General features: G+C 66.5%; 45 protein-coding genes, 1 tRNA gene and 1 riboswitch (2 of these 47 cut by a window edge). Of the genes, 33 read left to right on the plus strand and 13 right to left on the minus strand.

Annotated features, from left to right (window positions below; all coding sequences use genetic code 11):
- A protein-coding gene (gene rimO / locus IHE46_RS15025) for a 30S ribosomal protein S12 methylthiotransferase RimO (RefSeq protein WP_192165479.1) crosses the window boundary here: on the minus strand, positions 1-1,086 show its 5' portion. 252 nt of this gene lie to the left of the window's left edge; only the first 1,086 of its 1,338 coding nucleotides appear in the window; the start codon lies at positions 1,084-1,086; its stop codon lies off the left edge, out of view.
- 194 nt (positions 1,087-1,280) lie between these two features.
- On the opposite strand from rimO, the gene IHE46_RS15030 reads away from it, so the two are divergent.
- Genes IHE46_RS15030 through IHE46_RS15050 form a run of 5 tightly spaced genes read left to right on the plus strand, consistent with a single transcriptional unit; the run spans position 1,281 to position 5,675 of the window.
- Positions 1,281-1,952 carry a dienelactone hydrolase family protein gene (locus tag IHE46_RS15030; protein WP_192165480.1) on the plus strand — a complete coding sequence of 224 codons (672 nt, stop codon included), beginning with the start codon at positions 1,281-1,283 and terminating at the stop codon, positions 1,950-1,952.
- Positions 1,949-2,413 carry an HIT family protein gene (locus tag IHE46_RS15035; RefSeq protein WP_192165481.1) on the plus strand — a complete coding sequence of 155 codons (465 nt, stop codon included), beginning with the start codon at positions 1,949-1,951 and terminating at the stop codon, positions 2,411-2,413. Before IHE46_RS15030 ends, IHE46_RS15035 begins: the two co-directional genes overlap by 4 nt.
- Positions 2,410-3,816: an ATP-binding protein gene (locus tag IHE46_RS15040; protein ID WP_192165482.1), complete on the plus strand. Its 1,407-nt coding sequence runs from the start codon at positions 2,410-2,412 to the stop codon at positions 3,814-3,816. The genes IHE46_RS15035 and IHE46_RS15040 overlap by 4 nt, the downstream gene beginning before the upstream one ends.
- Positions 3,813-4,478, plus strand: a complete 666-nt coding sequence (locus tag IHE46_RS15045) for a response regulator (protein WP_192165483.1) — start codon at positions 3,813-3,815, stop codon at positions 4,476-4,478. The genes IHE46_RS15040 and IHE46_RS15045 overlap by 4 nt, the downstream gene beginning before the upstream one ends.
- Positions 4,479-4,520: 42 nt before the next feature.
- Positions 4,521-5,675 carry a S41 family peptidase gene (locus IHE46_RS15050; protein ID WP_192165484.1) on the plus strand — a complete coding sequence of 385 codons (1,155 nt, stop codon included), beginning with the start codon at positions 4,521-4,523 and terminating at the stop codon, positions 5,673-5,675.
- 68 nt (positions 5,676-5,743) lie between these two features.
- Here IHE46_RS15050 and IHE46_RS15055 read toward each other — a convergent pair whose 3' ends face one another.
- The 4 genes from IHE46_RS15055 to apbC form a co-directional block, all read right to left on the minus strand.
- Positions 5,744-6,274 carry a hypothetical protein gene (locus IHE46_RS15055; RefSeq protein ID WP_192165485.1) on the minus strand — a complete coding sequence of 177 codons (531 nt, stop codon included), beginning with the start codon at positions 6,272-6,274 and terminating at the stop codon, positions 5,744-5,746.
- An 84-nt stretch (positions 6,275-6,358) separates the two neighbouring features.
- The gene (gene dcd, locus IHE46_RS15060; protein ID WP_192165486.1) at positions 6,359-6,925 is read right to left on the minus strand and encodes a dCTP deaminase; all 567 of its coding nucleotides are present in this window, start codon (positions 6,923-6,925) and stop codon (positions 6,359-6,361) included.
- A gap of 94 nt (positions 6,926-7,019) precedes the next feature.
- Positions 7,020-7,556: an NADPH-dependent FMN reductase gene (locus IHE46_RS15065; RefSeq protein WP_192165487.1), complete on the minus strand. Its 537-nt coding sequence runs from the start codon at positions 7,554-7,556 to the stop codon at positions 7,020-7,022.
- Entirely contained in the window at positions 7,553-8,647 is a 1,095-nt protein-coding gene (gene apbC / locus IHE46_RS15070; protein ID WP_192165488.1) for an iron-sulfur cluster carrier protein ApbC, read from the minus strand. Before apbC ends, IHE46_RS15065 begins: the two co-directional genes overlap by 4 nt.
- 149 nt (positions 8,648-8,796) lie before the next feature.
- Between apbC and IHE46_RS15075 the strand changes: the two genes are divergently transcribed.
- The 12 genes from IHE46_RS15075 (at position 8,797) to IHE46_RS15135 (ending at position 27,036) form a co-directional block, all read left to right on the plus strand.
- Positions 8,797-9,264 (plus strand): DUF2147 domain-containing protein, encoded by a 468-nt coding sequence (locus IHE46_RS15075; protein ID WP_192165489.1) that lies wholly within the window; start codon positions 8,797-8,799, stop codon positions 9,262-9,264.
- Between the two features lie 190 nt (positions 9,265-9,454).
- The gene (locus IHE46_RS15080) at positions 9,455-11,257 is read left to right on the plus strand and encodes an alkaline phosphatase family protein (RefSeq protein ID WP_192165490.1); all 1,803 of its coding nucleotides are present in this window, start codon (positions 9,455-9,457) and stop codon (positions 11,255-11,257) included.
- 392 nt (positions 11,258-11,649) lie between these two features.
- Complete coding sequence (locus IHE46_RS15085; protein WP_192165491.1) at positions 11,650-13,944, plus strand: protease pro-enzyme activation domain-containing protein; 2,295 nt, start codon at positions 11,650-11,652, stop codon at positions 13,942-13,944.
- A 272-nt stretch (positions 13,945-14,216) separates the two neighbouring features.
- Entirely contained in the window at positions 14,217-16,319 is a 2,103-nt protein-coding gene (gene metG, locus IHE46_RS15090) for a methionine--tRNA ligase (RefSeq protein ID WP_192165492.1), read from the plus strand.
- A 458-nt stretch (positions 16,320-16,777) separates the two neighbouring features.
- Complete coding sequence (gene rsxB, locus IHE46_RS15100; RefSeq protein WP_192165494.1) at positions 16,778-17,389, plus strand: electron transport complex subunit RsxB; 612 nt, start codon at positions 16,778-16,780, stop codon at positions 17,387-17,389.
- Positions 17,386-18,024, plus strand: a complete 639-nt coding sequence (nth, locus tag IHE46_RS15105) for an endonuclease III (RefSeq protein WP_192165495.1) — start codon at positions 17,386-17,388, stop codon at positions 18,022-18,024. Before rsxB ends, nth begins: the two co-directional genes overlap by 4 nt.
- A gap of 75 nt (positions 18,025-18,099) precedes the next feature.
- Entirely contained in the window at positions 18,100-18,528 is a 429-nt protein-coding gene (locus IHE46_RS15110) for a DUF2501 domain-containing protein (RefSeq protein ID WP_192165496.1), read from the plus strand.
- Positions 18,529-18,661: 133 nt separating this feature from the next.
- A complete protein-coding gene (locus IHE46_RS15115; RefSeq protein WP_192165497.1) occupies positions 18,662-19,327 on the plus strand; it encodes a response regulator in 666 nt (221 codons plus the stop codon).
- 10 nt (positions 19,328-19,337) lie between these two features.
- Positions 19,338-20,723 carry an ATP-binding protein gene (locus tag IHE46_RS15120; RefSeq protein ID WP_192165498.1) on the plus strand — a complete coding sequence of 462 codons (1,386 nt, stop codon included), beginning with the start codon at positions 19,338-19,340 and terminating at the stop codon, positions 20,721-20,723.
- A gap of 458 nt (positions 20,724-21,181) precedes the next feature.
- The gene (locus tag IHE46_RS15125) at positions 21,182-24,421 is read left to right on the plus strand and encodes an efflux RND transporter permease subunit (protein WP_192165499.1); all 3,240 of its coding nucleotides are present in this window, start codon (positions 21,182-21,184) and stop codon (positions 24,419-24,421) included.
- Positions 24,411-25,589: an efflux RND transporter periplasmic adaptor subunit gene (locus IHE46_RS15130; protein WP_192165500.1), complete on the plus strand. Its 1,179-nt coding sequence runs from the start codon at positions 24,411-24,413 to the stop codon at positions 25,587-25,589. Before IHE46_RS15125 ends, IHE46_RS15130 begins: the two co-directional genes overlap by 11 nt.
- Positions 25,576-27,036: an efflux transporter outer membrane subunit gene (locus tag IHE46_RS15135; RefSeq protein WP_192165501.1), complete on the plus strand. Its 1,461-nt coding sequence runs from the start codon at positions 25,576-25,578 to the stop codon at positions 27,034-27,036. The genes IHE46_RS15130 and IHE46_RS15135 overlap by 14 nt, the downstream gene beginning before the upstream one ends.
- A 703-nt stretch (positions 27,037-27,739) precedes the next feature.
- Here IHE46_RS15135 and IHE46_RS15140 read toward each other — a convergent pair.
- Positions 27,740-29,431, minus strand: coding sequence for a hypothetical protein (locus IHE46_RS15140; protein WP_192165502.1), 1,692 nt, complete (start codon positions 29,429-29,431; stop codon positions 27,740-27,742).
- Positions 29,432-29,629: 198 nt separating this feature from the next.
- Here IHE46_RS15140 and rnt point away from each other — a divergent pair, with 198 nt between their 5' ends.
- The 8 genes from rnt (at position 29,630) to IHE46_RS15180 (ending at position 38,230) form a co-directional block, all read left to right on the plus strand.
- Complete coding sequence (gene rnt, locus IHE46_RS15145; protein ID WP_192165503.1) at positions 29,630-30,286, plus strand: ribonuclease T; 657 nt, start codon at positions 29,630-29,632, stop codon at positions 30,284-30,286.
- Positions 30,287-30,426: 140 nt separating this feature from the next.
- Positions 30,427-31,437 (plus strand): phosphate ABC transporter substrate-binding protein PstS, encoded by a 1,011-nt coding sequence (gene pstS, locus IHE46_RS15150; protein ID WP_192165549.1) that lies wholly within the window; start codon positions 30,427-30,429, stop codon positions 31,435-31,437.
- 131 nt (positions 31,438-31,568) lie between these two features.
- Positions 31,569-32,540 carry a phosphate ABC transporter permease subunit PstC gene (gene pstC / locus IHE46_RS15155; RefSeq protein WP_192165504.1) on the plus strand — a complete coding sequence of 324 codons (972 nt, stop codon included), beginning with the start codon at positions 31,569-31,571 and terminating at the stop codon, positions 32,538-32,540.
- On the plus strand, positions 32,540-33,409 hold the full coding sequence (pstA, locus tag IHE46_RS15160; RefSeq protein ID WP_192165505.1) for a phosphate ABC transporter permease PstA: 870 nt from the start codon (positions 32,540-32,542) through the stop codon (positions 33,407-33,409). The genes pstC and pstA overlap by 1 nt, the downstream gene beginning before the upstream one ends.
- Positions 33,402-34,202, plus strand: coding sequence for a phosphate ABC transporter ATP-binding protein PstB (pstB, locus tag IHE46_RS15165; protein WP_192165506.1), 801 nt, complete (start codon positions 33,402-33,404; stop codon positions 34,200-34,202). The genes pstA and pstB overlap by 8 nt, the downstream gene beginning before the upstream one ends.
- A 93-nt stretch (positions 34,203-34,295) precedes the next feature.
- Complete coding sequence (gene phoU / locus IHE46_RS15170) at positions 34,296-35,027, plus strand: phosphate signaling complex protein PhoU (RefSeq protein WP_192165507.1); 732 nt, start codon at positions 34,296-34,298, stop codon at positions 35,025-35,027.
- A gap of 178 nt (positions 35,028-35,205) precedes the next feature.
- On the plus strand, positions 35,206-36,285 hold the full coding sequence (locus tag IHE46_RS15175) for a glycosyltransferase (protein ID WP_192165508.1): 1,080 nt from the start codon (positions 35,206-35,208) through the stop codon (positions 36,283-36,285).
- Positions 36,286-36,334: 49 nt separating this feature from the next.
- Positions 36,335-38,230, plus strand: coding sequence for a hypothetical protein (locus tag IHE46_RS15180; protein ID WP_192165509.1), 1,896 nt, complete (start codon positions 36,335-36,337; stop codon positions 38,228-38,230).
- 93 nt (positions 38,231-38,323) lie between these two features.
- On the opposite strand, the gene IHE46_RS15185 is transcribed toward IHE46_RS15180, so the two are convergent.
- Genes IHE46_RS15185 through rnr form a run of 3 tightly spaced genes read right to left on the minus strand, consistent with a single transcriptional unit; the run spans position 38,324 to position 41,729 of the window.
- Positions 38,324-38,593, minus strand: a complete 270-nt coding sequence (locus IHE46_RS15185; RefSeq protein WP_192165510.1) for a hypothetical protein — start codon at positions 38,591-38,593, stop codon at positions 38,324-38,326.
- On the minus strand, positions 38,590-39,336 hold the full coding sequence (gene rlmB / locus IHE46_RS15190; protein WP_192165511.1) for a 23S rRNA (guanosine(2251)-2'-O)-methyltransferase RlmB: 747 nt from the start codon (positions 39,334-39,336) through the stop codon (positions 38,590-38,592). Before rlmB ends, IHE46_RS15185 begins: the two co-directional genes overlap by 4 nt.
- Positions 39,333-41,729, minus strand: a complete 2,397-nt coding sequence (gene rnr / locus IHE46_RS15195) for a ribonuclease R (protein ID WP_343230042.1) — start codon at positions 41,727-41,729, stop codon at positions 39,333-39,335. Before rnr ends, rlmB begins: the two co-directional genes overlap by 4 nt.
- A gap of 261 nt (positions 41,730-41,990) precedes the next feature.
- Here rnr and IHE46_RS15200 point away from each other — a divergent pair.
- Positions 41,991-42,075: transfer RNA gene (locus IHE46_RS15200), tRNA-Leu, on the plus strand.
- Positions 42,076-42,151: 76 nt separating this feature from the next.
- On the plus strand, positions 42,152-42,769 hold the full coding sequence (locus IHE46_RS15205) for an HAD-IA family hydrolase (RefSeq protein WP_225563097.1): 618 nt from the start codon (positions 42,152-42,154) through the stop codon (positions 42,767-42,769).
- On the opposite strand, the gene IHE46_RS15210 is transcribed toward IHE46_RS15205, so the two are convergent.
- Positions 42,766-43,176 (minus strand): VOC family protein, encoded by a 411-nt coding sequence (locus IHE46_RS15210; protein ID WP_192165514.1) that lies wholly within the window; start codon positions 43,174-43,176, stop codon positions 42,766-42,768. The genes IHE46_RS15205 and IHE46_RS15210 overlap by 4 nt on opposite strands.
- A 163-nt stretch (positions 43,177-43,339) precedes the next feature.
- Positions 43,340-43,433: riboswitch (glycine riboswitch) on the plus strand.
- 35 nt (positions 43,434-43,468) lie between these two features.
- Here IHE46_RS15210 and gcvP point away from each other — a divergent pair.
- Positions 43,469-46,390, plus strand: a complete 2,922-nt coding sequence (gcvP, locus tag IHE46_RS15215; RefSeq protein ID WP_192165515.1) for an aminomethyl-transferring glycine dehydrogenase — start codon at positions 43,469-43,471, stop codon at positions 46,388-46,390.
- A 197-nt stretch (positions 46,391-46,587) separates the two neighbouring features.
- Positions 46,588-47,064, plus strand: coding sequence for a hypothetical protein (locus IHE46_RS15220; protein ID WP_192165516.1), 477 nt, complete (start codon positions 46,588-46,590; stop codon positions 47,062-47,064).
- A gap of 80 nt (positions 47,065-47,144) precedes the next feature.
- Here the strand turns inward: IHE46_RS15220 and IHE46_RS15225 are convergent, their stop codons facing one another.
- Positions 47,145-49,112, minus strand: a complete 1,968-nt coding sequence (locus tag IHE46_RS15225; protein WP_192165517.1) for a M48 family metallopeptidase — start codon at positions 49,110-49,112, stop codon at positions 47,145-47,147.
- A 51-nt stretch (positions 49,113-49,163) separates the two neighbouring features.
- Positions 49,164-49,751 (minus strand): LemA family protein, encoded by a 588-nt coding sequence (locus IHE46_RS15230; protein WP_192165518.1) that lies wholly within the window; start codon positions 49,749-49,751, stop codon positions 49,164-49,166.
- 208 nt (positions 49,752-49,959) lie between these two features.
- Here IHE46_RS15230 and ovoA point away from each other — a divergent pair, with 208 nt between their 5' ends.
- Positions 49,960-52,104 carry a 5-histidylcysteine sulfoxide synthase gene (gene ovoA / locus IHE46_RS15235; RefSeq protein ID WP_225563098.1) on the plus strand — a complete coding sequence of 715 codons (2,145 nt, stop codon included), beginning with the start codon at positions 49,960-49,962 and terminating at the stop codon, positions 52,102-52,104.
- A gap of 43 nt (positions 52,105-52,147) precedes the next feature.
- The gene (locus tag IHE46_RS15240) at positions 52,148-53,353 is read left to right on the plus strand and encodes a PatB family C-S lyase (RefSeq protein WP_192165519.1); all 1,206 of its coding nucleotides are present in this window, start codon (positions 52,148-52,150) and stop codon (positions 53,351-53,353) included.
- Between the two features lie 75 nt (positions 53,354-53,428).
- On the opposite strand, the gene IHE46_RS15245 is transcribed toward IHE46_RS15240, so the two are convergent.
- Complete coding sequence (locus IHE46_RS15245; protein WP_192165520.1) at positions 53,429-56,083, minus strand: M1 family metallopeptidase; 2,655 nt, start codon at positions 56,081-56,083, stop codon at positions 53,429-53,431.
- A gap of 240 nt (positions 56,084-56,323) precedes the next feature.
- On the opposite strand from IHE46_RS15245, the gene IHE46_RS15250 reads away from it, so the two are divergent.
- Together IHE46_RS15250 and IHE46_RS15255 are read left to right on the plus strand one after the other, a co-directional pair.
- Entirely contained in the window at positions 56,324-57,565 is a 1,242-nt protein-coding gene (locus tag IHE46_RS15250) for a histidine kinase (protein WP_225563099.1), read from the plus strand.
- On the plus strand, positions 57,562-57,671 hold the start of the coding sequence (locus IHE46_RS15255) for a LytTR family DNA-binding domain-containing protein (RefSeq protein WP_192165522.1). It continues 661 nt past the right edge of the window; the window shows 110 of its 771 coding nt (coding positions 1-110); its start codon is at positions 57,562-57,564; the stop codon falls past the right edge of the window. The genes IHE46_RS15250 and IHE46_RS15255 overlap by 4 nt, the downstream gene beginning before the upstream one ends.

The following is a 57,671-nucleotide window of genomic DNA, read 5'->3' on the forward strand; positions in this document are numbered from 1 at the left end:
GGCCATGAACTGCTCGAGGCGGTCTTCCTTCAGTTCCTCGGAGACCGCACCGGGCAGTTCGTTGGCCTTGGCACCGTCCACCGGCGAATAGGCGAAGGCGCCCACGCGGTCGAGCTCGGCCTCGCGCAGGAAGTCCAGCAGCTCCGCGAACTCGGCGTCGGTCTCGCCGGGGAAGCCGACAATGAAGGTGCTGCGGATGGTGAGGTCTGGCACCAGCTTGCGCCAGTTGCGGATGCGCTCCAGCGTCTTGTCGATGTTGCCGGGGCGCTTCATCAGCTTGAGGATGCGCGGGCTGGCGTGCTGGAACGGGATGTCGAGGTACGGCAGGATCTTGCCCTCCGCCATCAGCGGCATCACCTCGTCCACGTGCGGGTATGGGTAGACGTAGTGCAGGCGCGTCCACGCGCCGAGTTCGGCCAAACCTTCGCACAGCTCGGTCATGCGCGTGCGGTACGCCTTGCCGCGCCATTCGCGCTCGGCGTACTTGAGGTCGACGCCGTAGGCGCTGGTGTCCTGCGAGATCACCAGCAGCTCCTTCACGCCGCCCTTCACCAGCCTCTCGGCCTCCAGCAGCACCTGGTCCACCGGACGCGAGACGAGGTCTCCGCGCATGGACGGGATGATGCAGAAGCTGCAGCGGTGGTTGCAGCCTTCGGAAATCTTGAGGTACGCGTAGTGCTTCGGCGTCAGCTTGATGCCGGTGTCCGGCACGATGTCGAGGAACTTGTTGCGCTTGGGCGGCAGCGCCTCGTGCACCGCGTGCATCACACTGGCGTAGTCCTGCGGGCCGCTGATCGAGAGCACGTCGGGATAGGCCTCGCGGATCAGCTCGGCGCGCTTGCCCAGGCAACCGGTGACGATCACCTTGCCGTTCTCGTGCAGGGCGGTGCCGATGGAATCCAGCGACTCCTGCACCGCCGCGTCGATGAAGCCGCAGGTGTTCACCACCACCGCGTCGGCCTCGCCGTAGCTGGGCACGATCTCGTAGCCCTCGACCTTGAGCTGGGTGAGGATGCGCTCGGAATCCACCAGCGCCTTGGGGCAGCCGAGGCTGACGAAACCGATTTTCTGCGAGGCCTGCGACATGGCGGCGGCAACCGTGAGCAAAGGGGAAACGGCCAATTATACGGGCATGTGGCCTTGACCAAGGCTACGAGCGCCGGCCTGCCGTTACGACCTTCACCGAAACGACGGGAAGCGGGTCGAAGCACTGCACCTTCACCCGCCGCCCGCACCCGCGCCAGCTAGAATCTCCCTACCGCCGCCAGGGAGTGACCGTCATGGGTCAGCACATCCATATCCCCACCTCGCGCACGCAATGCATCGGCGGCTACCTCGCCCAGCCCGAAGGCAAGCCGAAGGGCGGCATTGTCGTGGTGCAGGAGATCTTCGGCGTCACCGGGCACATCCGCAGCGTGGCCGATCGCTTCGCCGCCGCCGGCTACACCGCCATTGCGCCGGCCTTCTTCGACCACCTGGAGTCCTGGCTGGAACTGGACTACGACGAGGTGGGCATGGCGCGCGGCAAGGCGCTGGTCTACGAGCTGGGGCTGGACCGCCCGCTGGAGGACGTGGCCAGCGCCGCCGAATCCATCGCCTCGTCCGGCAAGGTCGGCGTGGTGGGCTACTGCTGGGGCGGCACGATCGCCCTGCTTTCCGCGCTGCGGCTGGGGCTGCCCGCGGTGAGCTACTACGGCGCGCGCAACGTGCCCTTCCTGGTCGAGAAGCCGAAAGCGCCGGCGATGTTCCACTTCGGCGAGGACGACCCCTCGATCCCGCCCGAGGCGGTGGCGCAGCACCGCGAAGCGCTGCCGCAGATGGACGTCTTCACCTACCCCGGCGCCGGCCACGCTTTCAACCGCGACGGCGACGCGCACTACCACGAGCCCAGCGCGAAACTGGCGTGGCAGCGCACGCTGGCCTTCTTCGACCAGCAACTGGCTGGCGCATGAGCGAAGCGACCTTCGCGCTCGACCCGCGGCTGGAAGCCGACACCCGCCACGTCGCCATGCTGCCGCTGTGCGAGCTGCGGCTGATGGACGACGCGCGCTTCGCATGGCTGGTGCTGGTGCCGCGCCGCGCAGGCATGGTGGAAGTGGCCGACCTCACCGAAGCGGAACAGCAGCAGCTGTGGCAGGAAGCGAATCGTTGCGCCGCCGCGCTGCGCGCCGTGGCCCCCTGCGACAAACTCAACCTCGGCGCACTGGGGAACATCGTGCGCCAGCTGCACTTGCACGTGGTGGCGCGGACCCAGGGCGATGCGGCCTGGCCAGGGCCGGTGTGGGGCCATGGCGAACGCGAACCGTACCATCGCGATGCCATGGCAAGCCGGCTGGATCTGCTGCGCGATGCGCTTGGCTGTGACGGCACGTCCGGCACCCATCCTGTGCCGCCTGCGACGCCGCTTACTTGAAGCTGTCCATCGGCTACCGCCTGTTCTTCGCCGTCTGGCTGACGATGCTTTCGCTGGGGGCGCTTGGCATCGAACTGGCGCGGTGGAAGCTGCTCGACAATTTCTCCGGCGGAATGCCCGACACGGACACCGGCTTCCTCGACGGCCTGAGCGCCACGCTGGAAGCGAAATACCTGGCGCACCACGACTGGTCGTTTCTTCCTTCCGGCGCCTCGCACCGCAAGGCATGGCTGCCCGACGAATACATGCATTCGCGGGGGGCGCTAGAGGCATTCGGCACACGACCCGGAGCGACGAGCGTCGCCTATCGGATCGGCCTGGTGGACCGGCAGGGAGACTACCTGGCCGGAGCGCTCGCCAACCCCGTGACGGTCGCCGTCGGCGCGCTCAACCGGAGCGCACACCCGCTCATGGTGGATGGCGAGCGGATCGGGTCGCTGGTGGTGGCCCAGCCGCAGAATCCCGATGATGCGCTGGCTGTCGCGTTCCTGATCGATCAGCAAGACCGCCTGCTCTTCGTCGCGCTTGCCGGACTGCTGCTGAGCGCCGCCATCGCGGCACTGTTCGCAGCGCATCTGCGCCGGCCGATCGCGCAACTCGCCGCAGGCGCGCGCCAGCTCCAGAAAGCGCGATTCGACACCCGCATCGACCTGCGCCGCCGCGACGAACTCGGCGAGCTTGCCAGCACCTTCAATCAGCTGGCGGCTCGGCTCGAGGAAACGGAACGCGCGCGCCGGCAATGGATCGCGGACACTTCGCACGAATTGCGCACGCCCCTGGCGGTGCTTCGGGCCCAACTGGAAAGCTTGCAGGACCGTGTCCGTGCCGTCACGCCCGAGAACCTCGCACTGATGGAGCGGCAGGTTCGCTCGCTGGGCAGGCTCATCGACAATCTCTACGAGCTGGCCCGTGCCGATATCGGTCAAACCGCCTACGACATGGCCCCGCACGACGTATGGCCGCTGCTGCGCGAGGTGTTCGGCGATTTTGCGGGCAGATTCCACGCCGCCGGACTGCACCCTGAAATCGGCGCGGCACCGGAGCATTCCCGCGTGAACTGCGACGCCGACCGCATACGCCAGGTCGCCGCCAACCTGTTCGAGAACAGCGCGCGCTACACCGCAGCCGGCGGCCGCGTCGCCCTGGGCGGCGCCGCGGCCGCCGGAGAATTGCGCATCACCGTCGACGACTCCGCCCCTGGCGTCCCCGACTCCTCCATCGACCGGCTCGGCGAACGCTTCTTCCGGCCGGACGCTTCGCGCAGCCGGGAATCCGGCGGTACCGGAATCGGCCTCGCACTGAGCAGGCAGATTGTCGCCGCGCACGGCGGCCGCCTCGAATTTTCTCCCTCTCCGCTGGGCGGTTTGCGCGCCGTGATTACCTTGAAGCTGCACGACCGATGAGCCAGACGATTCTCATCGTGGAGGACGAAAGCGACCTTGCGGCCATCGTCGCCGACTACGTGGTGGCGGCCGGCTTCACCGCCGAGGTAGTTGCCGATGGCATCGCTGCCCTCGCCGGCATTCGCCGCAGCCCTCCCGACCTGATCGTGCTCGACCTGATGCTGCCGGGGCTCGATGGGCTGGCGCTGTGCCGGGCCGTGCGCGCGTTTTCCGACGTGCCCATCCTCATGCTGACCGCCAGGGTCGAGGAAATAGACCGCCTGCTCGGCCTGGAAGCGGGTGCCGACGACTACGTCTGCAAACCGTTCAGCCCGAGGGAACTCGTCGCGCGCATCAAGACGATACTGCGGCGCACGCATGGCTCCGAGCCGCGCCCGCCGCTCCTGGAGATAGACGAAGCCGCCCGCGCGATCCGCATCGGTCCACAGACGCTCGACCTGACTCCGAGCGAATACAACCTCTTCGCGGCCATGGCGAAGCGGCCCGGCACGGCGTTTTCGCGCGCGCAACTGCTGGACATCGCCCGCTGCGACAACCTCGACGTCGGCGACCGCGCCATCGACACGCATGTCAAGAACCTGCGGCGCAAGCTCGCCGCCGCGCTGCCGAACGTCGAGATCATCCACTCGATCTACGGGCTCGGTTACCGCGTCGACTTGTGACCCGGCATCCGCGGAGATCACGACACCCACGATTCCCTCACATTGCCATCGCAGGCTGCGTCCGTCGGCCGTCGACGCAACCATTTGGAGGGAAGTGAGATGAACAAGAAGCGCAAGATCGCCATCGCCGCCGCCGTCGGCATCTCGGCGTTGAGCAGCATCGCCGTACGGGCATGGGTGGGCCGGCCGGATGCGGGGCCGCCGCACGAACCGCCGCAGAAGGACATGGCCATCGACAAAGCCATGCGCAGCGAGGTCATCGACAACATCATCGCCAACCTCGACCGCGCCTATGTCTTTCCGGACAAAGCCGCCGTGATCGGGGCGGATCTGCGCTCGCGCCTCTCGCACGGAGACTTCGATGCCATCGGCAGCGCCGAGAAATTCGCCGATACCCTGACCGGGGTCCTGCAGGACCAGACCCACGACAAGCATCTGGAGGTCCGCTATTTCGAGCAGGCGGTCGCCGAAGGCCGGGACGGCGGCCCCTCGCCGGAAGAACAGGCGGACGAGGCCCTGCACCAGAAACAGCTCAACTATGGCTTCGCCAATGTCGGCCGGCTGCATTTCAACATCGGCCTGCTCGACCTGCATGCGTTCAGCCGGCCCCAGCCCGCGGCCGGGCGCATCGCCGCCGCGATGACCCTGCTGGGCGATACCGATGCGTTGATCATCGACCTGCGCCAATGCCAAGGCGGCGACCCGGACACGGTGATGCTGCTGGCAAGCTACCTGTTCGACAAACCCACGCATCTCAACGATATCTACTTCCGCGACGAGAATCGCACGCAGGAGCGCTGGACGACGGCCAGCGTGCCCGGCAAACGCTACGGGCAGGCGCGGCCCGTCTATCTGCTCACCAGCAATGACACCATTTCGGGATGCGAGGACTTCGCCTATGCCCTGAAAAACGCCGGCCGGGCGAAACTCGTCGGCGAGACCACGGCCGGCGCCGCGCATGCCGGTGCGCCGCACCGGCTGAGCGCGCACTTCATGATGTTCGTGCCGTCGGGACGTCCGATCAATCCGGTGACGCACGGCGACTGGGAGGGCGTGGGCGTCGTGCCGGACATCAAGACATCGGCCGGGAAGGCGCTCGATGCGGCGCAACTCACGATACTCAGGAAGATGCTGTCGTCCGAGACGGACCCCATGCGGAAGGACGATATGCAGAAACACATCGACGCATTGAAATAAACCGGACCGCCGACAAAGCAAGAAGCCCGCGGATCGCTCCGCGGGCTTCTCGTTGGTCACCGATTAAATCAGTGCTGTCCTTGCCCCTGCCCTTGTCCCTGCTGCTGCGCAGCCTGGTCGACAGAGTCGCAACCGGCGGCCGTCTTGCACTCCTGGCCGTTGCCGATCGTCACCGGCGCATGATGGTCTTCCAGCTCGCGCGCAGTGGTGTTGATCGCGTTGATCTCGGTGAGCTGGCCGTCCTTGTCGTAGTACACGGTGAAGCCGTAGTCGATCGACATGCGGGCCATGTACTCCAGATGCACCTTGCGGATCTTGTAGTCGTCGCTGGGCACCAGCAGGATGGTCTTGGGCAGGTGGCCGGTGTCCTTGAGGTAGGCGAAGTGGCTGCCGGCATCGACCGCGGACAGTACCGCGCCGTCGATCACGAACTGGCCTTCCTTGTAGGCCTGCACGGTGCTGTCGAACCGGCCCTTCCACTGGGCCGTCTGGGCCTGCTGGGTCTTGATGCTGTTCTTGTGACAGCCGGCGAGCACGAGCACGCTGCCGAGCACCAGCGCGGCGGCGACTCGGGTCAGGATGGTGGAAAGACGGATCATCGGGTTCTCCTGCGAAAAGCGGTCGTGTGACTTTGCAATGTTAGTGCGCGCCGCAGCTCCGGCGCGCGGGGCCGGCGTGGCCGTTCAGGTACGCGGCAGGGTCACGCCCTGCTGGCCCTGGTATTTGCCGCCGCGGTCGCGGTAGCTGGTTTCGCAGGGCTCGTCGGATTCGAAGAACAGCATCTGCGCCACGCCTTCGTTGGCGTAGATCTTGGCGGGCAGCGGCGTGGTGTTGGAGAACTCCAGCGTCACGTGGCCCTCCCACTCCGGCTCCAGCGGCGTCACGTTGACGATGATGCCGCAGCGCGCGTAGGTGCTCTTGCCCAGGCACACCACCAGCACGTCGCGCGGGATGCGGAAGTACTCGACCGTGCGCGCCAGCGCGAAGGAATTGGGCGGGATGATGCACACGTCCGACACCACGTCCACGAAGCTGTTCGGATCGAACGCCTTGGGGTCGACGATGGTGGAGTTGATGTTGGTGAACACCTTGAACTCGCGCGCGCAGCGCACGTCGTAGCCGTAGCTGGAGGTGCCGTAGGACACGATGCGCCCCTCGCCATTCTGCTTGACCTGGCCCGGCTCGAACGGCTCGATCATGCCGTGGCCTTCGGCCATGCGGCGGATCCACTTGTCGGACTTGATGCTCACGTGCGCTCCGCAATCGGCGTGGCGCCCGGCCGGGCCGGGCGTAAAACGGCAAAAATACATGGTCGGGGAGGCGCGGCGCCAGCGGAGCGGCAAATCAACCCAGTTCGGCCTTCAGACAAGCCAGCGCCGCACGCAGTTCCGCGCAGCGTTCCGCGCTGTCCAGCACCTGCTCCATCGTGCAGCCCGCGCCCGGCAAGGCCACCGGCATGGGCTGCGTCGTCAGCACTTCGGCCGACATGGTGCGCAGGATCTCGGCCAGCGCCTCCTGTGCGTGGTGCGAGCCGCGCGCCGACGCGTTCAGCAGCAGCACCGGCTTGCCGGGAAATTCCAGGCTGCCCACCAGCCAGTCCAGCAGGTTCTTGAAGGCACCGGGCACGCCGTGGGCGTATTCGGGACAGGCGACCAGCAGCGCATCGGCCTGCCCCACGGCCTCGCGCAACGCCAGCACGGGAACGGGCAACGGGTCGCATTCGTCGTCGGGATTGAACGGCGGCAGGGCGGCGAGGCCTTCGTACATCGCCAGATCGAGCGGCGCCGGCGCCAGTTGCCGCGCGGCTTCCAGCGCGGCACGGTTGGAGGACACGCGCCGCAAGCTGCCGCACAGGCACAGCACGCGCCGCGGGGTGCTCATGCGCCGGGCGCGCCCTGCACCACGATCTTGCCCAGGCCCAGCGACTTGTTGCGCGGCTGGCGCGACAACCGACCGGCAGCGTTGCGGGCGATCTCGCGGTAACGCTCGGCGAGATCGGAATCGGGCATCGCCGCCACGGTGGGCGTGCCGCCGTCGGCCTGCTCGCGGATGCGGATGTCCAGCGGCAGCGAGCCGAGGTACGGCACGCCGTACTGCTCCGCCATGCGCGCACCGCCGCCTTCGCCGAAGATGTGTTCCTCGTGCCCGCAGTTCGAGCAGACGTGGGTGGCCATGTTCTCCACGATGCCGAGCACCGGCACCTCTACCTTCTCGAACATCTTGAGCGCCTTGCGCGCATCCAGCAGCGCAATGTCCTGCGGCGTGGTGACGATCACCGCGCCGGCCACCGGCACCTTCTGCGACAGGGTGAGCTGGATGTCGCCGGTACCGGGCGGCAGGTCGACGATGAGGTAGTCGAGCAGGTCCCAGCGCGAATCGGTGAGCAGTTGCATCATCGCCTGGGTCACCATCGGGCCGCGCCAGATCATCGGCGTCTCCTCGTCCACGAGGAAACCGATGGACATGGCCTGCAGCCCGTGCGCCTGCATCGGCGTGATGCTCTTGCCGTCGGGCGATTCCGGCCGGCCGCTGATGCCGAGCATGCGCGGCTGGCTGGGACCGTAGATGTCGGCGTCGAGCACGCCCACCCTGGCGCCTTCGGCCTGCAGCGCCAGCGCCAGATTGGCCGATACCGTGGACTTGCCCACGCCGCCCTTGCCCGAGGCCACCACGATGATGTTCTTCACGTTGGGCAACGGCGCCAGCGTGCCCTGCACCTTGTGCGACTGGATGCGGCAGGTGACGGATACGGCGGCCGATTCGATGGCGGGGTCGGCTTCCAGCACCTGCTTCGCCTGCGCGGCCAGCACCGCGGCTGCACCAGCGGCGGGATAGCCAAGCTGCAGGTCCACCGACACCCGCGCGCCGTCCACGCCCACCGCACGTACGGCCTCGGCCAGCGGCGCGCCGGTGTGGGGGTCGGTCAGTTCGCCGAGCAGTCGGCGCACCAGGGCTTCGTTCGCCTGTGTCATGTCGTGTCTGGGTACGGTGGGGAGCCACGCATTATGCCAGCCATGGCCATGGCTCCGTCCGGCAACGCCAGCTTGGCGCGATGCAGCTTGACGACTCCGGCCGGCGTCGTCAGGCTCGAACCATACTGTCACGCACGGGGAATGTCGCCATGAAACATGCTGTCCGTCTCGCCCTCGCCTTCGGCCTGCTGCTGGGGACGGGAGCTGTTTCCGCCGCCGACGTGAGCACGCCGGTCGGCACCTGGAAGCAGGTGGACGATGTCTCCGGCAAGCCGACCTCGATCCTGCAGATCACCGAGTCCAATGGCCAACTGCAGGCCAAGGTGCTGCAGGTGATGAACGCCTCGCCGGAAGACGTCGCCCGCGACGGCAACCCGCCGAAGTGCACCCAGTGCGACGGCGCGCGCAAGGACCAGCCCATCATCGGCATGACCATCATGTGGGGCGTGACGCGGGACTACGACGTGTGGGACGGCGGCAGGATCCTCGATCCCAAAAACGGCAAGGTCTACAAGGTGAAGCTCACGCTGAAGGACCACGGGCAGAAGCTCGACGTGCACGGCTACATCGGCTTCTCCCTGCTGGGACGCAGCCAGGTGTGGGAACGCACCGAGTAATTCCCGGCACGTGCAGCGCACTCTCGGCTGGAGAGTGCGCGGAAGAACGCTTCACGAGCCTCTCACGCCGCGACAGCACAGCGCATCACAACGCGCGACATGAGCCGCACGCTGTCATCCAGCCGTCGCCGATCCGCAATCGTCTCCCCGGCACTGTCCCGCCCTTCTCACACCACGAAGGGAGCGGGGTATGCGACATCAACGCAAGTCGAACATGGGCGTGCTGCTGGCGGCGGCCTGCCTTGGCGGACTGTTCGCCACATCGGCCTCCGCCGGTGCCAGCAGCAACCTGCTGGTGAACGGCAGCGGCGAATCGGGCACCTGCACCGCCGACTGGTCGGCGGTGAATACCGTGCCGGGCTGGACGGTGACGCAAGGCAGTCCGTCGACCGTGTGCTACTCGATCGGCAGCTTCAGCACGCCGGGCAACGCCTCGGGCGGCAACGCCTTCATCGCCGACGGCCCCTATGGCGATTCCGCGCTGCGCCAGAACGTGGACGTGTCCAGCGCCGCCGGCGCCATCGACGGCGGCACCATCACCTACTCGCTTTCGGGCTGGCTCGGTGGCTACACCACCTACAACGGGCAGGCCGTGGTCACGGCGACCTTTCTCGACGCCAACGGCAAGCCGCTGGGCACGCCCGCGCAGCTTGCCGGCGCGAACGCATCCGCGCGCGGCGACAAGACCGGCTTCCTGGCCAAATCGGCCACCGGCAATGTACCGGCAGGCACGCGCACGATCTCCGTGCTGTTGCAGTTCAACGACACCTCGGCGTCCTACAACATCGGCTATGCCGACAATCTCTCGCTGACGCTGTCCACGCCGGTCACGGCGGCCACCCTGCAGGCGCCGCCCTCGCACGTACCGGCCTTCGACCACGTCTTCATGGTGATGATGGAAAACACCGACTACGACGCGGTGATCGGCGACACCACCGACGCTCCCTTCATCAACAGCCTCGCCAACCAGGGCACGCTGCTCGACAACTACAGCGGCGTCTACCACCCCAGCGACGAGAACTACCTGGCGATCGCCGGCGGCGACACCTTCGTGAAGGGCGCGATCTACTACCCGAACATCAAGGTCACGGCGCAGCACATCGGCGACCGGCTCGAAGCCATCGGCAAGACCTGGAAGGCCTATGAGCAGGGCATGGGCACGCCGTGCAATACCAGCAACAACAACGACAGCTACTACGAACCGGACGACGCGCCGTTCATCAACTTCACCGACATCTCCTCGAACCCCACGCGTTGCGCGGCGCATCTGTTCGACACCACCCAATTGACCACCGACCTGCAGTCGGCCGCCAGCACGCCGAACTTCTCCTGGATCGCCGCGGACGACTACTACGACGGCGAGTCCTCCGGCAACGGATCGGCGCAAAGCCTGCAGGTGCAGAACGGCTGGTTGCAGCAGACCCTGCAGCCCATCTTCAATTCGCCGGCGTGGACGCAGCAGCGCTCGCTGCTGATCCTCACCTGGGACGAATCGGAATCCACCAGCGGCAACCACATCGCCACCATCCTGGTCGGCTCGCCGGGCGCGGTGCAGGCCGGCTACACCAGCAATGCCAGCTACAACCATTTCAGCGTCGGCCGCACCATCGAGAACGCGCTGGGCATCGCGCCGCTCACCAACAACGACCAGTACGCGCAGCCGATCAACGACGCCTTCGTCGCCACCGCCGCCGTGACCACGCCCAGCCTCGCCAGCACCATGCCTAGCGTGAGCCAGGGCACCTACGTGCACTTCGACTACGCCACGCCGGCCAGCCGGCTCAACGGTGAGAACTGGGTCGGCATCTACGCCGCAGGCAGCGGCCCCGGCAACGGCAGTTCCGCGAGCTGGCAGTACGCGCCGAACGGCAGTGGCACGGTGACGTTCGATACCTCCAGCCTGTCGCCGGGCACGTACAACGTCTGGTACTGCTACGACGATGGCTACACCGTGTTGGCCGGCCCCGTCACATTGACCGTGACCAGCCACTGAGCATCATCCGGGCCCATCCCGCTTTCCTTCGCCGGAAGGTGGGATGGGCTTCCACGATTACGCGTTTTGAACGCTTCTTCGCTCGCCCGGATGCGAAACGGGTATGCCATTTTTTCATGATCGATGCACTGGACCGGGTCGCCGATTCGAGCGCATGCTCCCGAAGCCGTCGGCCAGCAGGCCGGGCACCGGGGCATTGTCGATTTTCAGTCAGCGCGACCGCTGTATGTGGCTGCGTCGGGCCCATACAGCGATCCGATGACTCTTTCGCTGGCACACGTTCGACGCAAGGGAGGCAGACCTAGACCGATCTATCCAATTCAAACGATCTGTTTCATCACAGGGGACAGGGGACTCGTTTTTTTCATCAGGTATTTCTTGGGAGAAAAGACGTGAAAACTGAACATGTGATGTTGGGTGTATCCATTGCCGCCGCGCTCGCCACCTTGCCGGCGATCGCCTTGGCTCAAGCTTCGTCCGCGCTGGCCGGCCTGAATACGGTCGAGGCGCCGCGCGTCACCCAGACTGTCGACAATCGCGTCGTGTCGATGCTGGGCAATACCCACCTGGCTCTGCTCAATAGCGTGAAGCCGACCGGTCCGGTGGCGGATTCGCTGCCCATGAACCACATGCAGCTGGTCCTGCAGCGCAGCGCCTTGCGCAAATCGGCACTGGAGTCGTTGATCGCCGCACAGCACGATCCTTCGTCGTCCAAATTCCATCGATGGATAACGCCCGCCCAGTTCGGCGAAAACTTCGGCGTCGCCGACGCGGACATCAATGCCGTGAAATCGTGGCTCGTTTCACAGGGCTTCACCGTCAACGGGGTGTACCCGAACAAGTCGCAGATCGATTTCAGCGGCACGGCCGGCCTGGTGCGCCAGGCATTCCACACGCAGGTGAACCGCTACACCGTCAACAGCGTCAGCCACGTGGCCAACGCGAGCGACATCAGCATTCCCTCGGCGCTGCAGAGCGTGATCGTCGGCGTGGCGGGCTTGAACGATTTCCGACCGCAGCCGTTGCACGTGGCCCCGCAGGTCGGCCGCTTCAATGCCGGCAAGCACAACTTCACGCTGCAGAAAGCGTCCGCGTCCGCCACGAACTCCCAGGCCAACCCGATGGCGGTGGCGTTCACCAATGGCGCCCGCGGCTTCGCGCCGTACGACCTCAACACGATGTACAACACCACGGCGCTCTACAACAAAGGCCTTACCGGCAAGGGCATTTCCATCGCCGTGGTCGAGGACAGCGACATGGACGTTTCGGACTGGCCCAACTTCGTCAGCCAGTTCAACCTCGGCAGCTACGGCGGCACGTTCAAGCAGTTCCAGCCGCAGCTGACGCCGGCCACGGGCAACTGCACCGATCCCGGCAATGCCACGGGCGACGGGGAAAGCATCGAGACCGTGCTGGACTCGGAGTGGTCCACGGCGATGGCACCGGGTGCCGACATCTGGGTGGCGACCTGCAATGACGCCGGCAGCACCAACTTCTTCGGCGGCGTGTATACGGCGGCCAACAACCTGATCAACGGCACTACGCGGCCAGACATCATCAGCGCGAGTTACGGATACGGGGAAGGCTATACGGATGCCGCCAGCAAGACGGCGATCGACCTGATGTGGGCCCAGGCCGATGTGGAAGGCATCTCGGTCTTCGTTTCCACCGGCGATTCCGGTGCCAACCCGAGCTTCAACGGCTCCATCATCAATGGCGTCGGCGTGGACGCCAATTCGTTCGCCACCTCGCCCAATGTCACCGGCGTCGGCGGATCGGATACGGCCGACGTGCTCGACGGCACGACCAAGAAATACTTCAGCAGCACGCTCAATGCCGTGTACGGCTCGGCGCTGTCTTATGTGCCCGAGATCACCTGGAACGAGTCCTGCGGCAACACCACGGCGGCCCAGCAACTGGTGGGGCTGACGGCACTGCAGTTCTGCAAGAACGCGCTGATCTACGACCCGTACGGCTACTACGCGACATCCGAGAGCGGCAGCGGCGGCCCCTCGTCGGTCGACCGCAAGCCGGCCTGGCAGCGGCAGGTGCGCGGAGCGGCCAAGGACCAATCGCGCGACCTGCCCGACGTCTCGCTGTTCGGCGGCTCCTATGGCGGATATTCGTGGGTCATCCTCTGCACCGGCGACTACCCGTGCGCAAAGAACTTCACGACGCCGGTGGTGCTGGAGGGTGGGACGTCCCTGTCGTCGCCGATGTTCGCCGGCATCCAGGCGTTGATCGACCAGGGCCTGTCCAAGGCCGGCCTGCCCGCGGGCCAGGGCAATGCCGCGCCCACGCTGTACGCACTGGCGAGGAGCGAATACGGGGATGCGACGGGAGCCACTCCGGCCACGCTTGCGCAATGCAATGCCGACAACGGCACCAAGGGCACCGGCAAGTGTGTGTTCCACAACATCACCGGAGGAGGCAATTCGACGCAGTGCATCGAGGTGGCAGCGTTTGCCGAGACTACGCCGGATTGCTACTTCTACGGCACGATAGCGAACTTCGAGGGGGCCTACGGCTCCACCAAGATCGGACTGACCTCGACCAGCGCAACGAAGTACAGCCCGACCACCGCGGCCTATGCCGCGCAACCCGGCTGGAGCTTCGCCAATGGCCTGGGCTCGGTGAATGCCACCAACCTGTATTCGGCCTGGATGGCCTTCGTGAATGCACCGTAGTAGCTCGATGCGCTGACGCGATTTCCCTTGGCGGGCATCCCCGCCAAGGGTTCGGCGCCTGCCGGGCGCCCCGTGCAGCCGCCCTTGTGTACTTGTCGCTCCGCGGAGTTGCGCAGCAAGCGGGCGATGATCGCGCACATCCCCATGCCAGGAACACGCTGCGGCGCGCCGTCTTGCGATGCCGTCCGAGACCGGTGCCGCTCCCCTGCGTCGAAGTAGGCGGCCAATCCCGCATGCCATAATTGCGAACCCGCCCACCTCTACGAGACGCCATGTCCCGCCGCCTGCTCGTCACCAACGCCCTGCCCTACGCCAATGGCCCGCTGCACATGGGCCATCTGCTGGGCTATATCCAGGCCGACATCTGGGTGCGGGCGCAGCGCATGATGGGCAACGACGTGGCCTATGTCTGCGCCGACGACGCCCACGGCACGCCGATCATGCTGGCCGCCGAAAAGGCCGGGATGACGCCGGAAGCCTTCATCGCCGGCATCCGCGTGGGCCACGAGGCTGACTTCGCCGCGTTCGGCGTGGCCTTCGACCACTACCACTCCACGCACTCGGACGAGAACCGCGAGCTGGCTTCGCTGATCTACACGCGGCTGCGCGACGGAGGCTACATCGCCAAGCGCAGCATCCAGCAGCTGTTCGATCCCGAGAAGCAGATGTTCCTGCCGGACCGCTACATCAAGGGCACCTGCCCGAAGTGCGGCACGCCCGACCAGTACGGCGACAACTGCGAAAACTGCGGCGCCACCTATGCACCCACCGACCTCATCAACCCCTATTCGGTGATGTCGGGCGCCACGCCGATGCTGAAGGATTCGGAGCATTACTTCTTCGAACTGGGCAAGTTCGAGAACCTGCTGCGCGACTGGTTCGCCGGCAAGTACTCCAACGGCCGCCCGGTGGCGAACGCCGGCGTGGCCGCCAAGCTGCGCGAATGGCTGGACGGCGGACTGAAAGACTGGGACATCTCGCGCGACGCGCCCTACTTCGGCTTCCCCATCCCCGACGCGCCGGGCAAGTTCTTCTACGTGTGGCTGGACGCGCCGGTGGGCTACCTCGCCAGCTTCAAGGCGCTGTGCGATCGCACCGGCCTGAAGTTCGACGACTACCTCGGCGCGGACAGCAGCGCCGAGATACACCATTTCATCGGCAAGGACATCATCAATTTCCACGGCCTGTTCTGGCCGGCGATGCTGCATGGCGCGAACCTCCGCACGCCCACCGCGCTGCACGTCAACGGCTACCTCACCGTGAACGGCGCGAAGATGTCCAAGTCGCGCGGCACCTTCATCCAGGCGCGCACCTATCTCGACGCCGGGCTCAACCCGGAATACCTGCGCTACTACTTCGCCAGCCTGCTCAACGACACGCCGGTGGACGTGGACCTCGACCTCAAGGCCTTCGAGGAGCGCGTCAACTCGCACCTGGTCGGCAAGTGGGTGAACATCGCCAGCCGCACCGCGGGCTTCGTGCACAAGTTCTTCGACGGCAGGCTGGCCAACGAATACGACGCGAAGCACACCGCCCTGTGGCGGGACCTGCTCGCGCACTACGAGGGCATCGAAGCGCTGTACGAAGGCGGCGAGTTCGCCGAACTCACCCGCCGCTTCGTGCTGATGGCCGACCTCATCAACGGTCACATCGCCGAGAAGGCGCCGTGGGCGATGGCCAAGGACGAGGCGCGCCGCGCCGAGCTGCACCAGGTGTGCTCGTTCGCACTGGCCGCCTTCCGCCTGCTTGCCGGCATGCTCAAGCCCATCGTGCCCGCCACCGTGGCCGCCGCCGAGCAGTTCCTCGCTGCGCCCATCGCCAACTTCGCCGAGGCGCGCAGCGCGCTGCACGGCCACGCTATCCACGCCTTCGAACCGCTGCTCGCACGCCTCGATCCCAAGCTCGTCGAAACGATGATCGAAGCCTCCAAGGAATCGCTGGGCGCAGCAGCACCCGCCGCCGAACCACCCAAGAAAAAGCCCATGAACGACACCGCCAAGCCTGCCGCCGCTCCCGCCGAAGCACACGCCACAACTACGCCGGCCACGATCGCCATCGACGATTTCGCCAAGCTCGACCTGCGCGTGGGCAAGGTGCTGGCCTGCGAGTTCGTGGAAGGCTCGGACAAGCTGCTGCGCTTCGAACTGGATGCCGGCGACCTCGGCAAGCGGCAGATCTTCTCTGGCATCCGCGCCGCCTACGGCGAGCCCGAAAAGCTGGTCGGTCGCAACGTGGTGTTCATCGCCAACCTCGCGCCGCGCAAGATGCGCTTCGGCCTCTCCGAGGGCATGATCCTCTCCGCTGGCGACGGCGGCAGCGACCTGTTCCTGCTCGACGCCGACCAGGGTGCCAAGCCGGGCGCCACGGTACGCTGACGGCAAACGCATGCGATGCGCCCACCGATCCTACGACCTTGCCGAGGCGGAGATCGTCGCTGGCCTGCTACGTGAGGAAGGGTGCATCGCCTTCGTTTTCGAAAATGGCCTGTCTCGGCTCAAGTGGTATCAGGTGATCGCATTCGGCGGATTCATGGTCATGGTGCCTGATACATACCTGGCGCAGGCACGCGATGTCCTTGATCACTGGCGGCGTGGTGACTATCGCCTCGACTGCGATGATTGCTGCCCTCGCTGCCAGAGTAGCGACATCGAAGAAAACCCAAACTATCGCGGGTGGGCTTTCTTTTTCGGATGCGTCCTCGGCCTACCGATATGGCCAGCACTCAAATGGCGGGAGCGTTGCAAGTCGTGCGGTCACCACTGGAGAGCGGTTCCTCCTGATACCTATGCCGAATTGAGCAAGCCGGCAACCAGGCCCGAAACGCGTGAGCACCATGGCTGACCCCTTTCATCTCGCCAACCGCATAGACGCCCTGTTGCCGCAGACCCAGTGCGAGCAATGCGGCTACCACGGCTGCCGCCCCTACGCGGAGGCCATCGCGCGCGGCGAAGCGGAGATCAACCAGTGCCCGCCCGGCGGCGCGACCGGCATCGCGAAGCTGGCGATGCTGCTCGACCGCCCGGCGCTGCCGCTCAACCCTGCCAACGGCGTGGAGAAGCCGCGCATGCTGGCGCGGGTGATCGAGGACGAGTGCATCGGCTGCACCAAGTGCATCCAGGCCTGTCCGGTGGACGCCATCGTGGGGGCGGCCAAACTGATGCACACCGTGCTTGCCGACGATTGCACCGGCTGCGAGCTGTGCGTGCCTGCCTGCCCGGTCGACTGCATCGTGCTGGAACCGATGCCGGTCGAACTGATCGACCAGCCGCATGCCGACGCGGCGCGCGAGCGCTTCCGTCAACGCGAGGCACGCCTTGCCCGCGAAGCCGCCGAACACGAGGCGGAACTGGCAGCGCGCAAGGCCGCGGTGGCCCCCACCGTATCCGCCAACCCGGTGCTGGCCGCCCTGGCGCGCGCCCGCGCCAAACAGGACAAGTCGCCATGAAGCGCGCCGATGTGGTCGAGCTGTTCACGCGCCTGCGCGAACTGAACCCGCACCCCACCACCGAGCTTGCCTACACCACGCCGTTCGAGTTGCTGGTGGCCGTGGTGCTCTCCGCGCAAGCCACCGACGTGGGCGTCAACAAGGCCACGAAGAAGCTCTATCCCGTAGCGAACACGCCGCAGGCCATCCTCGAGCTGGGCGAGGATGGCCTGAAGAAGTACATCAGCACCATCGGCCTGTTCAACGCCAAGGCAAAGAACGTGATCGCGCTCTGCCGCATCCTCGTCGAGCAGCATGGCGGCGAAGTGCCCCGCATGCGCGAAGCGCTGGAAGCGCTGCCCGGCGTGGGCCGCAAGACCGCCAACGTGGTGCTCAACACCGCCTTCGGCGAGCCCACCATCGCGGTGGACACGCATATCTTCCGCGTCTCCAACCGCACCGGCCTCGCCCCGGGCAAGGACGTGCGCGCGGTGGAGGACAAGCTGGAAAAGGTGATACCCGCCGAGTTCAAGCAGGACGCGCACCACTGGCTGATTCTGCATGGCCGCTACGTCTGCAAGGCGCGCAAGCCGGATTGCCCGGGCTGCGTCATCCGCGACCTGTGCCGCTACAAGGACAAGACCTTGGCGGACTGAACCGGCCGGCGCAACGCGTCGCCAACGCCGAATGATGTACAAACGGAGCCTCGCCCACCAAGGAGGAACCGTTCCATGCGAACCACTACCGCACGACTGCTGCTTGCCGCCTCGCTCGCCGTTGCCTTCGCCGGCACGGTTTCGGCGCAGGACCTGGGCTCGCTGCAGAATGCCGCCGGCAGCCTGCTGGGCCAGAAGGGTTCCGGCTCGGCGCTTCCCTCGGTTTCCTCGCTGGGCAGCGCGCAGAACGCGGCAGGCGTGCTGGGCTACTGCCAGTCGCACGGCTACCTGCCCAGCGCCACCGACACGCTCAAGGAGAAACTGCTGGGCAAGTTCGGTGGTCAGTCCGAAGCCACACAGGACAGCGGCTACAAGCAAGGCCTCAGCGGCGTCCTGCAGGGCGGCAACGGCCAGAGCTTCAACCTCGGCAACCTGAAGGGCACGCTGGCCAAGCAGATGTGCAAGCACGTGGCGGACAAGGCGGTATCGTCCTTCATGCACTGAGCGCCCGGCCCGTGCGCGTAGGGAACGGCGAGCCCGGGCTCGCCGTTCCTCCCCCGGGGGTTCTTAAGGCTGGTGTAAGGCTGCGGCCCCAAGATGCAGCCATCATGCTCCCGCAGCCACCACGGACAAGCCCATGCACATCATGCTGGTCGAGGACGATGCCGAACTCGGCGAGGCCATCCGCCATGTCCTCGTGCAGCAGTCCTGCGCGGTGACCTGGCTGCGCAACGGCCGCGAGGCCATGCTGGGGCTGGACGACCAGAGCGCCGACCTGGTGCTGCTCGACCTCGGCCTGCCGGACCGCGACGGTTTCGACGTGCTCGCCGAAGCGCGCCGCAAGGGCATCCGCACGCCCATCCTGGTGATGACCGCGCGCGACGGCCTCGAAGCCCGCGTGCGTGGCCTCGACCTCGGCGCCGACGACTACCTGGTCAAGCCGTTCCACCTGGAAGAACTGTCGGCGCGCATCCGCTCGCTGATCCGCCGCACCCGCGGCCTCGCCGACAACATCATCGAAGCCGGCGACCTGCAGATGAACCTCGCCTCCGGCGAAGTGACCTTCCGCGGGGCCGGAGTCACGCTGACGCGCCGCGAGTTCGCCCTGTTGCGCGCGTTGATGGAACGCGCGGGCCGCATCGTGCATCGCGAGACGCTGGAAAACTCGGTGTACGGCATCGACAACCCGGTGGAAGGCAACGCGCTGGAGGTGCAGGTGCACTGGCTGCGGCGCAAGCTCAGCCCGGATACCATCCGCACCGTGCGCGGCATCGGCTATATGCTGCCGCGGGAACCCAAGTGAACGCCTCCGGATGAAACCGCTCAGCCTGCGCCATCGCCTCACCTGGCTGATCATCGCAGTGATGGTGGTGGTGCTCATCCCACTGGGCATCATCAGCTACCAGCGCGAGCGGCGCGAGATGAACGAGCTGCTCGACGGCCGCCTCGCGGAAGCCGCGCGCACGTTGGGCGTGCTGATCGAAAACAGCAGCGCCGACGCGGACCATGCCGCCATCGCCACCGATGCCGACATCGGCCATGCCCTCATCGTCGCCGTGCACCGCCACAACTACGAACCCGACGTGGGCTTCCAGGTCTACGACGGCCACGGGCGGCCCATGGTGAGCACCGCCAACTTCGCCAACCTGCCGCCGCCCCGCCCCGAGCAGGCCGGCTTCGGCAAGATCACGCTGGACGGCTATCTGTGGCGCACCTTCGTCCTGCAGAACCGCGCAGGCCTGCGCATCCGCATCGGCGAGCGCTACGACAACCGCCTGGACATCGACCGCGGCCTGATGCTGGAACACGGCCTGCCCCTGCTGATCGGCCTGCCGCTGCTCGCGCTGCTGGCGCTGTGGGCGGTGCGCCGCGGCCTGCGGCCGCTGGACGAACTCACCGGTCAACTGGCCGAGCGCACGCCCGGCAGCCGCCAGCCGGTGGCGATCGAACTGGCGCCGGAGGAAATCCGCCCCCTGATCGCCACGCTCAACCACCAGCTCGAACGGCTGGAGGACGCCATCGAACGCGAGCGGCGCATGACCGCCGACATGGCGCACGAACTGCGCACGCCGCTGGCGGCCACCATGCTGCAGCTGGACAGCGCCGCCATCGCCACCCGCCCTGACGATGCGCGCGCCGCCCTGCAGCACGCGCGGCAAGGCGCCTCCCGGCTGGCCCGGCGCATCGAACAGATCCTCTCGATGGCGCAGCTCGAAGCGGGCGCGGCGGCCACGGAGCGTTCGCCGCAGGACCTGGCCGCCATCGTCACCTCGGTGATCGAGGAACTCGCGCCGCTGATCGCCGACAAGGACATCACCCTCAGCCTGCTGCACGACGGCACGCCGCTGCACGTGCCCGGGCACGAGGTGGCGCTGACCGCGATGCTGCGCAACCTGATCGAAAACGCCATGCGCTACGTGTCGCAGGGCGGCCAGGTGGAAGTGGCGCTGAGCCGCACCGCGGATACCGCCATCATCGACATCAGCGACGACGGCCCCGGCATCCCCACCGAGCATCGCGAGACGGTGTTCGAACGCTTCCGCCGCGAAACCCACGATGCCGCCGGGGGCTACGGCGTCGGCCTCAACATCGTGCGCCGCGCCGCCCAACTGCACGACGCCAGCATCGACCTGCTCGATTCGCCGTTCGGGCACGGCCTGCGCGTAAGAGTGGAATTCCGGCTGGAAGAAACGGGCTGAAAGCCTTTTCAAAATTCCCCGCATAGCCACACAGCATTGCCAGGCCCGGGGCTTAAAGCCCTACCCCCAAGATATGGCGCGGCCGCATCGTCTATCGCCTAGATGCGCTCTGCTCCAACATCCTCGACGCGACCCGTTTATAGCTCCGGCGTATCAAGCCAGGTCATTTCTGTTGGTTCCCTCTCTTGGCTCCGGGTATCCCGTCCTTCGAGCGAGGCTTGCTGTTCGCCACCGCTCTCGGCGATGGCGTGGTCCGGCAAACAGAAGGAACTCGTGCGCCGGTAGACGACTGAAACCTCTCTGTAACCTGCAAAGACGCGGAGCGCCTGCGCCTGGTGCAAGAAACTGAATCTCGGATGCGATCGAAAGCATCCAAAAGGTTCGCATAAGGATGCCCTGCCAGCATGTCGTGCAGCTCAGAAGACCGAACTGCCGCCCCGCCTTATCCGGAACACGACATGCTAGGCCTCGTCCGTACCGCACTCGCGCGCCCGCTCACGTTCATCGTGCTGGCGATCGTGATCCTGATCATCGGCCCGCTGTCGGCAATGCGCACGCCGACGGATATCTTCCCCAACATCGGCATCCCGGTGATCGGCGTGGTGTGGTCGTACAACGGCCTGCCGCCCGACCAGATGTCCGGTCGCGTGATCTATTACTACGAGCGCCAGCTCACCACGGCGGTCAACAATATCCAGCACATCGAATCGCAGTCGCTGCCCGGCGCCGGCATCGTGAAGATCTTCTTCCAGCCGGGCACGGACATCCGTACCGCCACCGCGCAGGTCACCTCGATCTCGCAGACGGTGGTGAAGCAGATGCCGCCGGGCATCACGCCGCCCACCATCATCAACTACAACGCCTCCACCGTGCCGGTGCTGCAGATGGCGTTCTCCGGCAAGGGCCTGTCGGAAGCGAAGATCCGCGACATCGCGCAGAACGAGGTGCGTCCGACCCTGGTGTCGGTGAACGGCGTGGCGATTCCCACGCCCTACGGCGGCAAGCAGCGCCAGGTGACGCTGGACCTGGACCCGCAGGCGCTGGCCGCCAAGGGCCTGTCGGCGCAGGACGTGGCGAACGCGCTGGCGGCGCAGAACCAGATCATCCCGGTCGGCACCGCCAAGATCGGCACCTACGAATACCACGTGCAGCTCAACAACAGCCCGACCGCGATCGACACGCTCAACAGCCTGCCGATCCGCACCGTCAACGGCGCCACCATCACCATCGGCGACGTGGCGCACGTGCGCGACGGCTCGCCGCCGCAGAACAACGTGGTGCGCGTGGACGGCCAGCGCGCGGTGCTGATGCCCATCCTGAAGACCGGCAGCGCCTCGACGCTGGCGGTGGTCGCGGGCGTGAAGAAGCTGCTGCCGCTGATCAAGGAGACGATGCCGAAGTCGCTGAAAATCTCCCAGCTCGCCGACCAGTCGGTGTTCGTGAAGGACGCGGTCACCTCGGTGGCGCGCGAAGGCATCATCGCCGCGCTGCTGACCTCGGTGATGATCCTGGTATTCCTCGGCAGCTGGCGTTCCACGGTGATCATCGCGGTGTCGATCCCGCTGGCGGTGCTGTCGGCCATCGCGCTGCTGGGCGCCTTCGGGCAGACGCTCAACGTGATGACGCTGGGCGGCCTGGCGCTGGCCGTGGGCATCCTGGTGGACGACGCCACGGTGACCATCGAGAACATCAACTGGCACATGGAACAGGGCAAGGAGGTGCGCACTGCGATCATGGACGGCGCCAAGCAGATCGTGACGCCCGCCTTCGTCTCGCTGCTGTGCATCTGCATCGTGTTCGTGCCGATGTTCATGCTGGACGGCATCGCCGGCTTCCTGTTCCGGCCGATGGCCCTGGCGGTGATCTTCGCGATGATCTCCTCGTTCGTGCTGTCGCGCACCCTGGTGCCGACGCTGGCGATGTACCTGCTGAAGTCGTACCACACCGAAAAGGGTACGGGCGACCATCCGGAAAACCCGTTCATCAACCACCACGAAGGCGACCAGCATCACCGGCGCGGCCACGGCGCCTTCGTGCGCGGCCTGGTGGCGTTCCAGCAGAGGTTCGAACACGGCTTCACCCGCGTGCGCGATGCCTATTACGCCTTGCTGGCGACGGCGCTGAAGCTGCGCTGGGTCTTCGTGGGCGGCTTCCTCGCCTTCGTGCTCGCCTCGTTCGCGCTGGTGCCCTTCCTCGGCCGCGACTTCTTCCCCTCGGTGGACGCGGGTGCCATCGCGCTGCACGTGCGTGCGCCGATGGGCACGCGCATCGAGGAAACCGCGGCGGAGTTCGATCACATCGAAGCCGCGATCCGCAAGATCATCCCGCCGGACCAGCTGAAGACGATGATCGACAACATCGGCCTGCCGCTGTCCAACACCAACCTGATCTACAGCAACACCGGTTCGATCGGCCCGCAGGACGGCGACATCCAGATCGTGCTCGGCGAGGGCCATTCGCCCACCGATGGCTACGTGGCCAAGCTGCGCAAGCTGCTGCCGCAGGAGTTCCCCGGCACGACGTTCTCCTTCCTGCCGGCGGACATGACCAGCCAGATCCTCAACTTCGGTGCGCCGGCGCCGCTGGACATCACCGTCACCGGCCGCAACAGCGCCGAGAACGAGGCGTATGCCACGAAGATCATGCGCAAGCTGCGCGACGTCCCCGGCATCGCCGACGTCCGCCTGCAGCAGAGCACCAGCTACCCGCAGATCAACGTGAAGGTGAACCGCACCCGCGCCGACACGCTGGGCATCACCGAACGCGACGTCACCAACAGCATGGTCGCCTCGCTGGCCGGCTCCAGCCAGGTGGCGCCGGTGTTCTGGCTCGATCCGCGCAACGGCGTGTCCTATGCGGTGGTCGCCTCGACGCCGCAATACAAGATGGATTCGATGCCCGACCTGCTGCGCCTGCCGGTGACCGCCTCGGCCGGCAAGAGCAGCCAGGTGCTCAGCAACATCGCCACGTTCACCCGCGGCCCCAGCGCGGCGGTGGTCACGCACTACAACATCCTGCCGACCTTCGACATCTACGCCTCGGTACAGGGCCGCGATCTCGGCGGCGTCGCCGGCGACGTGCAGAAGGTGCTGGACCAGTTCGCCAGCAGCCGGCCGAAGGGCACGCTGGTCACGCTGCGCGGTCAGGTACAGACCATGAACACCGCCTTCGGCGGCCTGCTGTTCGGCCTGCTCGGCGCGGTGGTGATGATCTACCTGCTGATCGTGGTGAACTTCCAGTCCTGGCTGGACCCGTTCGTCATCATCACCGCCCTGCCCGCCGCGCTGGCCGGCATCGTGTGGATCCTGTTCGTCACCCACACCACGCTGTCGGTGCCCGCGCTCACCGGCGCCATCATGTGCATGGGCGTGGCCACCGCAAATTCCATCCTCGTAGTGAGTTTCTGCCGCGAGCGGCTGGCCGAGCACGGCGACGCGTTGAGGGCCGCGCTGGAGGCCGGCTTCACCCGCTTCCGTCCGGTCTGCATGACCGCCCTGGCGATGATCATCGGCATGCTGCCGATGTCGCTGAGCCACGAGCAGAACTCCCCGCTGGGCATCGCCGTGGTCGGTGGCCTGATGTTCGCCACCTGCGCCACGCTGGTCTTCGTACCGGTTGTCTTCAGCATCGTCCACGGGCGCGAACAGCACGCGCCCTCCGCCGTTCCGCAGCTCGGAGAAGCTTCCCATGTCGCATGAACACGCCCCGCCGGCGAACCCGCGCACGCTGCGCCTGCGCCCGGCGGTCACCGGCCTGCTGGTGGTCGCCGCCATTGCCGCCGCGATCGGCCTGGTGGTGCGCGCGCACGAATACCACCAACTGGTGACGCAGACCGATGCCGAGGCGGTTCCCACCGTGGCGCTGGTCGCGCCGCTCGGCTCGGTCGGCAAGCACGCCATGACCCTGCCGGGCCATATCGACGCATGGATCGACTCGCCCATCCACGCCCAGGTATCCGGCTACGTGAAAAGCTGGAACAAGGACATCGGCAGCCACGTCGAGGCCGGCGAGACGCTGGCGGTGATCGACACGCCCGAGCTCGACCAGCAGTACGAACAGGCCAAGGCCGTGCTGGCGCGCGCGCAGGCCAATGCGCAGCTCGCCAAGGTGACCAGCCAGCGCTGGCAGCATCTGCTCAGCTCCAATTCGGTGTCCAAGCAGGAAGCCGACGAGAAGGCCAGCGAAGCGGCGGTGGCCGAGGCCAACGTGCTTTCCGCCAAGGCCGACGTGGACCGCCTCGCCGCGCAGGAAGCGTTCCGCAACGTCACCGCGCCGTTCGCCGGCACCGTGACCGCGCGCAACACCGACATCGGCGACCTCGTCACCTCCGACAACCCGTCCGCGCTGCCGCTGTTCACCGTGGCCGACACACGCAGGATGCGTCTGTACGTGGCGGTGCCGCAGCGCTACGCGTCGTCCATCCGCCAGGGCATGACCGTCACGCTGACCGTGCCCGACCATCCGGGCAAGACCTATCACGGCACCCTGATCGGCTCGTCCGAAGCGGTGAGCCAGGCCTCCGGCTCGCTGCTGGCGCAATTCGAAGTCGCCAACGACAACGGCACGCTGCTGCCCGGCGACTACGCCGACGTGCAACTGCCGCTGACCACCAGCCAGGCCATCACCAGCGTGCCGTCCACCGTGCTGATCTTCCGCGCCCAGGGCCCGCAGATCGCCGTGCTCGGCACGGACAACAAGGTGGTGATGCGCGACGTGCACATCGCGATGGATCTGGGTGGCGTGCTGGAGATCGACCGCGGCCTGCAGCCGGGCGACCGCATCATCGACAACCCGCCCGACTCGCTGGCCGCCGGCGACACCGTGCGCGTGGCCTCCGCCAAGGAGTCGTCGCATGGCGAGCAATGAAGCCGTGCGCCGGTTGCGGCCGGCTGCGCTGGCGCTGGCACTCGGCGGCCTGCTGGCCGGCTGTTCGCTGGCACCCACCTACAAGACGCCCGTCGTGCCGGTACCTGCCGCCTACAAGGAAGGCACCGGCCTGTGGACGCGCGCCGCTCCCGCGGACATGAGCTCGCGCGGCGACTGGTGGACGATGTTCAACGACCCGGAACTGGACAAGCTCGAACAACTGCTCGATGCGAATAGCCCGTCGCTCGCGATGGCGCTGGCCCGTTACGAGCGCGCCAGCGCATTCGAAAGCGAGGCGCGCTCGGGCCTGTTCCCGCACCTCGGCGTCGGTGGCGGCACAAGCGACGATCGCCAGTCGAACAATCGCCCGCTGCGCGGCTCCAACCAGCCCAACGAATACGACGACGACAGCGCGCAATTCGGCGCCGGCTACGAATTCGACCTGTGGGGCCGCATCCGCAACGAAGTCGCCGCCGGCCACGCGCAAGCGCAGGCCGCGCAGGCGGATCTGGCCTCGGCCAAGCTCAGCCTGGAAGCCCAGCTGGCGAACCAATACATCCAGCTGCGCGGCTACGATTTCCAGGCGAAAATCCTGCAGAGCTCGCTGAAGGCCTACCAGCAGGGCCTCACGCTCACCCGCAACCGCATGCAGGGCGGCATCGCCTCCGGCCTGTCGGTGGCGCGCGCGCAGAACCAGCTGTCCGACGCCCATGCCCAGATCGACGAAGTGGCGGCCCAGCGCGCGCTGACCGAACACGCCATCGCCACCCTGATCGGCGTGCCCGCGCCCGACTTCGCGCTGCCCGCCTCGCAGCAGAAAATACCCGCGCCGACCATTCCCGCTTCGGTGCCGTCCACCTTGCTGCAGCGCCGGCCCGACATCGCCGCCGCCGAACGGCGCACCTTCGCCGCCAACGCCGACATCGGCGTGGCGCGCGCGGCGTTCTTCCCCGACATCGGCATCTCGGGCATGTACGGCTGGCAGGACACCGGCGAAGGCAACCTGTTCTCCTTCGGCAACCGCACCTGGGCGCTCGGCCCCTTCGTCTCCCTCCCCCTGTTCGACGGCGGCCTGCGCCGCGCACGGGCACGACAGGCACATGCCGAGTTCGACGAAGCTTCCGCGCAATACCGGCTGACCGTGCTCGACGCCTTCGAGCAGGTGGAGGACAACCTCGCGCTGTTCACCCGCCTGACCCACGAAGCCCACGACGAAGACGCTGCCGCCAGCTCCGCCCTGGCCGCCCAGCAGATCGCCACCAACCGCTACACCGAGGGCATCATCAATTACCTCGATGTGGTCACCGCGCAGACCGCCTACCTCAACGCAGAGCGTGCCGCGCAGCAGGTGCGCACGCGCAGGTTGCAGGCCAGCGTGGCCTTGGTGCGTGCGCTGGGTGGTGGATGGAAGGTGGCGATGCTGGAGAAGCCGCCTGCCAAGCTGTGAGGGGTTGTCGGGTTCTCTATCGCGGTATTGAATGTGTGTTGCAAGTTACAAAGCGGTTTCGGACGCCTGCCGGCGCCCGAGTTACTTCTCTTTGCTGGCCCAAAGAGAAGTAACCCAGAGAAATGGCCTAGTGGAATCCGCCGGAACTACAAGCGGGCGGTGTCGAGGAAATTGGAACTACGTTCGGCGATACGTCCTGCACAGCGGCCACCCCTCGCCGTATCTGGGAACTGAGAGCGACGGCGAGATCCTAGGGCGCTTCGCTCTGCCCTGCTCTGTTTGGTTTAGCTCTGCTCTGGCTGTGGTTTCTGCGCGCTGGGAGCGCGCTGCTTTTCGGGGCCCCTATGCGGCGGTGAGGCGGGGACGATCAGGCCGCGCAGCGGGCATCGCCATGGATGGCGATGCCTTTTCGACCGGGCAGGAAGCCCGGCCGAAAAGCCCGGCCCCGCCTCACGGACTCGGAGGGCAGGATGCCCGGAGAGCGCCGCATCGGGGTGCTCTTTCTCTTTGGCTACTTTCTCTTTGAGCACGCAAAGAGAAAGTAGCTCGGCCGCCGGCAGGCGGACGAAATCGCTTTGAAACTTGCGAAGCCCAAGGCCAAAAACACAAAAGCCAAAAAGCAAACGGCGGGCATCATGCCCGCCGTTTTCCGTCCCTGGGTCGAACTCCCTTACGATAACTTTTGCGCTATCCGTTGCCCCGATCAGAACGGGTAGAAGCGGAGGCTGGTGAACACCATGTTGTCCGGAGCGGACGGTGCGTTGCCGTTGATGTCGCTGTACAGCTTGCGCGTCACGTGCGAGACCTGGGTACCGAACTGCACCTTGCCGAACTTGCCCTGGTAGAACTTCCACCAGAAGCCGATCGACTGTTCGGCGATCTGGCGGGTCTGACCCGTGCAATCGGTCGGCGCGCCGTAGATCAGGCACTGGCTGTTGTTGTAGCCGAGCGCCGCGGCACCGTAGCCGAACGGCAGTCCGTTCGCGCCCGCGGTCGTGTAGCTGTCCTGCTGTTCGCGACCGCCGGTGGCGTACACGTCGAGCGCGTCGGTGGCATGCCAGGTCAGCGTGCCGAGCAGCATGTTTTCCTTCAGCGGATGCGGTGCGCCGCTCGGATCGTAGGTGATGTCGTTCAGGCCGGCCGTGCCGTAGCGGCCGATGCCCTTGCCGGTCATGCCCGAGAACTGGAAGTCCAGCACCTTCGGAACCAGCGGCAGCACCATGCCGACGCCGAAGCCGCCGCCGTGCGCGGTCTGGTTGCTGGTGGCGCCCGGGCCGCCGTTGGCGGTGGTCGGGGTGACGCGCGTGGTGAACTCACGCGAGATGCCGAACACTTCGTAGTGACCCCAACCCGGATCGGCTGCGAACTTCAGGATGATGTCGGGGAACTTGTTGAGCGACACCGAGTTGAGGCTGTCGTAAAGGCTGCCGGCGCCGACCGTCGCGGTCGTCGACGAATAGCCCTTCGAGCCCGGACCCGCCACGGAGCCGATACCGGCCGTCTGCGGATTTTCAATCGAGAGGCCCAGCCACCACATCTTGTCCCAGTCCTTCACGATGCGCAGCTGTGCCTGGCGGGCCCAGGTGAAGCCCACCTGGTACTGGGCGTCGATGGTGGGCGGCAGCACTTCCTTCAGCGGGGTGATGCCCTGGCTGTCGAGGGTCAGCAGCGACCAGGCCTGGCCGGCCAGCAGGTGCAGGCCGTAGTCGTCCCAATCCACGTTGGTCCACAACTGGCGCATGCGCAGGTTGAACGAGTTGCTCTCGTTCATGTTCGCCGTCTGGGCGCCACCGAGGAAGTCCGTCTCGTAGTAGCCGGTCACATGGGTGGTGTCGTTGATGTTGCCCTGCGCCATGATCGAGATGCGGCTCTGGCGCGCGCTGTACAGGAACTGGCTGTTGCGAGCGTTGGTGACCGGGTAGGAGGTGGTCGCGCCGCTGCTGGTGTTGATCGGCGCCGAGCTGGTGCCGCCCATGAACGGAATGGCGGTGAACTTGGTGGCCACGTCATCGGCGGTGTCGCGCGAGCGGTACGCCGTTTCGGCCGCCAGGAAGCCGCCGAAGGTCCACTTGATGCCGCCGGATCCGCCCAGGGTGTCGCCGAGCTTGGTCGCCACGGTCTGCTGGGCCTGCTGCACCTGGGCCTGCGTCGCCTGCACCTGCTCCTGGGTAGCCTGCACGGTCTGCGCCGTCTGCTGCTGCGCCTGGGTCTGCGCCTGGCTCTGCGCCTGCAGATCGTCAACCTTCTGCTGCAGCGCTGCGATCTCGGCCTTCATCTGCGCAAGTTCGCTGGCGGTCAGCGTCACTTTCTGATTGCCGGATGTCTGGGCCATCGCCGAGACGCTGGTTACGCCCAGACCAGCGGCAATCGCCACTGCGAGGATCTTGGAACGCATGTTATTTCTCCACTTGGTCGAATTGAGCCGCAACGGTTGCACCACTGAAGCCCCTGGCAACCAAGCGGGGTCGACGTAAAGAATGCGTTGGCCGCTTTACTGCCATGTGGATGTTTTGTTACAGATCGAAGACAGCGCGCCGCCGTAAGGACGGCTGGCCGCTCACGGCCGGTACGCGGCGGCTGATATGCTTTACGCATGGGGTTACTGAACAACATGGCCAGCCGCATGGCCGATCGTTTCCGCGGCTTTCTTCCGGTGATCGTCGACGTGGAGACCGGCGGCTTCGACGCCGAACGCGATGCCTTGCTGGAAATCGCCGCGGTCACCGTGGGCATGGACGCGCAGGGTTTCGTACACCCCCTGCCCGCCGTGCATGCCCACGTGCACCCTTTCCCCGGCGCCAACCTCGACCCGCGCGCGTTGGAAGTCACCGGCATCGACCCGGACAACCCGCTGCGCGGCGCACTCGACGAGCAGCTCGCGCTGGAGCACGTCTTCAAGGCGGTGCGTGTCGCGGTGCGCGACAGCGGCTGCCAGCGCGCGATCCTGGTCGGCCACAACGCCGCGTTCGACCTGGGCTTCGTCAACGCCGCGGTGCGCCGCACCGGCAACAAGCGCAACCCCTTCCACCCCTTCAGCTGCTTCGATACCGCCACGCTGGGCGGCCTGGCCTATGGGCAGACCGTGCTGGGCAAGGCGGTGCAGGCCTCCGGCCGCAGCTTCGACACGCGCGAGGCGCATTCGGCGATCTACGACGCCGAGATCACCGCCACGCTGTTCTGCGACATCGTCAACCGGTGGCGCCAGCTGGAAATGCTGGAGCGCGAACACGTCAGTCTGGATGCGGGCTGAGCGCTTTTCCTTGCGGCCTGTCATCTGACTGCAACATTCATCTCATTTCATTGCAACACGCCAGCGCTGCAATGGCGGGCAACCGGGCGCACGCCCCGTGCACACCAAGGAGCCACCACGTGTTCACCTCTTCCCGTTCCATGTTCCGCCTCGGCGCCATCGCCTTCGCCGCCGCCTGCGCGCTGGGCAGCCTGTCCGCGCAAGCCACCGACATCACCGGCGCGGGCTCCAGCTTCGTGTATCCGGTGATCTCGAAGTGGTCCGCCGCTTACGCCGAGAAGACCGGCAACCAGATCAACTACCAGTCCATCGGCTCGGGCGGCGGCATCGCCCAGATCAAGGCCGGCACGGTGGATTTCGGCGCCAGCGACATGCCGCTGGACGAGGCCACGCTCGCCAAGTTCGGTTTCGCCCAGTTCCCTGACGTGATCGGCGGCATCGTGCCGGCGTTCAACGTCACCGGCGTCGCCCCCGGCAAGCTGGTGCTGGACGGCAAGACGCTCGCGGGCATCTTCCTCGGCACCGTCAGCAAGTGGAACGACCCGGCCATCGCCGCGCTGAACCCGGGCGTCAGGCTGCCCGACGCGAAGATCACCGTGGTGCACCGCTCCGACGGTTCGGGTACGACGTTCAACTTCAGCGACTACCTCTCCAAGGTCGACGCCACCTGGAAGTCCAAGGTCGGCGAAGGCACGGCGGTGAACTGGCCGACCGGCATCGGCGGCAAGGGCAACGAGGGCGTGTCGGCGTACATCCGCCAGATCCCCAACTCGATCGGCTACGTGGAATACGCCTACGCGCTGAAGAACAACATCGGCTACGCGGTGATGAAGAACGCCGCCGGCAAGGTGGTGCAGCCGAACACGGCCAGCTTCCAGGCCGCTGCCGCCACTGCCGACTGGGCGAGCGCGAAGAACTTCAACCTGCTGATGACCAACGCGCCGGGCGCCGACGCGTGGCCGATCACCGCCACCTCCTGGGTGATCGTGTACAAGCAGCCGAAGAACGCCGCCAACGGCAAGGTCATCCTCGACTTCTTCAAGTGGTCCTACGAGAACGGCCAGGACGCCGCCCGCTCGCTGGACTACGTGCCGCTGCCCGCCAACCTGGTCAGCCAGATCGAGAATTACTGGAAGACCGAGATCAAGTAAGTCGCAACAAGGCCCCTCTCCCGCCGGGAGGGGGGTTGCGGTGAGGGTTCGCGCCGAACGCGCGGACCCGCATCCGGTCCTTCGGGCCACCTTCTCTCACGGGAGAAGGAAAACCTCCTCGCGAACATCGCATGGCACCGACTCCCGCCCATCAACTCGCCTCCGACGCCGACCGGCGCAGCCACCGCGACGCGCGCCACGACGCGTGGTTCCGCCGGCTGCTGAAGGGCTGCGCCCTCCTGGTGCTGGCGACCCTGCTCGGCGCCGCGCTGTCCACCCTGTGGGGCGGCCGCGAGGTGCTGTTCAAGGACGGCTTCCATTTCCTCACCAGCTCGACCTGGAACCCGGTCGCCGACGACTACGGCGCGCTTGCGCCGATCTACGGCACCCTGGTCACCTCGCTGATCGCGCTGGTGCTGGCGGTGCCGGTGAGTTTCGGCATCGCCCTGTTCCTCACCGAGATCGCGCCCAACTGGCTGCGCGGACCGGTCGCCACCGCCATCGAACTGCTGGCCAGCATCCCTTCGATCATCTACGGCATGTGGGGCCTGTTCGTGTTCGTGCCGTTCATGGCGAGCATCGAGCCGACGCTCTCCGACACGCTGGGCAAGGTGCCGCTGATCGGCAAGCTGTTCGACGGCCCGCCGCTGGGGCTGGGCCTGCTCACCGCGGGCATCGTGCTGGCGGTGATGATCCTGCCCTTCATCTGCGCGGTGATGCGCGAGGTTTTCCAGACCGTGCCCACGCGGCTCAAGGAATCCTCCTATGCGCTGGGTTCGACCACGTGGGAAGTGGTGTGGGACATCGTGCTGCCCTACACGCGCTCGGCGGTGATCGGCGGCATCTTCCTTGGCCTGGGCCGCGCGCTGGGCGAGACGATGGCGGTGACCTTCGTGCTCGGCAACGCCTACGATCTCAGCGGTTCGCTGCTGATGCCCGGCACCTCGATCTCCTCCTCGATCGCCAACGAATTCAACGAGGCGGTGGGCACGCACCGCTCGGCGCTGATCGCGCTGGGCTTCCTGCTGTTCGTGGTGACCTTCATCGTGCTGCTGATCGCGCGCCTGATGCTGCGCCGGCTGTCGCGCCGGGAGGGCAACTGATGGCCGCCTCGATCTATCTGCGGCGCCGCATCGTCAACGTGATCGCGCTGGTGGCGAGCGCCTGCGCCACCCTGCTGGGCCTGGTGTTCCTGGCCTGGATCCTGTGGACGACGCTGAAGAGCGGCGTGGGCGCAATCGGTCCGCACCTGTTCACCCGCATCACCGCGTACGCCGACCAGGGCGGCCTGTCCAACGCCATCGTCGGCAGCCTCATCATGGACGTGATGGCGCTGCTGATCTGCGCGCCGATCGGCGTGCTCGCCGGCACCTTCCTCGCCGAATACGCGAACCGCACCCGGCTCGGCGCCATCATCCGCTTCCTCAACGACATCCTGCTGTCGGCGCCGTCCATCGTGCTGGGCCTGTTCGTGTACGTGATCGTGGTGCTGCCGATGTCCAGCCTCACGCACGGCGCGGTGTCGTTCTCCGGCTTCGCCGGCTCGGTGGCGCTGGCCCTGATCGGCCTGCCGGTGATCGTGCGCACTACCGACGAGATGCTGCAGTTGGTGCCGGGCACGCTGCGCGAGGCCGCGCTGTCGCTGGGCATTCCGCAGTGGAAGATGACCGTGCAGGTGCTGATGCGCGCGGCCACCTCCGGCATCGTCACCGGCGTGCTGCTGGCGCTGGCGCGCCTTGCCGGCGAGACTGCGCCGCTGCTGTTCACCGCCTTCGGCAACAACTTCATGACCGTGCACCCGCTGGACAAGATGGAAAGCCTGCCGGTGGCGATCTACCAGTACACCAACGATCCCAGCCCCGACCTGCACGCCATCGCCTGGGCCGGCGCGCTGCTGATCACGCTCTTCATCCTCGCGCTCAGCCTGCTGACCCGACTGCTGTTCTCCCGCCACAAGGTGCGTTATGACTGACCTCGCCGCCCACGCCGCGGCTCCCGCGATCGCCGCGGCGCACACCAAGATCGCGGTGCGCGACCTGCACTTCTACTACAACGGTGCCCATGCGCTGAAGGGCATCGACATGGAGATCCCGGAGAAGCAGGTCACCGCGATCATCGGCCCCTCCGGCTGCGGCAAGTCCACCCTGCTGCGCATCTTCAACCGCATCTACGCGATCTACCCGAAGCTGGAGGCCAAGGGCGAAGTGCTGCTGGACGGCGAGGACATCCTCGACCCGAAGTACTCGATGAACCGCCTGCGCAGCAAGGTCGGCATGGTGTTCCAGAAGCCGGTGCCGTTCCCGATGACCATCTTCGAGAACGTGGCCTACGGCATCCGTCACCACGAGAAGCTCGGCAAGGCCGACATGGCCGAGCGCGTGGAGCAGGCACTGCGCCGCGCCGCGCTGTGGGACGAGGTGAAGGACAAGCTCAACAAGAGCGCGCTCGGCCTCTCCGGCGGCCAGCAGCAGCGCCTGTGCATCGCCCGCGGCATCGCGCTGAAGCCCGAGGTGCTGCTGCTCGACGAGCCCACCTCCGCGCTCGACCCCATCGCCACCGGCCGCATCGAGCAGCTGGTGGAGGAGCTCAAGCCCGATTACACCATCGTGATGGTCACCCACAACATGCAGCAGGCCGCGCGCGTCTCCGACCGCACCGCCTTCATGTACATGGGCGACCTGATCGAATTCGACGTCACCGAAAAGATCTTCACCAAGCCCTCGAAGAAGCAGACCGAGGACTACATCACCGGCCGCTTTGGTTAACCATGGCGATATGCCCTTTCCTCTTGGGGAGAGGGTTGGGTTGAAGGGCCACTCCGCGACACCCTTCCCGACTGGACACTACGGAACTCGACCATGAGCACTGGCAAAGAGCACATCATCAAGAGCTACGACGACGAACTGGCCCGCCTCACCGGCGAGCTGGTGCGCATGGGCGAGCTGGCGGTGAGCCAGCTGGAAGCCGCCATCGACGTGGTGGAGCGCCGCGACGAACGCGCCGCGCAGCACGTGGTGGGCAACGACGACGCGATCGATCAGCTCGAACAGGAAATCAGCCACGACGTGGTGCGACTGCTCGCGCTGCGCGCGCCGATGGCCGGCGACCTGCGCAACGTGTTCGCCGCGCTGCGCATCGCCGCCGACATCGAGCGCATCGGCGACTACGCCGCGAACGTGGCCAAGCGCTCCATCCCACTGTCGATGGCCGCGCCGATCAATCCCACCAGCGGCCTCGCCCATCTCGCCGAGCTCGCCGCCGCCGAAGTGCGCAACGTGCTGCAGGCCTACCGCGACCGCGACGCCGAACGCGCCTACCAGGTGTGGGAGGACGACGTGGAGCTGGACGACGCCTATACCGGCTACTTCCGCCAGCTGCTCACCTACATGATGGAAGACCCGCGCAACATCACGCCCTGCACCCACCTGCTGTTCATGGCCAAGAACATCGAGCGCATCGGCGACCACGCCACCAACATCGCCGAGAACGTGTGGTACCAGGTCACCGGCGAGCCGCTTACCACGCAGCGCAACAAGCGCGATCTCACCGCGAATCCGGAGCTGCCGAAGCTGGGCGATCGCAAGGACTGACCGCTACGGTCTTGCGACCGGGGCGCCGGAAGATTCGCCCCGCCAATGGGTTCGCAAAAACACCGCGGACGGCTTGCGGCGGTCCGGGCAAAGGCCGCACACTGCGCGGCGTCCCGCCGTCAACAGCCATGCCTTTATGCGCGTTAACGGCGGCCTGCCTTTCCCGCCGAGCGACGCCGTGGCCCCTACTCCTTCGTTTGCCGCGACCGAGACCACCCTGTTGCCGGGCACGCCTTCCTCTTCATCCGCCGGCCCGCAACGGTTGTTGTCCGTGGTGATCTGCACGCTCAACGAACACGAGTCCATCGGACCCGTGCTCGACGAGCTGGAGCAGGCCCTGGCCGGGGTCCCGCACGAAGTCATCGTGGTGGACGATTCCCTGGACGAACGCACCGCCGATGCCGTGCGCCAGCAGCGGAGCGCAAGCCCCCTGCATCTGGTACGGCGCAAGGGTGCACGCGGCCTGTCCTCGGCAGCCATCGCCGGCTGGGACGCGGCGCACGGCGACGTGCTGGCCATCATGGACGGTGACGGCCAGCACGATCCCTCCATGCTGCGCCGGCTGCTCGAACGGATGGAGCACGACGGCGCCGACCTCGCCGTCGCCAGCCGCTATCTCGAAAGCCGCCGCTCCGGCCTGAATCCGATGCGTCACGCGGTCAGCCGCACGGGCACCCGGCTCAGTTCCCTGCTGCTCGGCATCCCGTTGGCCGATCCGCTGAGCGGCTGCTTCCTGATGCGGCGGAGCTGGTACGAGCGGGTTCGGCCCCGGCTGTCGGGCCTGGGTTTCAAGATCCTGATCGACGTGGCGGCATCGACCTCCGAGCGTCCCGTGGTCACCCAACTGCCGACCGAGTTGCGCCAGCGGCTGGGCGGCGAGTCCAAGCTGAGCCTGCGGGTCGCGCTCGATCTGTTGATGCTGCTGGTGGAAAAGCGCAGCCACGGCCGCTGGACAGCGCCCCGGCAGATCACGCTGCTGCGCTGCGTGGCGGCCTGGGTAGTGCAGCTCGCCGCATGTGGCCTGTTGGTCGCGGCCGGCGTGCACACGCCATGGGCCTTGCTGCTGGGGATCCTGCTGTCCTTGCCGCTGGCATGGCCCATGCCCGTACTGCGCCGCATGCTGCGCCCGATGGTGTGGGTCGTGTCCATCATGGGTCTGGCCTTGATCACGCGTTATCTGGGGCTGTCCTGGGGAGTCGCGCTGACGGCGGTCACCCTGCTCGGCAGCCTCATCGTCATGCCGTGGAGCAATGCCTGATGCGGCGCTCATCCAGCGGGCCCGCAGCCACGACCACCGGATCCACTCCATGAACGCACCTCGCGGCGCAACCCATCCGCAGCGATGGCCCGTTTTCGTCTTCGGTGCGATAGCCGTCCTCGCCATGCTCGGCGCCTTCGTCGGTCTGGGCCGCAGCAGTCTGTGGATCGACGAGCTGTTCACCCTGCACCTGGTGCATCACGACCTCGGGCTGAAGGAAGTCTGGCGTCGCGCGCTCACCGATACGCAGCCTCCGCTCTACGACGTGCTGCTGTATGCCTGGACCCGGCTGTCCGGCTACGCGCCGTGGGCCATGCGCCTGCCCAGCGCGGTAAGCGCGGTGGCTGCGATCGTGGTGTTCGGTTATGGCGCGCGCAAGCTGCGGTTGGCCAGCCCGGCGGCGATCGCGTTCGCCTGCGCCGTCGCGGCGCTGTCCGGCTTCTGGTTCCAGCAATCGCAGAACATCCGCAGCTACGCCCTGAGCATGCTGCTGGCCGCGGTGCTGCAGCACACGGTGTGGCGGGTGCAGGCGGCGATCCGCGACGGCCTGCCCGTCCTGTCATGCCAGCGGAGGCTTTACCCCTTGCTGGCGGTGGGCCTGCTGGCCAGTTTCAACCATTCCTACCTGCTGCTGGCGACCGGCTTTGCGATGGCTCTGTTGCTGCTGCAGTTGCCTGCCTGGCGCCCGCGCATCGTGCTGATGCTGGGTGGCTTGCTGATTCTGCTGCTGAACGTCGCCTACTACCGCCAACTGATGCACGACACGCATCAGGACCTGCATCACCTATGGTTCCGCAACGACATGGGGTTCTTCGCCGCGCAGACACACCAGGCGATCGATGCCCTCGCCACGCGATGGGTGGAAGTGGGCCTGGTCGTGCTGCTGTGCTCCCTGCTGTGGCGCCGTCTGCAGGGCGAACCGGCCGAGGCCGAACCTTTGCGCGGGGCGCGTCAGGCCACCCTGCTAAGCACTTGCGTGCTGCTGGGCGTCGCCGTCTTCGGCATCGCCGTGTCGCTGCTGGTCGCGCCTTCGTATTCGGACCGCAACCTGTTGACCTGCGCACCGTTCGCGTGGTGGCTGCTGGCCCGCCTGTACGACGTGGCCGGACCCCGGCCCGGTGCGCGCCGCATCTGGCCGGCCGTCGTCTTCCTTGCCATTGCGCTGGCCAGCCATCTCCCCGTGCTGCGCGGCCGGCTGGTCGAGCGCAACGAGGCCTGGCAGGAGTCGGCGCACTACGTGGCCTCGCTTTCCGCCTGCCGCCAGCAGCCGCTGCTGGTGATACTGCCCTTCAAGTTCGGACCGCCCGAGGACAGTTTCCGGCGTCTCGCCGAACGGGATTTCTACGGCCATTTCCTGACCACCTCGCCGTTGACGGCGATGACCCCGGCCGAACTGGGCAGCCCGTCGCCGGCGCTGTCCGTGCAATGGCAGGCGCGGGCACAACAGTTCGACCAGGGCGGCTGCGGCGTCCTCGCCTGGGGCGTGCACGACCTGAACGAGGACGACGTGCAGCAGCTGGCGCTGGATCTGGCGCGCCAACCGGGCATCGCACCGCGCACCGTCGAGGTGCTGACCTTCGAAAGCCATTACCGGCGCCGCCTGCAATGGCCCTCGCACGCCACGGCCTATGTCCTGCAACTGCGGCCGGCGTCCGCCGAATCCATGCCGGTGACGACCGCAGGCACCGCCTCGGCCGACATCAGCCAGCACTGGCTGGTCCAATACCTGGGTACCGCGCCGGGCAGCGCCGTCCCCGTCGACCTGTTCAGAGTCCGCCGCTGGCCGGCCCATGGCCAGGCCACCGAGGACTACCTTGCGCAACGGCGGCTCGCCTGCAGCGCCACTGTCGAAGAGGATCGCCAGGACGTATGGCACGACCCGCGCCTGCCTGCCTGCGGCGGCTTCCTGCCGTCTACGCTGGAAGCCAGCCAGCTGAAGCCTTGACGGGTCTTCGACCGCCGGCTTTGACGTGCTTCCGGAGCGGCATCGGGAAGACGGGCGCAGCGCGATAAGCGCTCGCCCGGTCTCACGGCCTCATCAATCGACGCTCCGCCCCATGCGCTTCAGCTGCGCTCCGCGCGCAATGCCGTAGATGCCGATGGCGATCCACGCCACCTCGAGCAGGAACGCCGACCAGTTGAAGCTGCCGAACGTCAGCGACAGCAGCACGCCGAACGCGCCGAGGATGTTCATGAGCTGGTAGACCAGCTTGTTGCCATGCAGCTTGCGGGCCTGCAACAGGAAGTACGCCAGCAGCACCAGCAGCACGCCGATGTAGCCGGCCCAGTCGTACCAGTGGAAGTTCATCGCGATGCGCTCCTTTGCCTCAGTGCCTCGAACAGCACGACGCCAGTTGCCACGGAAACGTTGAGGCTTTCCATCGCACCGGGCATCGGGATCTTCGCCGTGAAATCGCAGGTCTCGCGGGTGAGCCGGCGCATGCCTTCGCCTTCGCTGCCCATCACCAGCGCCACCGGCCCCTTGAGGTCGATGCCGTAGATCGACTGGTCCGTATCGCCGGCCAGCCCGGTGATCCACACGCCGGCGTCCTTGAGCACGCGCAGCGTGCGCGCGAGGTTGGTCACCGCGATCAGCGGCACGCGATCCGCGCCGCCCGCCGAGGCGCGGCGCACCACGGGGGTGAGGCCCACGGCGCGGTCCTTGGGCACGATCACCGCGGTCGCATTCGCCGCCGCCGCGCTGCGCAGGCAAGCGCCGAGGTTGTGCGGATCGGTGACGCCATCCAGCACCAGTACCAATGCAGTGTTGCCGGCCTTTTCCAACAGGTCGGGCAGATCGTTCTCCACCGCCATCGCGGGGGCTTCGTACAGCGCAGCCACGCCCTGGTGGCGCGCTTCGCCGGCGAGCTTGTCGAGCTGCTCGCGCGGGCGATGGTGCACCGGGATCTTCAGCGCCTTGGCGCGTTCCGCCAGCTCATGCACGCGCGGGTTGCGCTGGCCGTTTTCGACCAGCAGTTCGCACACGCGCGCGGCGTCGTTGTTCAGTGCGCCGTCGACCGGGTTGATGCCGACGATCCAGTGTTCGTTCATCGCTTGCCTTTGGGTTTGCGTGCGGCCTGCTTCTTCGCGGCGCGCGGTGCCTTCGATACGGTCTTGCCGCCCTGCTTTGCCGGCGTCTTTGCGCCGGGTTTGGACGGGCGCGCGGCGACGGGCGGCGGATTATCGCGCGGCGGCAGCGCCGGCAACACCACTTCCGCACGCCGGCCGGGTGCCGGCGCCGCGGGCGGCTTGCGTCCCGGCAGCGAATAGCGATCGCCCGCTGCGGCGTAGTCGTAGGCCTTGCCGCTGCGCGGCGGCGGTGCGGCGGAGGCGCGCGGCGCCGCCAGGCGGAAGTCGATCTTGCGGTCCTCCAGGCTGGCGCGCAGCACCTGCACGCGCACGTGGTCGCCCAGCCGGTACTGCGCGCCGCTGCGCTCGCCCTTCAGCAGATGGCGCTGCGGATCGAAGTGGTAGTAGTCGTTGCTGAGCTGGCTGATGTGGACGAGGCCCGAGACCTTGGACTCGTCCAGCTCCACGAACAGGCCGAACGACGTGACGCCGGTGACCACGCCCGCGAACTCCTCGCCCACGTGCTTGGCCATCCACGCGCACTTGTAGCGCTCGTCCACGTCGCGCTCGGCTTCCTCGGCGCGGCGCTCGCGCTGCGAGCAGTGCAGCGCCATCGTGGCCATCTGCGCCGGCGTGTAGGTGTAGCCCGAGGGCTTGCCGCCGGTGAGCGCGTAGCGGATCGCTCGATGCACCAGCAGGTCCGGGTAACGGCGGATCGGCGAGGTGAAGTGCGCGTAGGCCGAAAGCGCCAGACCGAAGTGGCCGCGGTTGTCCGGTTGGTAGGCCGCCATGCTCTGCGCGCGCAGCAGCACGCTCTGGATCAGCTCGCGCTCGGGGCGTTCGGCCACCAGGCGCAGCACGTCGGCGAAATCGGCGGGGGTCACCTCCTCTACCGGCGGCATGCGCAGCTTGAACTCGCGCAGGAACTGCTGCAGGTCCTCGTACTTCTCCGCCGGCGGCGGTTCATGCGCGCGGAACAGCGCGGGGATCTTCTTCTTTTCGAGGAACAACGCCGCCTGCACATTGGCGGCGATCATGCATTCCTCGATCAGCTTGTGCGCGTCGTTGCGCGCGGCAGCGCCCGCCGATTCCACCTCGCCGCGCTGGTCGAGGCGGAACTTCACCTCCGGCGTCTCGAAGTCGATCGCGCCGCGCTGTTTGCGCTGTGCGGCCATCGCCTTGTACAGCGCGTGCAGGTTCTCCAGTTGCGGCAGCACGTCCGCCACCGCGTCGAGTGCACCGGCCTCGCGCAGGCCCACCGCCTGCCACACCTGGTCGTAGGTGAGCCGCGCATGCGAACGCATCACCGCCGGATAGAACTTCGACTTGACCACTTCGCCGGTGGCATCCACCACCATGTCGCAGACCATGCACAGGCGCTCGACCTTGGGGTTGAGCGAGCAGATGCCGTTGGACAGGGTCTCCGGCAGCATCGGCACCACGAAGCCGGGGAAATAGGTCGATGTGCTGCGCTCGTAGGCTTCCTTGTCGAGCGCGCTGCCCACGGGCACGTAGTGCGACACGTCGGCGATGGCGACGACCAGCCGCCAGCCGCCGCCGCGCTTCGGCTCGGCGTACACGGCGTCGTCGAAGTCGCGGGCGTCGGCGCCGTCGATGGTCACCAGCGGCAGCTTGCGCAGGTCGACGCGGCCCTCGCGCTCGGCGGCGGTGACCTCGGGTTCCACCTCGGCCGCATCGCGCAGCACTTCGGGCGGCCACTCGTGCGGCAGATCGTGGCTGGCAATGGCCATCTCGATCAGCAGCGAAGGCTGCAGGCGCTCGCCCAGCACGGCGCGGATCGCGCCCAGCGGGCCGCGGTGCGGCGTGGGCGGATCGGTGATCTCGGCCACCACGATCTGGCCGGCGCGCGCGCCCTGCGTCTCGCCGGGCGGGATCATCACGTCCTGGTGCAGGCGGCGGTCGTCGGGCGCCACCAGGGTCACACCGTTCTCGACCACCACGCGGCCCACCAGTCGCGGCGAGCGGCGCTGCAGCACTTCGGCGATCGCGCCCTGGCGACGACCGCGCCGGTCCACGCCCACCACGCTGGCCAGCACGCGGTCGCCGTGCAGCACGCCGCGCATCTGCTGCGGCGAAAGATAGAGGTCGTCGCCGCCTTCGTCGGGGCGCAGGAAGCCGTAGCCTTCGGCGTTGGCCAGCACCACGCCGGGGATCAGATCGAGCTTCTTCGCCGGCGCGTAGCCGCCGCGGCGGCCCAGCAGCAGCTGGCCGTCGCGCACCATCGCGCCGAGGCGCTTGTGCAGCGCGAACAGGTCGTCGGGTTCATGCAGCGCCAGCGCTTCGGCGATGCGCGCCTCGGTGAGCAGTTCGCCGCGCTCTTCCAGCAGGACCAGGATGGCCTCGCGGCTGGGAATGGGGCGCTCGTAGCGCTGCGCCTCGCGCTCGGCATGCGGATCGCGCTTGGCATCGGCGCGCTTGCGCTTGCCCGCTGCCGGATTCGCGCGTTTGTCTTGCGGGTTCTTGTTGTTCTTCTTGGTCACGAAATTACCTTGTGTGGATGGCTGCGCCAGAGCGGCGCGGCCGAAAGAGGGAATGCGTCAACAAAGTGTTGACAGAAGCAGGACAGATGCCTAATCTACGCGGCTCACGCAGCCCGAAAGGCACGCGCGACACCTGCCCAGGTGGCGGAATTGGTAGACGCACTAGTTTCAGGTACTAGCGGGTAAAACCGTGGAGGTTCGAGTCCTCTCCTGGGCACCAATTGTAGACGAAGCCCGCAGCGATGCGGGCTTCGTCGTTTCTGCGATATGCACACGCCGCAACGGGTGAACCGCCGATGACGCCTTCGCCGCATGTCCTCGCCGCCCGACGCCACTGGGTATTCGACCTCGATGGCACGCTGACGGTCGCCGTGCACGATTTCGCCGCGATCCGCCAGGCGCTGGACATCCGCGGCGACGAGGACATCCTCGCCCACATCGCTGCGCTGCCCATGCACGAGGCCGATGCCAAGCGCGCGTGGCTGCTCGAACACGAACGCGGACTTGCGCAAGCTTCGCGCCCGGCCATCGGTGCGGTGGCGCTGGTGCGCTCGCTCGCGGCGCGCGGCTGCCGGCTCGGCATCCTCACCCGCAACCTGCGCGAACTGGTCCTGCTTTCGCTGGAAGCGATCGGCCTGGCCGACTGCTTCGACCCGGCCGCCGTGCTCGGCCGCGAAGATGCTGCGCCGAAGCCCGATCCGGCGGGCCTGCATCGCCTGGCCGGACACTGGGCGGTCGAACCTGCCGAACTGACCATGGTCGGCGACTACGCCTACGACCTGGCCTGTGCCCGCGCCGCCGGCGCACAGGCCGTGCTCGTGAACCTGCCCGAGAACCATTGGCCCGACCTGGCCGACTGGCACTTCGCCGACTGCAACGCCCTTGCAGCGACGCTGCACGCCGCGCTCGGCTAGGTGCCCGACGCCGGCCCCTTCAGCTCGACCATGTTGCCCTGCGGGTCGTAGCAGTAGATCGAAGGCCCTTCGCCGCGCGCGCCGTAGCGCATGCCCAGCTCGCCGATGCGCACGCCATGCGCCTCGAGATGGGCCAGGATCGCCGCCTCGTCGTAATCCTCCACGCGCAGGCACAGGTGATCCATGTTGTGGCCTTCCCTGCCCGGTGCCGCGCCGCCGTAACGGCCCAGCTTGCCGTCCACGCCGACCAGGTCGATCAGCGAAACACCGGCACGCAGTTGCAGCAGGCCGATTTCGTCCTGCCGGCGCTCTTCGCGGCAGCCCAGGACATCGCAATAGAAACGCCGCATCGCCTCGACGTCGATGGCGCGCAGCACGACATGGTCGATTTCGCCGATGCGGATCATGAAGGCTCCAAGGATTGGGGAAACGGGAGCATAGCGCTCCGCCTGTCCCGCCCCTGTATAATTGCCCGGGTAAACGCATGGTGGGAGAAGCGGCCGCTCCGCAAGAGCGCACCGCTGCCGAAGGCGCAACGCCCGTAATCGCTCAGGCCCCATACCATCCTGCGCATAGCACTCTGGAGAGAGCGGTTGAATCCGCCGCCGAAGGGGCACGAGGCTCACGCCTCCAAACTCTCAGGCAAAAGGACAGAGGGGCGCCCGCGTGCGGCATGCACGCAGACTTCGGACGCCCTTCATGAGCCAGAACACTCCCTCCCTGCGCGAGCTGGAAAACCACGACGCCTTCATCGCGCGCCACATCGGCCCCAACGACGCCGAGATCGCGCACATGCTGCGCGCGGTCGGCCACGATTCGCTGGAAGCGCTGACCGACGCCATCGTGCCCGCCAAGATCAAGTCCGCCGCGCCGCTGGCGCTGCCCGTCGCGATGAGCGAAGTGGACGCGCTGGCGAAGATCCGCACCATCGCGGACAAGAACCAGGTGTTCCGAAACTTCATCGGCCAGGGCTACTACGGCACGCACACACCCAACGTCATCCTGCGCAACATCCTGGAGAACCCGGCGTGGTACACGGCCTATACGCCGTACCAGGCGGAGATCTCGCAGGGCCGCATGGAAGCGCTGATCAACTTCCAGACCATGTGTGCCGACCTCACCGGCATGGAGATCGCCAACGCCTCGCTGCTGGACGAAGCCACCGCGGCCGCCGAGGCGATGACGCTGGCCAAGCGTTCGGCCAAGGCCAAGGGCAACGTCATCGTGGTGTCCGGCGATGCGCATCCGCAGACCATCGAGGTGATGCAGACGCGCGCCGAGCCGTTGGGCCTGGCGATCAAGCTGGCCAACTCCGCCGAGGAATGGGATGCCGCGATCGCCGCGGACGACTATTTCGCCGCGCTGATCCAGTACCCGGCCAGCAGCGGCTGGCTGATGGACTGGAGCGACGAGGTCGCGAAGGTCCACGCCAAGGGCGCTCTGGCCATCTTCGCCACCGACCTGCTGGCGCTGACCCTGCTGAAGACGCCGGGCGAGATGGGCGCCGACATCGTGATCGGCAACTCGCAGCGCTTCGGCGTGCCGTTCGGCTTCGGCGGCCCGCACGCCGCCTTCATGGCCTGCCGCGACGCGTACAAGCGCTCGATGCCGGGTCGCCTGATCGGCGTCTCCATCGACGCCGAGGGCAACAAGGCCTACCGCCTCACCCTGCAGACGCGCGAGCAGCACATCCGCCGCGAGAAGGCCACCAGCAACATCTGCACCGCGCAGGTGCTGCTTGCCGTGATGGCTTCGATGTACGCCGTCTACCACGGTCCGGAAGGGCTGGTGCGCATCGCTACGCGCGTGGCGCGCCTCGCCGCGATCCTCAAGGCGGGCCTTGCGCAGCTCGGCTTCACCACGACCCACCACGACAGCGCGTTCGACACGCTGAGCCTGAAGACCGGCGAGCGCACCGACGCCATCGCGGCACGCGCCGTGGCGCTGGGCGCCAACCTGCGCAAGGCCTGGGGCGAGTACCTGTGCATCTCGCTGGACGAGACCACCACGCGCGCCGACATCGAACTGCTGTGGCGCATCTTCGGCGGCGACGACGCCAAGCTGCCCAGCATCGAGGCGCTGGACGCCAGCGCGCCGTCGCTGATCCCGCAGGCGCTGCAGCGCACCTCGGCCTTCCTCACGCACCCGGTGTTCAACACGCACCACAGCGAGCACGAGCTGCTGCGCTACCTGCGTGCGCTGGCCGACAAGGATCTGGCGATGGACCGCACGATGATCCCGCTGGGCTCGTGCACCATGAAGCTCAACGCCACCGCCGAGATGATCCCGGTGACCTGGCCGGAGTTCGGCAACATCCATCCGTTCGCGCCCGCCGCGCAGACGCAGGGTTACCAGGAGCTCATTGCCGGGCTGGAAGCGCAGCTGGTCGAAATCACCGGCTACGACGCGGTGAGCCTGCAGCCGAATTCCGGCGCGCAGGGCGAATACGCCGGCCTGCTGGCGATCCGCGCGTACCACCAGTCGCGCGGCGAAGGCCATCGCGACATCTGCCTGATCCCCGAGTCCGCCCACGGCACCAACCCGGCCTCCGCGCAGATGTGCGGCATGCGCGTGGTGGTCACCAAGTGCGACGCCAACGGCAACGTGGACCTGGCGGACATCCGCGCGCAGGCCGAGAAGCACTCGGCCAACCTCGCCGCGATCATGCTCACCTACCCGTCCACCCACGGCGTGTTCGAGGAGGACGTGGTGGCGATCTGCGACATCGTCCACCAGCACGGCGGCCAGGTGTACACCGACGGCGCCAACATGAATGCGCTGGTGGGCGTGGCCAAGCCCGGCAAGTGGGGCTCGGACGTCAGCCACCTCAACCTGCACAAGACCTTCTGCATTCCGCACGGCGGCGGCGGCCCGGGCGTGGGCCCGTGCGCGGTGCGCTCGCACCTCGCGCCGTTCCTGCCGCGCGCGCTCGGCGACGACGGTGCGCGCACGCAGGGCACCGGCAACGGCGCGATGGTCAGCGCCGCGACCTTCGGCAGCGCATCCATCCTGCCGATCTCGTGGATGTACATCACGCTGATGGGCACCGCTGGCCTGCGCAAGGCCACCCAGGTGGCGCTGCTCAACGCCAACTACATCGCCAAGCGCCTCGCCGCGCACTACCCCACGCTGTATACCGGCCGCAACGGCCTGGTGGCGCACGAGTGCATCCTCGACCTGCGCCCGATCAAGGACGCCACGGGCATCAGCGCGGAAGACGTGGCGAAGCGCCTGATCGATTTCGGCTTCCACGCGCCCACGCTGTCCTTCCCGGTGGCCGGCACGCTGATGGTGGAGCCCACCGAGAGCGAATCGCAGCACGAGCTGGACCGCTTCATCGACGCGATGATCCAGATCCGCGACGAGATCCGCGCGGTGGAGGAAGGCAAGCTGGACCGCGACGACAACCCGCTGCGCAACGCCCCGCACACCGCGTTCGCGGTAAGCGCCAGCGAGTGGACGCATGCCTACCCGCGCGAGCTGGCCGCCTTCCCGCTGCCCTCGCTGCGGCTGCAGAAGTACTGGTCGCCGGTGGCGCGCGTGGACAACGTCTACGGCGACAAGAACATCATGTGCGCCTGCATCCCGGTGGATGCGTATAAGGAAGAAATCGAGGCTTAAACGTGCCCCTCCCCTCTCCCGCCTGCGGGAGAGGGGGCGGGAAAGAGGATCGTTTTCGCTAGAACATGCTCCCTCTCTCCAAGCCTCTCTCCCGCAAACAGGAGAGAGGCTTCAAGCAGAAGTCCCACCATGTAAGCTGATTCACCAATTCGCATATGAACGATGCGATGACAACCGACGAGGGGACTTGAATGTCAATGGCGTCGATCAAGGTCATCAAAGGCTTCGTCGCGGATTTCGACAATGGCGGCAAGGATGGTGGCAACGTCACCGGTTTAATGGTGACCACCTTCACGGTCGGCGACCCGCCTGTAAGCTTTTGGTCGCCCCTCTCGATTGGTTCGCCCATTGCCAGTGGTGATTACGTCGCAGTGGCCGGCCAGCGCTCACTGGTGCACGGGATCGGTCAGGTGGCCTTGGCGTATCGTCGTCTTGGCAATTCGGGAAGCGCGCATTTGTTCAATGTAGCTTTCCCGATCATGTGCTTTCTATTCGGAGCACTGTGCATCTTCGGCGGCTTGCTTCTCGAACCTGGCGGTATCGACATAGCGGCGATGGTGGCGGGAATCGCCCTAGGCTTATTCGGTATTTGGCGACTCTGGTGCATGTGTACAGCACGCAGCATGCTGAACAACATGGAGTCCGTCCTGTCCACCTATCAACATGGGCAGTGAATAAATCCTCAGCCTGACAAAGCTCCTTTGAGCGACGCTGAAGTTCGTCTTTGTGCAAAACAGTACGGCAAACACCGTGCTCAGGTTGACGCGGACATTTGCGGTATCGCGCAGTGCAGACTGGCACACACCATGCGCAACAACTCCTTCTCGGTAGATGTCACGACGCCATCGGCCTTGATCGCGCACTGCAGCCCCTGGATCACGATCTCCTTGGCGACCGGCAGCAGGCGGTCGAGATCGTCCAGCGCTCGGTCCAGCCGAGCCTGCCACACGATGGGCAGCGTCTGCCAACTGAAGACTTCCCCCGGAAACGCCTGATCCATCGCCGCCAGCCACGCGCGCCGCGCCGAAGCATCGTCGTTGCTGCCGTATACCGCAACGACCGCGTAAACCAGCGAAAGACTGTCGCGGCACGCCGGCAGCTTTTTCCGGCCTTCAACGGGCGCACTGCCCGGTTTGGCGGCCTCGCGCAGATACATTCGCAACAGCCGTACCAAGCAATAGTCGTCGAGTTCCACCTGCGGGTCGACGCCAACGATCGCGTCGAGTGTGTCGCTCAATGTTTCCAGGCGACCACGCGGCAATTGCTTCAACGCGGGGAATGACAAGGCGATAAGCGGCATGCGCTGCACCGCCGACACGGTCATCTCATCGGCAATGAGTTTATCCGTGGCAGACAGCACGTCGTCGCCGAATGCATTGGCGACGAATCGCCGTTGGCGCGCCCGCAGATCTTCGTGCTCCGACATGCCCAGCGCCAGCGCCAGGTTGAGCGCAGTTTCAGGCGTCCGCGCCGCCTCGACCAGGCTCGCCGGCATACTTTGCCGCACCGACCGCGCCTGTTGGAAATTTTCTTGCGCCGGGGTGGTGGTGACGGGTGAAGAAACTGCAACGGCTGCGACAGCAGGCACGACAGTCATCGCCGCCTCGGTGCTACCCGGCCATTCCAGCGGCGGTAACTCCCTTTTGTGTGTCTTGGCTTCGTCGCCGGCCGCCGTTGCACTGTCGTTGCCGGTGAGACGCTCGCTCATGGCGTGCTCCAGCGGCAACAACTGCTGCTCGCGGAACCAGGGTTCCAGCGTGCGTATGCGCTGCATGAGTGGCGGATGTGTGGCGAACCACGCATTGAACTCGTCCACGTCGCCGAACATCATGTGAGCGACTTCGTGGCGGTTCCCTGCCTGCAACAACGATCCGTCGGGAGCAACCGCGATTTTCTTCAACGCGCCAGCAATGCCAGCGGCTTGTCGCGTGAATTGCACCGCGGATGCGTCTGCCAGTGCTTCGCGTTCGCGCGCCACGGCGGCCTGGATCAAACGCCCGAAGAAATAACCGATCGACCCGATGACGATAAAGCCGAGGCCAAAAAAATAGCCCACCACTTTGCGTTCGGCGTCGCGCTCAGAATATTCGTAACCGCCATCGCTGCTCCATGCGAACTGCCGACCGAGCACCGACAGGGCCATGATGCCGAACAGCAATCCCATCAGGCGGATGTTCAATCGCATGTCGCCGTTAAGCACGTGACTGAATTCGTGCGCGATCACACCCTGCAGCTCATCGCGCGTGAGATTATCAAGACACCCTTGTGTGACACAGATCGTTGCATCGGACGCCGAATAGCCGGCCGCAAAAGCATTGATGCCACGCTCCTGTGGCATCACGTAAATGTCCGGCACGGGCGTGCCGGACGCGATGGCAACCTCTTCGATCACGTTGCGCAATTGTTTGAGCTTGGGATCGTCGACATCGGGTGGCACGGGAATGCCGTTGACATCCTCGGCTACCACTGAACCGCCGCCGGCGAGACTTCGAATGCGGTAGAACGCAGAACCGAAGATCACCGCCAGAACGCCCAACGTGGTGAACGTGATCAGCCTATGCTGGTAAGCCGCGTGATCGGCCACCCTGATCCAGGGATGGCCAAATATCATGAACACCACCGCGTCCATGGCCACCACGATGGCAACGACGGCGAGGCCGAACAGCACCACGAGAAGGCGCGTACTGCTGCGCACCTTCGCCTGCCTGGCAAAAAAATCCACGGTATCGTCCCCCAGCGAGCCGACGCGACCCGACGTTTCCGGCCTAGCCGATTAACCGAAGGAAACCTTGGGTGCCTCGCGCATCGTCTTGTCTTCGATATCCAGCGGACGCGCCTCGCTAAAGCCGAAACTGCCGGCGATGAAGGAGCCCGGAAAGACCTCGCAGCGATTGTTATAGGTCATCACCGAATCGTTATAGGCCTGACGCGCAAACGCCACGCGGTTTTCGGTGGAGGTGAGCTCTTCGGTGAGCTGACCGATGGTCTCGTTGGCCTTGAGGTCCGGGTAGGACTCGCTTACCGCGAACAGACGCCCCAAGCTCTGCGTCAAACCGTCTTCGGATTCGGACAATTGCTGCATGGCCTGCGGATCACCTGGATTTCGCTTGGCGAGAGCCAAGCCGCTGACCGCCGCATTGCGCGCCTGAATCACGGCTTCGAGCGTGCCGTGTTCGTGCGCGAGATAAGCCTTGGCGGTTTCCACGAGATTGGGGATCAGATCGTGGCGACGCGTGAGTTGCACGTCGATTTGTGCGAACGCGTTCTTGTAGCTGTTACGCGCGGTCACGAGGCCGTTGTAAAGACCGACCACGTAAAAAACGACCAGCAGCATGATGGCCAGAAAAACGATCAACCCCATGACGCGCCCCCTAGGTAGGCTCCCCAAAGCCTTTCCAGAGGAGCATACCATGCCACTCCTTGCCATCATTTTTGCTCCGTGGAATTGAATCTACGGCAACACGCCTCACGTATCAGAGGTGCGCAAGCCCATCGGGCCGTGCGGCATGTCGCGTGCCAGAATGCAGATCCTGGCGCCATCCGTTTCCCCAGGATCGAGAGGTATCGCCTTGAACGCTTCCACGCTCGCCGAACCTGTCCTCCGCGCCACCACCCTGCCCCTGCCGCGCACGCCAGACCTGCACGAGAGCGATCCGCAGCGCATGCGCCAGGCGTTGCGCGAATACTTCACCAGTACCTTCGACCGCTACGAGTCGCTGTTCAAGACGCTCGCCGTCGACGCGGCCTGGTACGAACCGCCGATCACGCTGCGCCACCCGCTGATCTTCTACTACGGCCACACCGCGACGTTCTTCGTCAACAAGCTGCTGCTGACGCGGATGATCGAGGAACGCATCGACCCGCACCTCGAGTCGGTGTTCGCGGTGGGCGTGGACGAGATGGGCTGGGACGATCTCAACGACGCGCACTACGACTGGCCAAGCGTGGCCGAAGTGCAGGCCTATCGCGACAAGGTGCGCGCCCTGGTCATCCGCCTGATCGATGAGGCGCCGCTGGAACTCCCGCTCGGCTGGGACAACCCGTGGTGGGCCATCGTCATGGGCATCGAGCACGAGCACATCCACCTGGAAACCTCCTCGGTGCTGATCCGTCAGCACAAGCTCTCGTATGTGAAACCGCACCCTGCATGGCAGCCCTGCGCGCAAAGCGGCGAGGCACCGGAAAACACGCTGGTGAAGGTACCGGCCGGCAGCGTGGCGCTGGGCCGCGGCATCGGCAGCGCCGTCTATGGCTGGGACAACGAGTACGGCCACCACGAGGCCGAGGTACCGGCCTTCGAAGCCAGCCGCTACCTGGTCAGCAACCGGGAGTTCGTGGCCTTCGTCGAAGCCGGCGGCTATGCGCAATCCGGATACTGGGAAGAGGAAGGCAACAACTGGCGTGAATTCGCCAAAGCCACCCACCCTACCTTCTGGCGTCGTTCGGCCGATGGCTGGCAGCTGCGTCTGATGACCGGCGAAATGCCGATGCCGTGGGACTGGCCGGTGGAGGTGAACTACCACGAGGCCAAGGCGTTTTGCCGCTGGAAATCCGCCCACGGCGGCCAGCCGGTGCGCCTGCCCACCGAGGACGAGTGGTATCGCCTGTACGCCGAAAGCCGGCGCGGCGCGCCGGACGGCGAAACGCCGGACGCCAACCTCAACCTGACGCACTGGGCCTCGTCGTGCCCGGTGAACCGCTTCGCGCAGGGCGAATTCTTCGACGTCGCCGGCAATGCATGGCAGTGGACGGAAACCCCGATCTATCCGTTCGAAGGGTTCCAGGTGCATCCGATCTACGACGACTTCACCACGCCCACCTTCGACGGCCGCCACAATCTGATGAAGGGCGGCTCGTGGATCGCCACCGGCAACGAGGCCGAGGCCGCTTCGCGCTATGCCTTCCGCCGCCATTTCTTCCAGCATGCGGGTTTCCGCTACGTGGTGTCCAAAAACATGAAACCTGCGCCTGCCTCGCACTACGAAACCGACAAACTGCTCAGCGAATACGCCGAGTTCCATTACGGCGACAGCTACTTCGGCGTGCCGAATTTCTCGAAGGCACTCGCCGACCTGGCAGTGGACGCGCTAGCCGGCTCGCCGAAGCGCAAAGCACTCGATCTCGGCTGCGCCTCCGGCCGCGCCAGCTTCGAGCTGGCACGTCACTTCGATCACGTCACCGGCGTGGATTTCTCCGCACGCTTCATCGGCCAGGGCGTGGCGCTGGCGCGCGGCGACAGCCTGCGCTATCTGCTACAGGACGAAGGCGAACTGGTCGAGTACAAGTCGCGCAACCTCGCCGAGCTGGGCTTGACGGATACCGCTGCCAGGGTGGAGTTCTTCCAAGGCGACGCCTGCAATCTCAAGCCGCAATTCGCCGGCTACGATTTCATCCTCGCCGCCAACCTGATCGACCGGCTGTACAACCCGGCGCAATTCCTCGAAGCCATCCACGAACGGCTGAACCCCGGCGGCCTGCTGATGATCGCCTCGCCTTACACCTGGCTGGTGGAACACACGCCGCGCGCGGACTGGCTGGGCGGGTTCAAGAAAGACGGCGAGAGTTTCACCACGCTGGATGGCCTCGACGCCATCCTCGGCGTGCATTTCGAGCGTGTGGGCGAACCCTGCGCAGTGCCGTTCGTGATACGCGAGACGCGGCGCAAGTTCCAGCACACCCTGTCGGAGGTGACGCTGTGGCGGCGGCGCGCGTGAACCGTTTCCCCGCCTGCTGCGCATCGCGGGGAACAGCCAGGCCATGACGCCGGATTTCGACCAGTCCATCGACCGCGCCGGCAGCCATGCGCTGAAGTTCGATGGACGCCGGCAGAAATTCGGCAGCGGCGATGTGCTTCCGCTGTGGGTCGCCGACATGGATTTCGCCGTGCCAACCTGCGTGAGCGATGCCGTGCTCGCGCGGGCCCGGCATCCGATCTACGGTTACACGCAATATCCGGAAAGCCTGTACCAGTCGCTGATCGCCTGGTGCGATCGCCGCCACCGCTGGCAGGTCGAGCGCGAATGGCTGGTGCCTGCTTCCGGCGTGCTGGCGTCGATGTCCGCGGCGATACAGTCCTGCACCGCCATGGGGGATCCCATCGTCGTGCAGTCGCCGGTATATCCCGGTTTCTTCCGCGCCGTGGAGGACTGCGGCCGCCGGCTGCTCCACAACCCCTTGCGCGAGACCGATGGGCGTTACGCCATGGATCTCGCCCAGCTGGAGCAATACGCACGCGACGGTGCACGTGCCCTGCTGCTGTGCAATCCGCACAACCCGGTCGGCCGGGCATGGACGCCGGGCGAACTCGAAGAAGTGCTGGGCATCGCGCGCCGCCACGGCCTCACCGTCATCTCGGACGAAGTGCACGGCGACCTTGCGCTGCCCGGCGCCAGCCATCACCCGCTGCTTGGCCTGGCACGTGCGGGCGACCGCGTCATCGCCGTGCTCTCGCCCGGCAAGACCTTCAACCTGCAGGGCCTGGGACTGACCCTCATAGCGGCCCCGCGCGCCGACCAGCGCGATGCGCTGCGGAATGCGATCGCGGCTTCGCACCTTGGCGACGCCAATCCTTTCGCCGTCGCCGCCGGCGAAGCCGCGTGGCGCGACGGCGACCAGTGGCTCGATGCCTTGCGCACTTACCTCGCCGGCACGCGCGACTTCGTCGCCGACCGCCTGCGCACGCACATCCCCGCGATCCGCCTGGTGCCGTCCGAAGCCGGCTACCTGCTGTGGCTGGATTGCCGCGCGCTGGGCATGGACGACGTGGCACTGCGCGAATTCTTCATCCATCGCTGCAGGCTGGGCCTGAATCCCGGCGTCGACTTCGGCCCTGGCGGCAGCGGCTTCATGCGCATGAATATCGGCACGCCGCGGCGCAATATCGAGGCGGCGCTGGCAGCTATCGAGAGGGCACAGAGCCAAACATACGCGCCCCCGAATGTACGGGATATCCCGTCCCGATAAGCGCAAATTCCTCGTTCCGCTTCAAAAACAAGGCCCCGCATGCGGGGCCTTGTTTCATATCACTTGCCGAAACGCTCAGCCGCCGTTCTTGGCCAGCCACGCATCCACCGCCGGCAGGCGATCCTTGCGGATCATCATGCGGTACTGGATGTTGGCGATCACGCTATCCGACGGACGCCGCGCGGAAGGATCGATGGTGGCCTCATAGGCCTTGATCTTGCCGATCATCGCCGGGTCGAACGAGCTGCCGCCCAGCGCCGGGTAGTAGCGGCTGCTGGAGGTGGTGTCGACCAGCTTGTCCACCTGCGCGCGGTGCGCCATGGCGAAGTCGTAGGCCATTTCCGGATGACGCCAGGCCACGCCGCCGATCATGCCGGCGCTGTTGGTGGCACCCGGCTCGTCGGTGAGCGCGAGGTCGAGCGCACGCTGCGCCAGCGCCTTGTCCTCGGCGACGGAGAGCAGGCCGTACAAACGATCCTTGATCATCGGCGACTTCTCGGCCTTGGCTTGGGCATGCAGCTTGTCCCAGGTGGCCGCGTCGGCATGCTGCGCCACGATGGCGAAGATGGTCTTGCGCAAGGCCGCCGGCACCGCCTTCGGATCCGTGGCCTGCGCGTCGAAGCGGCGGCGCACTTCCTTCAGCATGTCCTGGTCGCCCAGCGCGGACAGCGCACCGATCAGCTGCGTGCGCAGCAGCGTGGTCGAGGTGCTCTCGTCCGGCTTGGCATCCCAGCCCACGCGCGCGAACACCGGCTTGAGCTGCGCCACGGCATAGGCGCGGAAGCGATCCTGGCGTGCCTGGTCGCCGCGGTAGTACTGGTCCAGCCCCACGAGGCTGCCGGCCACTTCAGCCCAGATTTCCGGATCGGCATTGGCCGGCGTGGCCTTGGCCATGTCGAGGAAATCCGACACCGGCTCGAGACCGGCCATGCTCTCGGCCCAGGTGTCGCTCATCAGGCCGAGCTGATCGATCGGCGCCAGCTTGTCGAAGTCCTGCTTCAGCGCAGCGAGCTGCGCCGGCGCGTACAGCGTGCGGTAGTAGCCGCTCTGCCCCGCGTTCACCAGCACCGGGCCGCAGCCCTGCAGCTTCAGCGTGGCGGAACCGTCCACCAGGGTGCTGGCGCTGGCATTGCCCACCACCTGCGCGATCACCGGCACGTGCCAGCGCAGCGGCTGCTTGTTCGGACGGTCCTTGGTGAACTCGCCCTGGGTGAGCTTGATGGTGGTTTCGCCGTTGCTGCACAGGGTCGAGTCCACCTTGATCAGCGGTACGCCCGGCTGCAGGGTGAAGTCGTGCGCCACCTGGGTGATGCGCTTGCCGGGAGCCGCGCCGTCCACCGCATGCCACAGGTCGTCGGACACGGTGTTGCCGTAGGCGTGGGCCTTGAGGTAGTCGTGCACGCCCCGGCGCCAGTTCTCCGGACCGACATAGGCCTCGAGCATGCGGATCACCGCCTCGCCCTTGGAATAGGTGATGGTGTCGAAGGCCTGGCTGGCCTGCTCCACCGTGTCGATCTTCTGCACGATGGGATGCGTGGTGGCCACCGCGTCGACCGACATTGCGCCTTCGCGCGTGCCCACGGTGTCGAGCACGGTGTTCCACTCCGGGTGCACCTTCTCGGTCTCGCGCTCGGCCATCCACGAGGCGAAGCCTTCGTTGAGCCACAGGTTGTCCCACCAGTTCATGGTGACCAGGTCGCCGAACCACTGGTGCGCCATTTCGTGCGCGGCGGTGTTGAACACCTCCATCTTGTCGCCCTGCGTGGAGAACGACGGGTCGAGCAGCATGGCGTACTCGAAGGTGAAGATCGCGCCCCAGTTCTCCATCGCCGAGAAGAACTGGCTGCTGCCCGGCGCGGCGATGTTGTCGAGCTTGGGCAGCGGGTACTTGATGCCGAAGTAGTCGTTGTAGTCGTGCAGCACGGCCTTGGCCGAGTCCAGCGTGAAGGCGGCCTGTGCGCCCTTGCCCTTCTGCATGACCACGCCGATCTCGGTGCCGTCCGAGGTGGTGGTGACGCGGTCGAATTCGCCCAGGCCGAAGAACAGCAGGTAGGTCGACATCTTCGGCGTGGTCTGGAAGGTCACCTTCTCCAGGCCGTTGCCGGCGTCGGCCTTCGAAGCCACCGGCATGTTGCTCACCGCCATATCGCTGCCCGGCACGGTGACGCTGAGGTCGAAGCTGGCTTTGTACGCCGGCTCGTCCCACGACGGGATGAAGCGGCGCGCATCGGAGTTCTCGAACTGCGTGAACAGCGCGCGCTTCTGGCCCGCGGTGGTGGGATAGTCGATGGCGAACAGGCCGTTGGCCTGGGTGCCGATGGTGCCGACGTAGTTCATCGCCAGCTTGTAGCTGCCCGGCGCGACCGGCTTGTCGAAGCTGAAGGTGGCCGTCTGCTTCTTTTCGTCCACCGCGACCTTGGCCGTCATGGCGGCGCCCTTGCCCGCCGCCGGTTCCAGCGTCACCGACGAGAACGTCATGCCTTCGGCATTGAGGGTGATGCTGGTGCTGGGCTTGAGCACCTGCACGTCCACGGTCACCTGGCCGTCGAAGTTCAGCTTGTCCGCATGCGGCGTGATGGCCACGGCGTAATGCACGGGCCGCACATTGCGCGGCAGCTGGGTGGGGGTGAGCGACGATTCGGCAGCCGCCGGCTGCGCCGGCATCGCCAGGGTGCTGCCGGCGGACACGGCGAGCGCCAGCGCGATCGCGGAAACCAGAGACTTGCGCATGGGTACCTCTCCTTGGAAGGGATGGTGGATAAATTGCCGCCCATGGTGGCGCCAGCGGCGGTGGCCAGGAATGGCCGGAAGTCATGCCTCCCGACCGTGTTTCGCGCCGCATTCCGCCCGTTTCGCGCCTGCCGCCTCCGCCTTGGTCGCAAGTCCGGCGAAACCCGCAAAATGGATCGCTATGCTCGCTCCCGACGATCAACCACTGGGGACAACATCGTGATCAAGGGTCTTTTCTTCATGGCACGCCTCGTCCTGGCCTGGCTGCTGGCGCTGCTCTTCGTCGTGATCCTGATGGTCAACACCGGCCCGCTCCGTGGCACGGAACCCCTGCCGCAGATCATCATCGTCGTGGTGCTGGCGCTGGTGATCACCGGCGCGTTCTCCCACCTGCGGCGCGTGCGCCTGATCGCCGGACACGCGAACCTGGACACGCTGGGCAACCGCCAGCGCCGGCAGATCGAACTGCCGTTCGAGGCGGGCGAGGCGTTCGACATGCTGGACGCGACGATCCGCGAGCTGCCCTACACCGAGGAAATCGAGAGCGCCCGCGACAGCCTGCAGATACGCGCCAAGGTGCGCCGCCCCAACCCCTACGGCCGCGCCGTGCTCGGCTGGCTCAACCCCTTCAGCTGGCTGGGCAGCCGGCGCAACCAGATCTTCGCCACGGTCACCCCGGGCGACGGCATCGGCAGCGTGACGCTGGTCTGCGAGCCGGAAAGCGGCGCCTGGACCGACTGGTTCCGCGTCGACGACGGCGCCAACCTGGTCAATGCCGAGGCGATCTCCCGTGCCCTCGCCCGCCGCGTGTCCGAACGCCGCCGCCGCGAACAGCAGGCCGCCACCCAGGCCGCGACCGACAAGGAGCTGGCGCAGGCCAAACTCAACCTGCTGCATGCGCAGGTGGAACCGCACTTCCTCTACAACACGCTGGCCAGCGCGCAGTACCTCACGCGCAGCGAACCCGCGCAGGCCGACCGCATGCTCGGCCATCTCATCCAGTACCTGCGCCACTCGCTGCCCAGCGCGGAGGAAACGCTCTCCACGCTGGGCGAGGAACTGGAACGCGCCCGCGCCTATCTCGAAATCCTGAAGATCCGCATGGGTGCGCGGCTGGACATGAAGATCGAAGTGCCCGACGCGCTGCGCGCCATCACGTTGCCGCCGATGATGTTGCAGACCCTGGTGGAAAACGCGATCAAGCACGGGCTGGAGCCCAAACCCGGCAGCGGCACCGTGTGGATCCTCGCCCGCCGCGACGGCGACAGCGTGGCGGTCACCGTGGCCGACGACGGCCAGGGCTTCGGCGCGGCCGGCGGCGGTACCGGCATCGGCCTGAAGAACGTGCGCGAACGGCTGCAGCTCGTCTACGGCCCGCGCGCCTCGCTGGCCGTGGTTGCCAACGTGCCGGAAGGCGTGGCCGCCACGCTCACCGTGCCCGCGCAGCAAGCGGCTATGGCCGCAGCGGAACCGCAACCATGAGCCGTGCAGTGATCGCCGAAGACGAACCGCTGCTGCGCGACGCGCTGAGCCGGCTGCTCGGCGAAGCATGGCCGGAGCTGGACGTGATCGCCGAATGCGAAAACGG

This window comes from Rhodanobacter sp. DHG33 (assembly GCF_014843005.1).
In the GTDB taxonomy this organism is placed as follows: Bacteria; Pseudomonadota; Gammaproteobacteria; order Xanthomonadales; family Rhodanobacteraceae; genus Rhodanobacter_A.

Coding starts and splice junctions, on each gene's coding strand:
- IHE46_RS15030 (WP_192165480.1), top strand. CDS start 1,281: ATGGGTCAGCACATCCATATCCCCACCTCGCGCACGCAATGCATCGGC.
- IHE46_RS15035 (WP_192165481.1), top strand. CDS start 1,949: ATGAGCGAAGCGACCTTCGCGCTCGACCCGCGGCTGGAAGCCGACACC.
- IHE46_RS15045 (WP_192165483.1), top strand. CDS start 3,813: ATGAGCCAGACGATTCTCATCGTGGAGGACGAAAGCGACCTTGCGGCC.
- IHE46_RS15055 (WP_192165485.1), bottom strand. CDS start 6,274: ATGATCCGTCTTTCCACCATCCTGACCCGAGTCGCCGCCGCGCTGGTG.
- IHE46_RS15065 (WP_192165487.1), bottom strand. CDS start 7,556: ATGAGCACCCCGCGGCGCGTGCTGTGCCTGTGCGGCAGCTTGCGGCGC.
- apbC (WP_192165488.1), bottom strand. CDS start 8,647: ATGACACAGGCGAACGAAGCCCTGGTGCGCCGACTGCTCGGCGAACTG.
- IHE46_RS15075 (WP_192165489.1), top strand. CDS start 8,797: ATGAAACATGCTGTCCGTCTCGCCCTCGCCTTCGGCCTGCTGCTGGGG.
- IHE46_RS15080 (WP_192165490.1), top strand. CDS start 9,455: ATGCGACATCAACGCAAGTCGAACATGGGCGTGCTGCTGGCGGCGGCC.
- metG (WP_192165492.1), top strand. CDS start 14,217: ATGTCCCGCCGCCTGCTCGTCACCAACGCCCTGCCCTACGCCAATGGC.
- rsxB (WP_192165494.1), top strand. CDS start 16,778: ATGGCTGACCCCTTTCATCTCGCCAACCGCATAGACGCCCTGTTGCCG.
- nth (WP_192165495.1), top strand. CDS start 17,386: ATGAAGCGCGCCGATGTGGTCGAGCTGTTCACGCGCCTGCGCGAACTG.
- IHE46_RS15110 (WP_192165496.1), top strand. CDS start 18,100: ATGCGAACCACTACCGCACGACTGCTGCTTGCCGCCTCGCTCGCCGTT.
- IHE46_RS15115 (WP_192165497.1), top strand. CDS start 18,662: ATGCACATCATGCTGGTCGAGGACGATGCCGAACTCGGCGAGGCCATC.
- IHE46_RS15120 (WP_192165498.1), top strand. CDS start 19,338: ATGAAACCGCTCAGCCTGCGCCATCGCCTCACCTGGCTGATCATCGCA.
- IHE46_RS15125 (WP_192165499.1), top strand. CDS start 21,182: ATGCTAGGCCTCGTCCGTACCGCACTCGCGCGCCCGCTCACGTTCATC.
- IHE46_RS15130 (WP_192165500.1), top strand. CDS start 24,411: ATGTCGCATGAACACGCCCCGCCGGCGAACCCGCGCACGCTGCGCCTG.
- IHE46_RS15135 (WP_192165501.1), top strand. CDS start 25,576: ATGGCGAGCAATGAAGCCGTGCGCCGGTTGCGGCCGGCTGCGCTGGCG.
- IHE46_RS15140 (WP_192165502.1), bottom strand. CDS start 29,431: ATGCGTTCCAAGATCCTCGCAGTGGCGATTGCCGCTGGTCTGGGCGTA.
- rnt (WP_192165503.1), top strand. CDS start 29,630: ATGGGGTTACTGAACAACATGGCCAGCCGCATGGCCGATCGTTTCCGC.
- pstS (WP_192165549.1), top strand. CDS start 30,427: ATGTTCCGCCTCGGCGCCATCGCCTTCGCCGCCGCCTGCGCGCTGGGC.
- pstC (WP_192165504.1), top strand. CDS start 31,569: ATGGCACCGACTCCCGCCCATCAACTCGCCTCCGACGCCGACCGGCGC.
- pstA (WP_192165505.1), top strand. CDS start 32,540: ATGGCCGCCTCGATCTATCTGCGGCGCCGCATCGTCAACGTGATCGCG.
- pstB (WP_192165506.1), top strand. CDS start 33,402: ATGACTGACCTCGCCGCCCACGCCGCGGCTCCCGCGATCGCCGCGGCG.
- phoU (WP_192165507.1), top strand. CDS start 34,296: ATGAGCACTGGCAAAGAGCACATCATCAAGAGCTACGACGACGAACTG.
- IHE46_RS15180 (WP_192165509.1), top strand. CDS start 36,335: ATGAACGCACCTCGCGGCGCAACCCATCCGCAGCGATGGCCCGTTTTC.
- IHE46_RS15185 (WP_192165510.1), bottom strand. CDS start 38,593: ATGAACTTCCACTGGTACGACTGGGCCGGCTACATCGGCGTGCTGCTG.
- rlmB (WP_192165511.1), bottom strand. CDS start 39,336: ATGAACGAACACTGGATCGTCGGCATCAACCCGGTCGACGGCGCACTG.
- IHE46_RS15205 (WP_225563097.1), top strand. CDS start 42,152: ATGACGCCTTCGCCGCATGTCCTCGCCGCCCGACGCCACTGGGTATTC.
- IHE46_RS15210 (WP_192165514.1), bottom strand. CDS start 43,176: ATGATCCGCATCGGCGAAATCGACCATGTCGTGCTGCGCGCCATCGAC.
- gcvP (WP_192165515.1), top strand. CDS start 43,469: ATGAGCCAGAACACTCCCTCCCTGCGCGAGCTGGAAAACCACGACGCC.
- IHE46_RS15220 (WP_192165516.1), top strand. CDS start 46,588: ATGGCGTCGATCAAGGTCATCAAAGGCTTCGTCGCGGATTTCGACAAT.
- IHE46_RS15230 (WP_192165518.1), bottom strand. CDS start 49,751: ATGGGGTTGATCGTTTTTCTGGCCATCATGCTGCTGGTCGTTTTTTAC.
- IHE46_RS15240 (WP_192165519.1), top strand. CDS start 52,148: ATGACGCCGGATTTCGACCAGTCCATCGACCGCGCCGGCAGCCATGCG.
- IHE46_RS15245 (WP_192165520.1), bottom strand. CDS start 56,083: ATGCGCAAGTCTCTGGTTTCCGCGATCGCGCTGGCGCTCGCCGTGTCC.
- IHE46_RS15250 (WP_225563099.1), top strand. CDS start 56,324: ATGGCACGCCTCGTCCTGGCCTGGCTGCTGGCGCTGCTCTTCGTCGTG.